48 protein-coding genes and 1 pseudogene (1 of these 49 running past the window's edge) are annotated in these 57,671 nt (G+C 56.0%); 16 read left to right on the plus strand and 33 right to left on the minus strand.

Translation table 11 applies throughout. The annotated features are described in order from the left end of the window. Positions 1-209, plus strand: a pseudogene (locus OWK27_RS12420) (IS4 family transposase); the annotation flags it as partial. Positions 210-276: 67 nt separating this feature from the next. Here OWK27_RS12420 and cueO read toward each other — a convergent pair. After that, on the minus strand, positions 277-1,836 hold the full coding sequence (cueO, locus tag OWK27_RS12425; protein ID WP_267590487.1) for a multicopper oxidase CueO: 1,560 nt from the start codon (positions 1,834-1,836) through the stop codon (positions 277-279). 145 nt (positions 1,837-1,981) lie between these two features. Between cueO and OWK27_RS12430 the strand changes: the two genes are divergently transcribed. The 3 genes from OWK27_RS12430 to speD all read left to right on the plus strand — a co-directional run bounded on the left by OWK27_RS12430 (position 1,982) and on the right by speD (position 4,095). Then, positions 1,982-2,329 (plus strand): YacC family pilotin-like protein, encoded by a 348-nt coding sequence (locus OWK27_RS12430; protein ID WP_148420103.1) that lies wholly within the window; start codon positions 1,982-1,984, stop codon positions 2,327-2,329. Between the two features lie 101 nt (positions 2,330-2,430). Continuing rightward, the gene (speE, locus tag OWK27_RS12435) at positions 2,431-3,300 is read left to right on the plus strand and encodes a polyamine aminopropyltransferase (RefSeq protein ID WP_148420102.1); all 870 of its coding nucleotides are present in this window, start codon (positions 2,431-2,433) and stop codon (positions 3,298-3,300) included. Beyond that, positions 3,301-4,095 (plus strand): adenosylmethionine decarboxylase, encoded by a 795-nt coding sequence (gene speD / locus OWK27_RS12440; RefSeq protein WP_148420101.1) that lies wholly within the window; start codon positions 3,301-3,303, stop codon positions 4,093-4,095. Between the two features lie 30 nt (positions 4,096-4,125). Here the strand turns inward: speD and yacL are convergent, their stop codons facing one another. Further along, positions 4,126-4,488: a protein YacL gene (yacL, locus tag OWK27_RS12445; RefSeq protein ID WP_148420100.1), complete on the minus strand. Its 363-nt coding sequence runs from the start codon at positions 4,486-4,488 to the stop codon at positions 4,126-4,128. 183 nt (positions 4,489-4,671) lie between these two features. Beyond that, positions 4,672-7,269: a bifunctional aconitate hydratase 2/2-methylisocitrate dehydratase gene (gene acnB, locus OWK27_RS12450; RefSeq protein WP_267590488.1), complete on the minus strand. Its 2,598-nt coding sequence runs from the start codon at positions 7,267-7,269 to the stop codon at positions 4,672-4,674. Positions 7,270-8,160: 891 nt separating this feature from the next. On the opposite strand from acnB, the gene OWK27_RS12455 reads away from it, so the two are divergent. Both OWK27_RS12455 and OWK27_RS12460 read left to right on the plus strand, forming a co-directional pair. Further along, positions 8,161-9,681, plus strand: coding sequence for a DUF3300 domain-containing protein (locus OWK27_RS12455; RefSeq protein ID WP_252004708.1), 1,521 nt, complete (start codon positions 8,161-8,163; stop codon positions 9,679-9,681). Between the two features lie 10 nt (positions 9,682-9,691). Continuing rightward, positions 9,692-10,483, plus strand: a complete 792-nt coding sequence (locus OWK27_RS12460) for a DUF2950 family protein (protein WP_193355780.1) — start codon at positions 9,692-9,694, stop codon at positions 10,481-10,483. A gap of 53 nt (positions 10,484-10,536) precedes the next feature. Here OWK27_RS12460 and lpdA read toward each other — a convergent pair whose 3' ends face one another. From lpdA to pdhR, 4 genes are all read right to left on the minus strand, one after another. Next, positions 10,537-11,961, minus strand: coding sequence for a dihydrolipoyl dehydrogenase (gene lpdA, locus OWK27_RS12465; protein ID WP_148420169.1), 1,425 nt, complete (start codon positions 11,959-11,961; stop codon positions 10,537-10,539). A gap of 197 nt (positions 11,962-12,158) precedes the next feature. After that, a complete protein-coding gene (gene aceF, locus OWK27_RS12470) occupies positions 12,159-14,054 on the minus strand; it encodes a pyruvate dehydrogenase complex dihydrolipoyllysine-residue acetyltransferase (protein ID WP_267590489.1) in 1,896 nt (631 codons plus the stop codon). A 14-nt stretch (positions 14,055-14,068) separates the two neighbouring features. Continuing rightward, positions 14,069-16,732 carry a pyruvate dehydrogenase (acetyl-transferring), homodimeric type gene (gene aceE / locus OWK27_RS12475; RefSeq protein WP_148420095.1) on the minus strand — a complete coding sequence of 888 codons (2,664 nt, stop codon included), beginning with the start codon at positions 16,730-16,732 and terminating at the stop codon, positions 14,069-14,071. Between the two features lie 124 nt (positions 16,733-16,856). Further along, entirely contained in the window at positions 16,857-17,621 is a 765-nt protein-coding gene (pdhR, locus tag OWK27_RS12480) for a pyruvate dehydrogenase complex transcriptional repressor PdhR (RefSeq protein ID WP_006173806.1), read from the minus strand. Positions 17,622-18,157: 536 nt separating this feature from the next. On the opposite strand from pdhR, the gene aroP reads away from it, so the two are divergent. From aroP to OWK27_RS12495, 3 genes are all read left to right on the plus strand, one after another. Further along, positions 18,158-19,528, plus strand: a complete 1,371-nt coding sequence (gene aroP / locus OWK27_RS12485; protein ID WP_267590490.1) for an aromatic amino acid transporter AroP — start codon at positions 18,158-18,160, stop codon at positions 19,526-19,528. A gap of 162 nt (positions 19,529-19,690) precedes the next feature. Beyond that, positions 19,691-21,088: a glycoside-pentoside-hexuronide (GPH):cation symporter gene (locus OWK27_RS12490; protein ID WP_148420093.1), complete on the plus strand. Its 1,398-nt coding sequence runs from the start codon at positions 19,691-19,693 to the stop codon at positions 21,086-21,088. 10 nt (positions 21,089-21,098) lie between these two features. After that, positions 21,099-22,049, plus strand: a complete 951-nt coding sequence (locus OWK27_RS12495) for a family 43 glycosylhydrolase (protein WP_252004706.1) — start codon at positions 21,099-21,101, stop codon at positions 22,047-22,049. A gap of 18 nt (positions 22,050-22,067) precedes the next feature. On the opposite strand, the gene ampE is transcribed toward OWK27_RS12495, so the two are convergent. Together ampE and ampD are read right to left on the minus strand one after the other, a co-directional pair. After that, on the minus strand, positions 22,068-22,922 hold the full coding sequence (gene ampE / locus OWK27_RS12500; RefSeq protein ID WP_148420091.1) for a beta-lactamase regulator AmpE: 855 nt from the start codon (positions 22,920-22,922) through the stop codon (positions 22,068-22,070). After that, the gene (gene ampD, locus OWK27_RS12505) at positions 22,919-23,482 is read right to left on the minus strand and encodes a 1,6-anhydro-N-acetylmuramyl-L-alanine amidase AmpD (RefSeq protein ID WP_267590491.1); all 564 of its coding nucleotides are present in this window, start codon (positions 23,480-23,482) and stop codon (positions 22,919-22,921) included. Before ampD ends, ampE begins: the two co-directional genes overlap by 4 nt. Positions 23,483-23,569: 87 nt before the next feature. On the opposite strand from ampD, the gene nadC reads away from it, so the two are divergent. From nadC to hofC, 4 genes are all read left to right on the plus strand, one after another. Further along, a complete protein-coding gene (nadC, locus tag OWK27_RS12510; protein WP_267590492.1) occupies positions 23,570-24,463 on the plus strand; it encodes a carboxylating nicotinate-nucleotide diphosphorylase in 894 nt (297 codons plus the stop codon). 174 nt (positions 24,464-24,637) lie between these two features. Further along, a complete protein-coding gene (gene ppdD, locus OWK27_RS12515; protein ID WP_176608702.1) occupies positions 24,638-25,075 on the plus strand; it encodes a prepilin peptidase-dependent pilin in 438 nt (145 codons plus the stop codon). 12 nt (positions 25,076-25,087) lie between these two features. Then, complete coding sequence (gene gspE / locus OWK27_RS12520; RefSeq protein ID WP_267590600.1) at positions 25,088-26,467, plus strand: type II secretion system protein GspE; 1,380 nt, start codon at positions 25,088-25,090, stop codon at positions 26,465-26,467. Then, the gene (gene hofC, locus OWK27_RS12525) at positions 26,457-27,641 is read left to right on the plus strand and encodes a protein transport protein HofC (RefSeq protein ID WP_252004705.1); all 1,185 of its coding nucleotides are present in this window, start codon (positions 26,457-26,459) and stop codon (positions 27,639-27,641) included. The genes gspE and hofC overlap by 11 nt, the downstream gene beginning before the upstream one ends. Before the next feature lie 33 nt (positions 27,642-27,674). Here hofC and OWK27_RS12530 read toward each other — a convergent pair whose 3' ends face one another. Further along, positions 27,675-28,718 carry a GMP reductase gene (locus tag OWK27_RS12530; protein WP_148420086.1) on the minus strand — a complete coding sequence of 348 codons (1,044 nt, stop codon included), beginning with the start codon at positions 28,716-28,718 and terminating at the stop codon, positions 27,675-27,677. Positions 28,719-28,946: 228 nt separating this feature from the next. Here OWK27_RS12530 and coaE point away from each other — a divergent pair, with 228 nt between their 5' ends. Genes coaE through yacG form a run of 3 tightly spaced genes read left to right on the plus strand, consistent with a single transcriptional unit; the run spans position 28,947 to position 30,514 of the window. Beyond that, complete coding sequence (gene coaE, locus OWK27_RS12535; protein ID WP_252004704.1) at positions 28,947-29,567, plus strand: dephospho-CoA kinase; 621 nt, start codon at positions 28,947-28,949, stop codon at positions 29,565-29,567. Further along, entirely contained in the window at positions 29,567-30,310 is a 744-nt protein-coding gene (gene zapD, locus OWK27_RS12540) for a cell division protein ZapD (RefSeq protein WP_148420084.1), read from the plus strand. Before coaE ends, zapD begins: the two co-directional genes overlap by 1 nt. A 9-nt stretch (positions 30,311-30,319) precedes the next feature. Then, positions 30,320-30,514: a DNA gyrase inhibitor YacG gene (gene yacG, locus OWK27_RS12545; protein ID WP_252004703.1), complete on the plus strand. Its 195-nt coding sequence runs from the start codon at positions 30,320-30,322 to the stop codon at positions 30,512-30,514. Positions 30,515-30,548: 34 nt separating this feature from the next. On the opposite strand, the gene mutT is transcribed toward yacG, so the two are convergent. The 23 genes from mutT to leuO form a co-directional block, all read right to left on the minus strand. After that, positions 30,549-30,941, minus strand: a complete 393-nt coding sequence (gene mutT, locus OWK27_RS12550) for an 8-oxo-dGTP diphosphatase MutT (RefSeq protein ID WP_267590493.1) — start codon at positions 30,939-30,941, stop codon at positions 30,549-30,551. Positions 30,942-30,998: 57 nt separating this feature from the next. Further along, on the minus strand, positions 30,999-33,704 hold the full coding sequence (gene secA / locus OWK27_RS12555; RefSeq protein WP_267590494.1) for a preprotein translocase subunit SecA: 2,706 nt from the start codon (positions 33,702-33,704) through the stop codon (positions 30,999-31,001). Between the two features lie 58 nt (positions 33,705-33,762). Continuing rightward, entirely contained in the window at positions 33,763-34,266 is a 504-nt protein-coding gene (gene secM / locus OWK27_RS12560; RefSeq protein WP_148420082.1) for a secA translation cis-regulator SecM, read from the minus strand. Positions 34,267-34,545: 279 nt separating this feature from the next. After that, positions 34,546-35,463 carry a UDP-3-O-acyl-N-acetylglucosamine deacetylase gene (lpxC, locus tag OWK27_RS12565; RefSeq protein ID WP_006810110.1) on the minus strand — a complete coding sequence of 306 codons (918 nt, stop codon included), beginning with the start codon at positions 35,461-35,463 and terminating at the stop codon, positions 34,546-34,548. A gap of 101 nt (positions 35,464-35,564) precedes the next feature. After that, on the minus strand, positions 35,565-36,716 hold the full coding sequence (gene ftsZ, locus OWK27_RS12570; protein ID WP_003856338.1) for a cell division protein FtsZ: 1,152 nt from the start codon (positions 36,714-36,716) through the stop codon (positions 35,565-35,567). Positions 36,717-36,776: 60 nt separating this feature from the next. Beyond that, positions 36,777-38,033 (minus strand): cell division protein FtsA, encoded by a 1,257-nt coding sequence (gene ftsA / locus OWK27_RS12575; protein ID WP_003856340.1) that lies wholly within the window; start codon positions 38,031-38,033, stop codon positions 36,777-36,779. Further along, entirely contained in the window at positions 38,030-38,872 is an 843-nt protein-coding gene (gene ftsQ / locus OWK27_RS12580; protein ID WP_148420081.1) for a cell division protein FtsQ, read from the minus strand. The genes ftsA and ftsQ overlap by 4 nt, the downstream gene beginning before the upstream one ends. Position 38,873: 1 nt before the next feature. Beyond that, complete coding sequence (locus tag OWK27_RS12585) at positions 38,874-39,794, minus strand: D-alanine--D-alanine ligase (protein ID WP_252004700.1); 921 nt, start codon at positions 39,792-39,794, stop codon at positions 38,874-38,876. Beyond that, complete coding sequence (murC, locus tag OWK27_RS12590; RefSeq protein WP_148420079.1) at positions 39,787-41,262, minus strand: UDP-N-acetylmuramate--L-alanine ligase; 1,476 nt, start codon at positions 41,260-41,262, stop codon at positions 39,787-39,789. The genes OWK27_RS12585 and murC overlap by 8 nt, the downstream gene beginning before the upstream one ends. A 59-nt stretch (positions 41,263-41,321) precedes the next feature. Continuing rightward, positions 41,322-42,386 carry an undecaprenyldiphospho-muramoylpentapeptide beta-N-acetylglucosaminyltransferase gene (gene murG / locus OWK27_RS12595; protein ID WP_148420078.1) on the minus strand — a complete coding sequence of 355 codons (1,065 nt, stop codon included), beginning with the start codon at positions 42,384-42,386 and terminating at the stop codon, positions 41,322-41,324. Then, entirely contained in the window at positions 42,383-43,627 is a 1,245-nt protein-coding gene (ftsW, locus tag OWK27_RS12600; protein ID WP_267590495.1) for a cell division protein FtsW, read from the minus strand. Before ftsW ends, murG begins: the two co-directional genes overlap by 4 nt. Continuing rightward, entirely contained in the window at positions 43,627-44,943 is a 1,317-nt protein-coding gene (gene murD, locus OWK27_RS12605; protein WP_267590496.1) for a UDP-N-acetylmuramoyl-L-alanine--D-glutamate ligase, read from the minus strand. The genes ftsW and murD overlap by 1 nt, the downstream gene beginning before the upstream one ends. Positions 44,944-44,945: 2 nt before the next feature. After that, positions 44,946-46,028, minus strand: coding sequence for a phospho-N-acetylmuramoyl-pentapeptide-transferase (gene mraY, locus OWK27_RS12610; RefSeq protein WP_003856353.1), 1,083 nt, complete (start codon positions 46,026-46,028; stop codon positions 44,946-44,948). Further along, positions 46,022-47,380 carry a UDP-N-acetylmuramoyl-tripeptide--D-alanyl-D-alanine ligase gene (gene murF / locus OWK27_RS12615; RefSeq protein WP_267590497.1) on the minus strand — a complete coding sequence of 453 codons (1,359 nt, stop codon included), beginning with the start codon at positions 47,378-47,380 and terminating at the stop codon, positions 46,022-46,024. Before murF ends, mraY begins: the two co-directional genes overlap by 7 nt. Further along, positions 47,377-48,864 (minus strand): UDP-N-acetylmuramoyl-L-alanyl-D-glutamate--2,6-diaminopimelate ligase, encoded by a 1,488-nt coding sequence (murE, locus tag OWK27_RS12620; protein WP_148420074.1) that lies wholly within the window; start codon positions 48,862-48,864, stop codon positions 47,377-47,379. The genes murF and murE overlap by 4 nt, the downstream gene beginning before the upstream one ends. Next, positions 48,851-50,617, minus strand: coding sequence for a peptidoglycan glycosyltransferase FtsI (locus OWK27_RS12625; RefSeq protein WP_267590498.1), 1,767 nt, complete (start codon positions 50,615-50,617; stop codon positions 48,851-48,853). Before OWK27_RS12625 ends, murE begins: the two co-directional genes overlap by 14 nt. A 15-nt stretch (positions 50,618-50,632) precedes the next feature. After that, positions 50,633-50,998, minus strand: coding sequence for a cell division protein FtsL (ftsL, locus tag OWK27_RS12630; RefSeq protein ID WP_148385983.1), 366 nt, complete (start codon positions 50,996-50,998; stop codon positions 50,633-50,635). Beyond that, positions 50,995-51,936, minus strand: coding sequence for a 16S rRNA (cytosine(1402)-N(4))-methyltransferase RsmH (gene rsmH, locus OWK27_RS12635; protein WP_013095568.1), 942 nt, complete (start codon positions 51,934-51,936; stop codon positions 50,995-50,997). The genes ftsL and rsmH overlap by 4 nt, the downstream gene beginning before the upstream one ends. Positions 51,937-51,938: 2 nt before the next feature. Next, positions 51,939-52,397: a division/cell wall cluster transcriptional repressor MraZ gene (gene mraZ, locus OWK27_RS12640; protein ID WP_014830641.1), complete on the minus strand. Its 459-nt coding sequence runs from the start codon at positions 52,395-52,397 to the stop codon at positions 51,939-51,941. Between the two features lie 590 nt (positions 52,398-52,987). Next, positions 52,988-53,992: a catabolite repressor/activator gene (cra, locus tag OWK27_RS12645; RefSeq protein WP_013095565.1), complete on the minus strand. Its 1,005-nt coding sequence runs from the start codon at positions 53,990-53,992 to the stop codon at positions 52,988-52,990. A gap of 179 nt (positions 53,993-54,171) precedes the next feature. Further along, positions 54,172-54,663: an acetolactate synthase small subunit gene (gene ilvN, locus OWK27_RS12650; RefSeq protein ID WP_003856371.1), complete on the minus strand. Its 492-nt coding sequence runs from the start codon at positions 54,661-54,663 to the stop codon at positions 54,172-54,174. A gap of 1 nt (position 54,664) precedes the next feature. Beyond that, positions 54,665-56,389, minus strand: coding sequence for an acetolactate synthase 3 large subunit (gene ilvI, locus OWK27_RS12655; protein ID WP_267590499.1), 1,725 nt, complete (start codon positions 56,387-56,389; stop codon positions 54,665-54,667). 376 nt (positions 56,390-56,765) lie between these two features. Continuing rightward, positions 56,766-57,671 carry the 3' portion of a transcriptional regulator LeuO gene (gene leuO, locus OWK27_RS12660; RefSeq protein WP_176608711.1) on the minus strand. It continues 39 nt past the right edge of the window, so the window shows 906 of its 945 coding nt (coding positions 40-945); its start codon lies beyond the right edge, outside the window — the gene reads right to left on this strand; its stop codon occupies positions 56,766-56,768.

The following is a 57,671-nucleotide window of genomic DNA, read 5'->3' on the forward strand; positions in this document are numbered from 1 at the left end:
TGATGTGGCTGGCAGGTTACAGGGCAGAAAGGCAGTGTTTACACTGGCACTATCAGGCAAGCAGCATCAGGCACAGACGGGTTCTGTCATACCTGAGTCTGGCAGAAGAAGTCATCCGGCATGAGCCTGGAAAAGTGAGACGGCTAAATATAGGTAACGAAATGAAAAAGCTGGGAAAAGAGTACAGTAATATGGTCATGGTGGTATGACCATATTACTGGGGATCCCTCAGCCCTTTGGGAGAGGGTCAGGGTGAGGGCATCAGGCCGCACTGTTTTAAACAGTGAACCCAAGCATCATCCCCGTATCCTCATGCTCCAGCAGATGGCAGTGCGCCATATAGGCAAACTCCTTCGGCGCCTCGTGGTCAAACTTCACCAGCACCTCGCTGACGCCGCCCTCCACTCTCACCGTATCTTTCCAGCCCGCGCGATGCGCGTCCGGCGCTTTACCGTTTTCAGTAAGAATGCGGAACTGCGTGCCGTGGATATGGAACGGGTGCAGCATCATGTCGCCTTCGCCTGAAATCACCCAGCGCTCGAACTGTCCCTTCGCGGCGGCGAACATCGGCGTGTTCATATCGAACGCTTTGCCATTGATCATATTGGCGTTGTGAAAATCAAACCCGTGACCGCCGTGATCCATGCCGCCCATCCTGCCGTGATCCATGTTCATATGGCCCATCATCTGACCATGGTGCATTCCCGCCATGGCCTGATTGCCATACTTTTTCATCAGCGCCTGCATGCCCATCATGTCGAGCATCGGATCCATGGAGAGCTGAAGCTTGCGCTGCGTAAGCCCGTCAAGCGAAGGGAGTGCTGGCAGGGTGGTTAAGCTATCCGGCAGCGTGCCAGAGGCAGTAATCTGTAGCGGCTGGATGCGCAACACCGGATGCGGCTTATCGAACGGCGCAACGGCCATCCCCATCTGGCTGACCGGCAGCGTGACCAGGTCAAACACCCTGCCATCGCTGATATCCACCAGCACCTCGAAGCGCTCGCCCATCAGCATCGGCAGCTCGCTCACCTTCACCGGCTCCGGCAGCAGGCCGCCGTCGCTTGCCACTACGTAAAGCGGACGTTTATCGCTGGTGGCGAAGTTCAGCGAGCGGGCGTTACAGCCGTTAAGCAGGCGTAAGCGCAGCCAGCCTTTCGGGGCGGCATGCTGCGGGTAAATCGCTCCGTTGGTCAGCAGCGTATCGCCAAACCAGCCCACCGCCGCGCTCATCACGTCCAGCTGATAGTCAATTTGCCCGTCAGCGCTGAACTTTTTGTCCTGCACAATCACCGGCACATCGTCGATGCCCCACTGTTTTGGCAGGCGCAGCAGGCGGCTCTCGTCGTCCTCAATCAGCACCAGCCCGGCCAGCCCCATCGCCACCTGATGGCCCGTCTTGCCATGCTGATGCGGATGGAACCAGCAGGTCGCCGCGCGCTGTTGCGGGGTAAAGGTCACGCTGCGTTTACCCCCGGCCTTGATTACGCCCTGGGGTCCACCGTCCACCTCGCCCGGGACTTCCAGCCCGTGCCAGTGCAGCGTGGTCTCTTCACCCAGCGTGTTATGGATGTCTACCGTTACCGCCTTCCCCTTGCGTAACTGCAACGCCGGGCCGAGCAGATTGCCGTTATAGCCCCACGTCGTCGCGGCGTGCTTGCCGAACGTGGTTTTACCGGACTGCACCACAAGCTGGATGCGGCTGCGGGCATCTGCGGTGAGTAATTCAGGGATGGGTAAAGCGGGTCTGTCCGCGGCAAAAACAGCGCGACTCCAGAGAGGTAGTGCGCTGGCAACCCCCAGCGCGGCAGAATATTTCAAAAAATCACGACGTTGCATGTGCATTTCCTTATTTCCAGCAGGCGATCTTTTGAGCATAAACCCTCCCCTTACCGGAAGGTCAAGCACGGCGGCAATAATAAAGATCGTCGGCCTGGCATCAAGTATGCTAACGTTAATTTTCCGTGATGCAGTGGTAAAGGCAATGAAGACGTTTTTCAGAACAATTATGTTCGCCAGCCTGATGGCGATGTGTGCGAACAGCTATGCGCTAAGTGAAAACGAAGCGGAGGATATGGCCGATCTGACGGCAGTTTTTGTTTTTCTGAAAAACGATTGTGGTTACCAGAATTTACCCAATGGGCAAATTCGTCGCGCACTGGTCTTTTTTGCCCAGCAGAACCAATGGGACCTCAGCAACTACGACAGCTTCGACATGAAGGCGCTCGGTGAAGACAGCTATCGCGATTTAAGCGGTATTGGCATTCCCACTGCTAAAAAATGCAAAGCGCTGGCTCGCGATTCGCTCAGCCTGCTCGCCTACGTGAAGTAACCTTCCCGACGCCCCCTGTTGACCCGCTAACCGCTTCACGGCGGTTTTGTGTTGCGCCCATCTGCCGGAAGTAATGGATGTTAACGAAGGAGGTGCTCCCCATGACCGATAAAACGGTATGGCAAGAAACGCTGCATGACCAGTTTGGTCAGTATTTTGCCGTGGATAACGTGCTCTATCATGAGAAAACCGATCATCAGGATCTGATAATCTTCGAAAACGCCGCCTTTGGCCGCGTGATGGCGCTGGACGGCGTGGTGCAAACCACCGAGCGCGACGAGTTTATCTATCACGAAATGATGACCCACGTCCCGCTGCTGGCCCACGGCCACGCGAAGCACGTGCTGATTATCGGCGGCGGCGATGGCGCAATGCTGCGTGAAGTGTCCCGCCATAAGAATGTTGAAACCATCACCATGGTGGAAATCGATGCGGGCGTGGTGTCGTTCTGCCGCCAGTACCTGCCAAACCACAATGCCGGCAGCTATGACGATCCGCGCTTTAACCTGGTTATCGACGACGGCGTTAATTTCGTTAACCAGACCACGCAAACGTTTGATGTGATCATCTCTGACTGTACCGACCCTATCGGCCCGGGCGCGTCGCTGTTTACCTCCTCGTTTTACGAAGGCTGCAAGCGCTGCCTGAAGCCGGGCGGCATTTTCGTGGCGCAAAACGGGGTGTGCTTCCTGCAGCAGGACGAAGCGCTTGATAGCCACCGTAAGCTGAGCACCTATTTTAGCGACGTCAGCTTCTACCAGGCGGCGATCCCCACCTACTACGGCGGGATCATGACCTTTGCCTGGGCGACGGATAACGACGTATTGCGCCATCTCTCAACCGAGATCGTTCAGGCCCGCTTCCACCAGGCCGCACTGACGTGCCGATACTACAATCCGGCCATCCACACCGCAGCCTTTGCGTTGCCACAATATCTGCAAGACGCGCTGTCCTCAAAGGAGGTGAACTAATTGAAAAAGCTTAAACTGCATGGCTTTAATAATCTGACCAAAAGCCTGAGTTTTTGTATTTACGATATCTGCTACGCCAAAACGGCAGAAGAGCGCGATGGTTATATCGCCTATATCGATGAACTCTACAACGCCAACCGTCTGACCGAGATCCTGTCAGAGACCTGCTCGATTATCGGCGCGAATATCCTGAACATTGCGCGTCAGGATTACGAGCCCCAGGGGGCGAGCGTCACCATTCTGGTGAGCGAGGAGCCGGTTGACCCAAAGCTTATTGATAAAACCGAGCACCCCGGCCCGCTGCCGGAAGTGGTTGTCGCCCACCTGGATAAAAGCCATATCTGCGTTCATACCTACCCGGAAAGCCACCCGGAAGGCGGTCTGTGTACCTTCCGCGCGGATATAGAAGTGTCGACCTGCGGGGTGATTTCACCGCTGAATGCGCTGAACTACCTCATCCACCAGCTGGAATCGGACATCGTCACCATTGATTATCGCGTGCGCGGCTTTACCCGTGATATCAACGGCATGAAGCACTTCATCGATCACGAGATCAACTCCATCCAGAACTTTATGTCCGAGGACATAAAGTCGCTGTACGACATGATGGACGTGAACGTGTACCAGGAGAACATCTTCCATACCAAGATGCTGCTTAAGGAATTTGACCTTAAGCACTACATGTTCCACACGAAGCCAGAAGATTTAAGCGAAGAAGAGCGTAAGGTCATTACCGACCTGCTCTGGAAAGAGATGCGCGAGATCTACTACGGCCGCAATATTCCGACCGTGTAAACGTTGCCCGAAGCAGGGACGCTTCGGGAGTTACTTCTGCTTCATGAATTCACGGTAGGCGTTTACCACTTTCAGGAAGTCCTCCACGCCGCACAGCGACAGGCTCTCTTCGTCGTAGTAGCTCATCCCCTCCTCCATCTCATCACCCGAAAACTCCAGCTGGTTGGCGCGCACCATCACCTCTTCGCCATCCATCCACAGGGTGTATTCGTGCCCGGCGCGTTGCCAGGAGCGCTCACTGCCTTTTACCGTGCTCGCCGCCTGTTCGACTTCATCCAGCAGCGCGAGGTTCTCTTTCACCTCTTCGTTAAACCAGTGTCCAACGGCTTCGTGCCCCATCGACATACGCACTTTCACCACTCCGGTGATATCACGCAAAAATTCGTAATCCATAGCGTTTTCCTCTGCAAAGCCATTAGGGTAATTATCGCAGCAGAGAGGAAGAAAAAAAGCGGGAGAGGCGGGAGGAATGAAAATAAAAAAAATACCCCTCACCCTGGCCCTCTCCCAAAGGGAGAGGGAATAAAATCCCCCTCGCCCCTTTGGGGAGAGGGGTTAGGGGTGAGGGGGTGGTTTTTATACCGCGGTCTGGAAGATCACCCCGTCAGCCTTCTCGGTGTACTGAGAGAGCTGGTCGAAGTTGAGATAGCGATAGGTATCCACCGCCGTCTTATCCACCTGCGCGACAAAGGTCTGGTACTCTTCCGGCGTTGGCAGTTTGCCAATCAGCGCCGCAACCGCCGCCAGCTCCGCAGAGGCCAGGTAGACGTTCGCGCCGGTACCCAAACGGTTCGGGAAGTTACGGGTAGAGGTGGAGACCACCGTCGCACCGTCGGCCACGCGCGCCTGGTTGCCCATACACAGGGAACAGCCAGGGATTTCGATACGCGCCCCGCTCTTACCGAACACGCTGTAGTAGCCTTCTTCGGTCAGCTGCGCCGCGTCCATACGGGTTGGCGGCGCCACCCACAGGCGGGTCGGCAGCTGGCCTTTGTGGGTATCCAGCAGTTTACCTGCGGCGCGGAAGTGGCCGATGTTGGTCATACAGGAGCCGATGAACACTTCGTCGATCTTGTCGCCCTGCACGTCAGAGAGCAGACGCGCATCGTCAGGATCGTTTGGCGCACACAGGATTGGCTCTTTGATATCCGCCAGATCGATGTCGATCACCGCCGCGTACTCCGCGTCAGCGTCGGCTTCCAGCAGCTGCGGATCCGCCAGCCATTTCTCCATGCCCTGAATACGACGCTCCAGCGTACGGCGGTCGCCATAGCCTTCTGCAATCATCCACTTCAGCAGCACGATGTTGGAGGTCAGGTACTCAATAATCGGCTCTTTGTTCAGCTTGATGGTGCAGCCTGCCGCAGAACGCTCAGCGGAGGCATCGGTCAGCTCAAACGCCTGCTCTACCTTCAGATCCGGCAGCCCTTCAATTTCCAGGATGCGGCCAGAGAAGATGTTTTTCTTACCCTTCTTCTCAACGGTCAGCAGACCCTGTTTGATGGCATACAGCGGGATCGCATGAACCAGGTCACGCAGCGTGATGCCCGGCTGCATTTTGCCCTTAAAGCGCACCAGCACGGACTCTGGCATGTCGAGAGGCATCACGCCGGTCGCCGCGGCAAACGCCACCAGGCCGGAGCCCGCCGGGAAGGAGATACCAATCGGGAAACGGGTATGGGAGTCACCGCCGGTACCCACGGTATCCGGCAGCAGCATGCGGTTCAGCCAGGAGTGGATCACGCCATCGCCGGGGCGCAGCGACACGCCGCCGCGGTTCATGATGAAGTCAGGCAGCGTGTGGTGCGTGGTCACGTCAACCGGCTTCGGATACGCCGCCGTGTGGCAGAAGGACTGCATCACCAGGTCAGACGAGAAGCCCAGGCACGCGAGGTCTTTCAGCTCGTCACGGGTCATCGGCCCGGTGGTGTCCTGAGAACCGACGGAGGTCATCTTCGGCTCACAGTATGCGCCAGGACGGATGCCCGCTACGCCACACGCGCGGCCAACCATTTTCTGCGCCAGGGAGTAGCCGCGATTGCTTTCCGCCACGTCTTTCGCCTGACGGAAAACGTCCGAGTGCGGCAGACCCAGCGCTTCGCGCGCTTTGGTGGTCAGGCCACGACCGATGATCAGCGGGATACGGCCACCGGCGCGCACTTCGTCGATCAGCACGTCAGTTTTCAGCTCGAAGCTTGCCAGCAGTTCATTGGTTTCGTGGTTACGCACTTCGCCCTTGAACGGGTAAACGTCAATCACGTCGCCCATGTTCAGGTTGCTCACGTCCACTTCAATCGGCAGCGCGCCCGCATCTTCCATGGTGTTAAAGAAGATCGGAGCGATTTTACCGCCGAGGCACAGGCCGCCGCCGCGCTTGTTCGGCACGTGCGGAATATCATCGCCCATAAACCACAGCACGGAGTTGGTCGCGGATTTACGGGAAGATCCGGTACCCACAACGTCGCCGACGTAAGCCAGCGGGAAACCTTTCTGTTGCAGGGCTTCGATCTGTTTGATCGGGCCGACCACGCCTGGCTGATCCGGTTCGATACCTTCACGGGCGTTTTTCAGCATCGCCAGGGCGTGCAGCGGGATATCCGGGCGAGACCACGCGTCCGGTGCCGGAGAGAGATCGTCGGTGTTGGTTTCACCGGTCACCTTAAAGACGGTAACGGTAATTTTTTCAGCCAGCGCTGGACGGTTCAGGAACCATTCGGCATCAGCCCATGACTGCATCACCTGCTTCGCGTAAACGTTGCCCGCTTTGGCTTTTTCTTCCACATCGTAGAAGTTATCGAACATCAGCAGCGTTGAAGAGAGCGCTTTGGCAGCAATTGGCGCCAGCTTATCGTTATCCAGCGCGTCAATCAGCGGATGAATGTTATAGCCGCCCTGCATGGTGCCGAGCAGTTCAATCGCTTTTTCAGGAGTAACCAGTGGGGAGGTGGCTTCGCCTTTGGCAACGGCGGCAAGGAATCCGGCTTTTACGTAGGCAGCTTCATCTACGCCAGGCGGTACGCGGTTGATCAGCAGATCTAACAGGAATTCTTCTTCGCCCTTGGGCGGGTTCTTCAGCAGCTCGACGAGCGCGGCCATTTGGGTTGCATCTAAAGGTTTGGGTACAATTCCCTCGGCGGCACGTTCTGCTACGTGCTTACGGTATTCTTCTAGCACGACGGTTCTCCTCGCTCTCATTGTCATATGCGGCGGGCGTTCTCTTCACGCTCCTGTGAGACAGCAGTTTGTAGGGTAAATGCCCGATACCGCGTCGGGCAGCATAGCAGGATTTCTGCACAGTGTTAATCTGTTTACAAAAAAGCAACATTAAAAAATTTGCTGAATCGTTAAGCATGGTGTAGAGGGCAGCCGAGGGGAAATTTGGCAACAAAAAAACCGCCTGAAAGCGGTTTATTTGTTGCCTTGCGGTGGTAGCACACCGGGTTGGCAGATTTGCGGCAATCCCAACGCGATGAATTTTGCATCACAACCCGCTGGCTTGCAAGCCATCATGTCAGTTTTGCGTAGCGTCTTCCTGTTTCGAATGAAAACACTTTTAACTTCATTTTTAGCCTTCTGAATTACCACCGAGTCGATTACTCTTCTCCTCGGCCTGCTTCGCTGGTGTAGCAACCAGTCACCGGGCCCGGGAGCAGTTCCGTAACCTACGCGGCAATCCCAATTTGCCAGGTTCTGCCTTTCCCGGTGAAGAATGAACCCGCGTAGCCTGTACAGGAACGCACGCAATGGAGATGCGAATCACTGCGCTGATCGTTGTGCTCGGTTTACTGCTTACGGCACTGCACGGTGGCTGGAACATATCCGACATCACGGTGCTGTTTGTTGTCAACCTCGGCAACTAGCTGCTGGCCGCTCGCAAGAGCGGCCTTCTGATATCCCAGCGGCTTTTCAGCTATCACATATAATTGTGTAATAAATACTCACACTCTTTATCCGGACGTACCGGCAGCTCCCCAACAAAAGTCAAAACAGTAAAAGGCGAGTGAATAATACTCACGCCAACCGCAACGCCTCACGGCACTGCACTCGTCTCGCTGGAGTCAATTTATGAAGTTGCCATTTAAACCACATCTTCTTGTTCTGCTTTGCAGTGCGGGGCTGTTTGCCGCCTCAGGCACCATGTTCGTTAAAAGCCGCACGACGGAGCCTGCCCCCGCTGCTCCGGCGGCACAACAACCCACAGCACCGCCAGCCCAGTCCGCACCGGTTGTCGCACCGGCCTACACCGCCGCGCAAATCGATCAGTGGGTTGCCCCCGTCGCGCTTTATCCGGACGCCCTGCTGTCGCAAATTTTCATGGCGTCCACCTACCCGTCTAACGTTATTCAGGCGGCGCAGTGGTCAAAGGACAACCCTAAAATGCAGGGTGATGCCGCCATTCAGGCGGTTGCCGGCCAGCCGTGGGATCCCAGCGTAAAATCGCTGGTCGCGTTTCCTCAGCTGATGTCGCTGATGGGTGAAAACCCGCCGTGGGTACAAAATCTGGGGGATGCGTTTCTCGCTCAACCGAAGGATGTCATGGATTCCGTCCAACGCCTGCGCGCGCTGGCACAAAAGACCGGCGCCTTACAATCAACGCCGCAGCAGACGGTCACTACCGTCACAAAACCTGCCCCGGCAAAAACAACGGCATCAACCACGACAGCGGAAACGACCACCTCTCCGACGGTGATTAAGATTGAATCCACCGATCCGCAGGTGGTTTACGTCCCGACGTATAACCCGAATACGGTTTACGGCACCTGGCCTAACGCCGCTTACCCGCCGGTATATCTCCCGCCCTCGCCCGGCGAGCAATTTACCGACAGCCTGGTTAAAGGTTTAGGCTTCAGCCTCGGGGTCGCAACAACCTACGCTATTTTCAGCAATATCGACTGGGATGACGACGATGACTGGGATCACCACCATCATGATGATGACTGGGACCACCATGGCGGCTATAACCGCAACGGCGACAACAACATCAATATCAACGTGGATAATTTCAACAAGATTGGCGGACTGCGCCTGAACGGCGACAACCGTACCTGGCAGCACAACCCGGCGTATCGGGAAGGTGTGCCTTACCCGACTAACCAGCTGGCTAGCCGTTTCCATTCCACAAACGCCGCTACCGGACTAAGCGCGACGCAGCGAACGCCGGCCAGTCGCGACAGCCAGCGCCAGGCGGCGCTCAGCCAGATGGAAAAATCGACGGGTAAAACCTTTACACCGTCGGCGCATACCGGAACGCGGGATGCCCGGCGTCTCGCCTCAGCGCAACAGCTGAAGCAGATTTCGCAGCGCAATAGCTATCGTGGGTACGACACCCGGCCACAAACCGTAAAACGGACGGCTACACCGGTGCGTGAAAATCATCAGGCTGTCGGGAAGCGAGTTGCACAGTCGGCGCAGCAGCCGGCCAGGGTGCACCGTGCCAATGCGTTGAGCGGCAATGACAGCCGCTCCGGTAGCTGGCAAGCACAGCAGCAGCGAGGCGCGCAAAGCCGTCAGCTCTCGGCGCACCAGCAGCTGCCTCGCCAGCGCTCTGTCGAACGCGCGGAACACCGCGAATTTCATCATCGTTAAGGGAGCCGACATGAAAAGTAAATTACTCAGCACCATGGTGTTGCTCATGGTGTCGGCGACGGTCATGGCGCAGCAATCCTTCAGCTCGCCGGATCGGGCCACCCGCGCGCTGGCAGACGCCATTCGCGAGCAAAACGAAACCGCAATGAACACGCTGCTCGGTGAACACTGGCGCGACGTCCTGCCGCCGGAAGGGGTCGATCCGGATGCCGTCGATCGCTTCCTGCGAGACTGGAAGATCCAACATAAAACAGTGATCGATGGCGATGTGGCGCATCTGGTGGTGGGCGATAACGACTGGCAGCTTCCGATTCCGTTGATTAAAACCGCCGCAGGCTGGCAGTTTGATATGCAGAAAGCCGGTGACGAGATCCTGACCCGCGAAATCGGGCGCAACGAACTCGCGGCCATTGGCGCATTACATGCCTACGTGGATGCCCAGCAGCGCTATTTTGCAATGAACCAGAAGTACGCGCAGAAAATTGTCAGCGCTGAAGGAAAAAAGGATGGGTTGTACTGGCCCGTGTCGCCCGGCGAAGCGCCAAGCCCGCTTGGCCCGGCGTTTAGCCCGAAGGAGCCGGGTGCTGGCTACCACGGCTATCACTTTCGCATCCTGCCGGAGAACAATGGATTTGCCATGATTGCCTGGCCCGTGAGCTATGGCCAGACGGGGGTAATGAGCTTTGTGATAAACCAGGACGATCGGGTTTATGAGGCCAACCTCGGTAATGAATCAGCGCAGCAAGCGCAGGCGCTTGCGTCATATCACCTGGATAAAACCTGGCAGCCCGTAGCTCCCTGAATCCAGCACATAAAAAAAGCGGCCCGTAGCCGCTTTTTTTTATCTGAAGAAACTTACTTCTTCTTCGCTTTCGCGTTTGGCAGGTCGGTGATGCTACCTTCAAACACTTCTGCCGCCAGGCCCACGGACTCGTGCAGAGTTGGGTGAGCGTGGATGGTCAGCGCGATGTCTTCCGCGTCACAGCCCATTTCAATCGCCAGACCGATCTCACCCAGCAGCTCACCGCCGTTGGTACCGACAATCGCACCACCGATAACGCGGTGAGTCTCTTTGTCGAAGATCAGTTTGGTCATACCGTCTGCGCAGTCGGAAGCGATAGCACGGCCAGAAGCAGCCCACGGGAAGGTGGCGGTTTCGTAGCTGATGCCTTTCTCTTTCGCTTCTTTCTCGGTCAACCCCACCCATGCCACTTCTGGCTCGGTGTAGGCGATAGATGGGATCACTTTCGGGTCGAAGTAGTGCTTCATGCCGGCGATAACTTCAGCGGCAACGTGACCTTCGTGAACACCTTTGTGCGCCAGCATTGGCTGACCGACGATATCGCCGATAGCAAAGATGTGCGGCACGTTAGTGCGCAGCTGCTTGTCAACGCGGATGAAGCCACGGTCGTCCACTTCCACGCCAGCTTTGCCCGCGTCGAGGTTTTTACCGTTCGGCACACGGCCGATAGCCACCAGCACGGCGTCGTAACGCTGTGGTTCTGCTGGCGCTTTTTTGCCTTCCATGGAAACGTAAATACCGTCTTCTTTTGCTTCAACGGCAGTCACTTTGGTTTCCAGCATCAGGTTGAATTTCTTGCTGATGCGTTTGGTGAAGACTTTTACGATGTCTTTGTCAGCAGCCGGGATAACCTGGTCGAACATTTCAACCACGTCAATGTCTGAACCCAGCGCATGGTACACGGTACCCATTTCCAGACCGATAATACCGCCGCCCATAACCAGCAGGCGCTTAGGAACGGTTTTCAGCTCCAGAGCATCGGTGGAATCCCACACGCGCGGATCTTCATGTGGAATGAACGGCAGTTCGATTGGGCGAGAGCCTGCCGCGATGATCGCGTTGTCGAAGTTGATCACGGTTTTGCCGTTTTCGCCTTCCACTTCCAGGGTGTTCGCACCGGTGAATTTACCCAGACCGTTGACCACTTTCACTTTACGGCCTTTCGCCATGCCAGCCAGACCACCGGTCAGCTGAGTGATAACTTTCTCTTTCCAGGTACGGATTTTGTCGATATCGGTTTTCGGCTCGCCGAAGACGATACCGTGTTCAGCCAGCGCTTTGGCCTCTTCGATAACTTTCGCTACGTGCAGCAGCGCTTTAGAAGGGATACAACCTACGTTCAGACAAACACCACCAAGGGTGTTGTAACGTTCTACGATGACGGTTTCCAGACCTAAATCAGCGCAACGGAAGGCTGCAGAGTAACCTGCGGGACCTGCCCCAAGTACCACGACCTGAGTTTTGATTTCAGTACTCATCATGACCTCTTATTGATTTCCGGCGGTCCAGGTACTTGTCGCCCTTCATCCACCGGGACGTTCTATCCGCCCGTATTTTACAAAATTGTTAACAATTTTGAAACAACAAACGGCTCACGAATTGTCGCTTTCGCTTATAACCTCACAGACTACATGAGATTAACAGAAAAAAGCCGGCCGACTGGCCGGCTTTTCACTTACATCACCAGGCGGCGAATGTCGCTCAGGGTGTTGTTGATGATGGTGATGAAACGCGCACCATCAGCACCGTCGATCACGCGGTGGTCGAAGGACAGAGAGATTGGCATCATCAGACGCGGCACGAACTCTTTGCCATTCCACACCGGCTCCATCGCGGACTTGGACACACCGAGGATAGCCACTTCCGGCGCGTTCACGATCGGCGCGAAGTGGGTGGTACCCAGGCCGCCGATGCTGGAGATAGTGAAGCAGCCGCCCTGCATTTCGCCGGCAGTCAGCTTACCATCACGCGCTTTTTTGGAGATGGTGGTCAGTTCACGGGACAGCTCGGTAATGCTCTTCTTGTTCACGTCCTTGAAGACCGGAACAACCAGACCATTTGGCGTATCAACCGCAACACCGATGTTGATGTATTTCTTCAGCGTCAGCTTCTGGCCGTCTTCGGACAGGGAGCTGTTGAAGCGTGGCATCTGCTCAAGAGCAGCGGCAACGGCTTTCATGATGAAGACCACTGGGGTGAATTTCACGTCCAGCTTACGCTTCTCGGCTTCGGCGTTCTGCTGTTTACGGAACGCTTCCAGATCGGTGATATCGGTCTTATCGAAGTGCGTAACGTGCGGGATCATCACCCAGTTACGGCTCAGGTTTGCACCAGAGATTTTCTGGATACGGCCCAGTTCAACTTCTTCGATTTCACCGAACTTGCTGAAGTCCACTTTCGGCCATGGCAGCATGCCCGGGATACCGCCGCCAGCGGCTGCAGCTGGTGCAGCTTCAGCGCGTTTCACCGCGTCTTTCACGTAAGCCTGAACGTCTTCGCGCAGGATACGACCTTTACGGCCGGTCCCTTTCACTTTCGCCAGGTTCACGCCAAACTCGCGCGCCAGGCGACGAATCAGCGGGGTGGCGTGGACGTACGCGTCGTTTTCAGCGAACTCAGACGTGCCTTCCGCTTTCGCAGCAGGAGCCGCTGGCTTAGCAGCCTGAGCCGGTGCAGCAGCAGGTGCCGGAGCAGCCGCGGCTGCCGGAGCTGCGGCAGGCGCAGCGCCTTCCACTTCGAAGACCATAATCAGGGAGCCGGTAGACACTTTATCGCCGGTGCTGATTTTGATCTCTTTAACGGTACCGGCGAACGGCGCAGGCACTTCCATGGAAGCCTTGTCGCCTTCAACGGTGATCAGTGACTGTTCAGCGGCAACTTTATCGCCCACTTTCACCATCACTTCGGTCACTTCAACTTCGTCACCGCCGATGTCAGGAACGTTAACGTCTTTCACGCCGCCTGCTGCTGGTGCAGCCGCAGGAGCCGGAGCAGCAGCCTGAGCTGGCGCAGCGGCAGGTGCAGCACCCGCCACTTCGAAGACCATGATCAGCGAGCCGGTAGACACTTTGTCACCGGTGTTGATCTTGATCTCTTTAACGGTGCCCGCGAACGGCGCCGGCACTTCCATAGAGGCTTTGTCGCCTTCTACGGTGATCAGAGACTGCTCGGCCGCAACGGTGTCGCCCACTTTCACCAGGATTTCAGTGACTTCAACTTCGTCACCGCCGATGTCAGGCACGTTAACTTCTTTCGCGCTCGCGGCAGCTGCTGGAGCAGCGGCAGCCGGAGCGGCTTCTTTCTTCTCTTCCTGCGCAGGTGCAGCAGCTGCTGCACCGTCGGCGGAATCGAAAATCATGATCAGTTTGCCGGTCTCGGTTTTATCGCCGACAGAGACTTTGATCTCTTTAACGATGCCAGCCTGAGGAGACGGGACTTCCATAGAGGCTTTGTCGCCTTCTACGGTGATCAGCGACTGTTCAGCTTCAACTTTGTCGCCCACTTTGACCAGGATCTCGGTGATTTCAACTTCATCAGCCCCGATGTCCGGTACATTGATTTCGATAGCCATTATTCTTTTACCTCTTACGCCAGACGCGGGTTAACTTTATCTGCATCGATGTTGAATTTGGTAATTGCTTCCGCAACCACTTTCTTATCGATTTCGCCACGTTTAGCCAGTTCGCCCAGTGCAGCTACAACCACGTAAGAAGCATCAACTTCGAAGTGGTGACGCAGGTTTTCGCGGCTGTCAGAACGACCGAAGCCGTCAGTACCCAGTACGCGATAATCATCAGCTGGAACGTAAGTACGAACCTGCTCAGCGAACAGTTTCATATAGTCAGTAGACGCCACCGCTGGCGCGTCGTTCATCACCTGAGCGATGTACGGAACGCGTGGGGTTTCCATTGGGTGCAGCATGTTCCAGCGCTCACAGTCCTGGCCATCACGCGCCAGTTCAGTGAAGGAGGTCACGCTGTACACGTCGGAACCCACACCGTAGTCTTTCGCCAGGATCTGCGCTGCTTCACGGACGTGACGCAGGATAGAACCGGAGCCCAGCAGCTGAACTTTACCTTTGCTACCTTCGATGGTTTCGAGTTTGTAGATACCTTTACGGATACCTTCCTCGGCACCTGCTGGCATTGCCGGCATGTGGTAGTTTTCGTTCAGGGTGGTGATGTAGTAGTAAATGTTCTCTTGCGCTTCGCCGTACATGCGCTGCAGACCGTCATGCATGATGACTGCCACTTCGTACGCGTAAGACGGGTCGTAGGAGATACAGTTAGGGATAGTCAGAGACTGAATGTGGCTGTGGCCATCTTCGTGCTGCAGACCTTCACCGTTCAGGGTCGTACGACCGGAAGTACCACCAATCAGGAAGCCGCGAGCCTGCTGGTCGCCTGCCTGCCAGCACAGGTCACCGATACGCTGGAACCCGAACATGGAGTAGTAAATGTAGAACGGGATCATCGGCAGGTTGTTGGTGCTGTAAGAGGTCGCAGCAGCCAGCCAGGATGCGCCTGCGCCCAGCTCGTTGATACCTTCCTGCAGGATCTGACCTTTCTCGTCTTCTTTGTAGTATGCAACCTGCTCACGGTCCTGCGGGGTGTACTGCTGGCCGTTCGGACTGTAGATACCGATCTGACGGAACAGACCTTCCATACCGAAAGTACGCGCTTCGTCGGCGATGATTGGAACCAGGCGATCTTTGATCGACTTGTTCTTCAGCATCACGTTCAGGGCACGAACGAAGGCGATGGTGGTGGAGATCTCTTTGTTCTGCTCTTCCAGCAGCTGAGAGAAATCTTCCAGCGCCGGCAGTTCCAGCTTCTCGGTGAAGTTTGGCTGACGAGCTGGCAGGTAGCCTTTCAGCGCCTGACGACGTTCGTGCAGGTACTTGTGCTCTTCAGAGCCTTCCGGGAAGGTGATGTAAGAGAGGTTTTCAACCTGCTCGTCGGTCACTGGAACGTTGAAACGGTCGCGGATATAACGCACGCCGTCCATGTTCATTTTCTTAACCTGGTGAGCGATGTTTTTACCTTCTGCGGTATCACCCATGCCGTAACCTTTGATGGTGTGGGCCAGGATTACAGTCGCTTTACCTTTGGTTTCCTGCGCTTTTTTCAGTGCAGCGTAGACTTTCTTCGGATCGTGACCGCCGCGGTTCAGGGCCCAGATCTGCTCGTCAGTCCAGTCTGCAACCAGGGCTGCGGTTTCAGGATATTTGCCGAAGAAGTGCTCACGTACGTAGGCACCGTCTTTGGATTTGAAGGTCTGGTAGTCGCCGTCAACGGTTTCGTTCATCAGCTGAATCAGCTTACCGCTGGTGTCTTTGCGCAGCAGCTCATCCCAACGACCGCCCCACATGACTTTAATCACGTTCCAGCCAGCACCCGCGAAGATGCCTTCCAGTTCGTTGATGATCTTGCCGTTGCCGGTTACCGGACCATCCAGACGCTGCAGGTTACAGTTGATGATGAAGCACAGGTTGTCCAGCTTCTCACGGGTCGCGATAGTGATCGCGCCTTTAGATTCTGGCTCATCCATTTCACCGTCGCCCAGGAAGGCGTAAACGGTCTGCTCGGAGGTATCTTTCAGACCACGGTGTTCCAGATACTTCAGGAATTTAGCCTGGTAGATTGCACCGATTGGACCCAGACCCATAGATACGGTCGGGAACTGCCAGAATTCAGGCATCAGTTTAGGGTGCGGGTAAGAAGACAGGCCTTTACCGTGAACTTCCTGACGGAAGTTGTTCATCTGCTCTTCAGTCAGACGACCTTCCAGGAAGGCACGTGCATAGATGCCCGGAGAGATGTGGCCCTGGAAGTACACCAGATCGCCGCCGTCTTTCTCGTTGGCTGCACGGAAGAAGTGGTTGAAGCACACTTCGTAAACGGTCGCAGAGGACTGGAAGGACGCCATGTGGCCACCCAGCTCCAGATCTTTCTTGGATGCGCGCAGAACGGTCATGATGGCGTTCCAGCGGATAGCAGAACGGATACGGCGTTCCAGATCCAGATTGCCCGGGTATTCCGGTTCGTCTTCGACGGCAATCGTGTTTACGTAGTTGCTAGCCCCTGCACCTGAAGCCACTTTCACGCCGCCTTTGCGCGCTTCTGAAAGCAGCTGATCAATCAGATACTGAGCGCGCTCAACACCTTCTTCACGGATGACCGATTCGATCGCCTGTAGCCAGTCGCGAGTTTCGATCGGATCCACGTCATTTTGGAGACGTTCTGACATGGGGGTATTCCTTATCTATCTAATACGTTGATTTGTCTGGAACCTGTCCCATTGTATTTTCGCCAGAAAACACAATAAGACAGGTTCTGCGTTTAGTTGCCGCGCTCTAAAAAATACCTGGCGCTTAATCCTTTCGTTGCTGTATGCGGCGTAATGAACGTTCGCGACGCGATTGTTCACGGCTGCGGTCCAGCAAGATTTCCTCAATGAAAGCCAGATGGCGGTGCGACGCTTCGCGCGCCTGCTCCGGTTCCCCGGCCATTATCGCCTCGAATACTCGGGTGCGATGGTTGCTTACCAGCGGGAGCATCTCCCGACGGGCATACAACAATTCAAAATTCTGACGAACGTTCTGGGCCAGCATCGGCTCCATGCAGCGTAGCAGATGGAGGAGCACCACGTTGTGTGCAGCTTCGGTGACGGCAATTTGATACTGGACGACGGCGCTGGATTCGGCGTCTAAGTCGCCGGACTGCTGTGCCCGTTCAATGGCCTGATGCAGCTCGCGAATACGCACGCGATCTTCATCAGTGCTGCGAAGGGCGGCGTAATAGGCCGCGATACCTTCCAGCGCGTGACGGGTCTCAAGCAGATCAAACTGGGATTCTGGGTGGTCAGAGAGAAGTTCTACCAGCGGATCGCTGAAGCTCTGCCACAGGCTGTTTTGCACAAAGGTTCCGCCACCCTGGCGACGGAGCAACAGGCCCTTTGCTTCGAGACGTTGAATCGCCTCACGCAAAGAGGGACGTGAAACGTCGAACTGTTTTGCCAGCTCGCGTTCTGGCGGGAGCTTCTCGCCCGGGCGCAGTGTCCCTTCGAGAATTAAAAACTCCAGCTGCTGCTCAATCACATCGGAAAGTTTTGGTTGGCGAATTTTGCTGTAGGCCATATTCCCTGTCTTACGCCTTTTTGCCCGGAGTCAATTGGTCTTACCAATTTCATGTTCGTATCGCTAAAGTAACAAAGTATTCACCTTCTGTCCATATTGGTTTTGATTGAAATCAGTAAACCCGGCACATTTTAACAACCTTACAGAACTAACGTTTCAGGAATGTAACTTTGCACAAATGAGTTGGTTACTACCAAAGAGGCAGTTTTAACCATAATGAAACGAGGGTTTTTGCAATCTGAAGCGATTCAACAAGGCAAAAAATGAAAATTCGCCCACTTCTTGCGCATTTCTATTCTATAGGTTGGGTATGAGGGGTTAACGTACCGATCTACAATTGGTTTCTTTTTATTCAAGTGGTCATCATCCCTTCATAAAGCAGGTGCATTCGCTGGCGCTTACCACTATTCTTGCGCTAACGGAAGCCATCTCCGCTTTTTTCGGCATCGTTAACCGTAAAGAAATAAATACAGAATATGGACTTTCATAATTACACACGCACAGCGTGAACATAACAACCACACACGAGGTTTCAAATGGAAGCTCAACAGCACGGCGATCAGCTAAAGCGCGGCCTTAAAAACCGCCATATTCAGCTCATCGCACTGGGCGGTGCTATTGGTACTGGCCTGTTTCTGGGCAGTGCGTCCGTTATCCAGTCTGCCGGTCCGGGCATTATTCTGGGTTACGCGATTGCGGGTTTCATTGCTTTTCTGATTATGCGCCAGCTGGGCGAAATGGTTGTCGAGGAGCCGGTCGCAGGCTCTTTCAGCCACTTTGCCTACAAATACTGGGGCAGCTTTGCAGGCTTCGCCTCCGGCTGGAACTACTGGGTTCTGTACGTTCTGGTTGCCATGGCCGAGCTGACCGCCGTCGGTAAATACATTCAGTTCTGGTACCCGGAGATCCCCACCTGGGCGTCTGCGGCGGTCTTCTTCGTCCTGATCAACGCCATTAACCTGACCAACGTAAAAGTGTTCGGGGAGATGGAGTTCTGGTTCGCCATTATCAAAGTTATTGCCGTAGTGGCGATGATCGTCTTTGGCGGCTGGCTGCTGTTCAGCGGCAACGGCGGCCCGCAGGCCACGGTGCGCAACCTCTGGGAACAGGGCGGCTTCCTGCCGCACGGCATGACCGGGCTGGTAATGATGATGGCAATCATTATGTTCTCCTTCGGCGGTCTGGAGCTGGTGGGCATCACCGCCGCTGAAGCCGACAACCCGGAGCACAGCATCCCGAAAGCCACCAACCAGGTTATCTACCGCATTCTTATCTTCTATGTGGGCTCGCTGGCGGTGCTGCTCTCTCTGCTGCCGTGGACGCGCGTCACGGCGGATACCAGCCCGTTTGTGCTGATCTTCCACGAACTGGGCGACACCTTCGTGGCGAACGCGCTCAACGTCGTGGTGCTGACCGCCGCGCTCTCCGTGTATAACAGCTGCGTTTACTGCAACAGCCGTATGCTGTTCGGCCTGGCGCAGCAGGGCAACGCGCCAAAAGCGCTGCTCACCGTTGATAAACGTGGCGTACCGGTTAACACCATCATCGTTTCGGCAGTAGTGACGGCGCTGTGCGTGCTGATTAACTACCTGGCGCCGGAATCGGCCTTCGGCCTGCTGATGGCGCTGGTGGTTTCTGCCCTGGTGATCAACTGGGCGATGATCAGCCTCGCGCACATTAAATTCCGCCGCGCCAAGCAGCAGCAGGGCGTGACCACTCGCTTCCCTGCCCTGCTCTATCCGCTGGGTAACTGGGTGTGCCTGCTGTTCATGGCGGCCGTGCTGGTCATCATGCTCATCACCCCCGGCATGGCGATTTCCGTCTACCTGATCCCGGTCTGGATTGCGATCCTGGGCGTGGGCTATATGGTGAGGCAGAAAAATGCCAAAACGGTGAAAACACACTAATCCCCCTCGCTGTGCCCGCGCTCGCGGGCACAGCATCCTGTTACCTTCCTCACAAATTCACGCCAACAGCAAATTTATCCATATCACCGACCTTATACTGCTACGCATATATTTGTTTGCCAGCAAATAATTCTCTCCATACCGAAACCCGGAGAGCTGTCGATGGATAACAACAAACTTTCAGTAAAAGAAAAGATCGGCTATGGCATGGGTGACGCCGGATGCAACATTATTTTTGGCGCCATCATGTTGTTTGTTAATTATTTTTATACGGATATTTTTGGTCTGGCTCCTGCGCTGGTCGGGGTTTTACTGCTGTCTGTCCGCGTCATTGATGCGGTAACAGACCCGATTATGGGTGCCATTGCCGACCGTACCCGCAGCAAATATGGCCGGTTTCGTCCATGGCTGCTGTGGATTGCCTTCCCCTACGCGCTGTTCAGCATTCTGATGTTCACCACCCCGGAGTGGAGCTATAACAGCAAAGTTATCTATGCGTTCGTCACCTATTTCCTGCTCTCGCTGACCTACACGGCAATCAACATTCCTTACTGCTCGCTCGGTGGCGTGATCACCAACGACCCGAAAGAGCGCGTCGCCTGCCAGTCCTACCGCTTTGTGATGGTGGGTATCGCCACGCTATTGCTGTCGCTGACGCTGCTGCCAATGGCGGACTGGTTCGGCGGGGATAACAAAGCCAAAGGCTACCAGATGGCAATGACCGTCCTGGCGCTGGTTGGTACCTGTATGTTCCTGTTCTGCTTCGCCACCGTGCGCGAGCGCGTGCGCCCGGCGGTGCAAAGCCATGATGAGCTGAAAAACGACCTGAAGGACGTGTGGAAGAACGACCAGTGGGTGCGTATTCTGCTCCTCACGCTCTGCAACGTCTGCCCGGGCTTTATCCGCATGGCGGCAACCATGTATTACGTCACCTGGGTCATGGGGCAAAGCACCCACTTCGCCACGCTGTTTATCAGCCTGGGCGTCGTCGGCATGATGTTCGGCAGTATGCTGGCGAAAGTGCTGACCGACCGCTGGTGCAAGCTGAAGGTCTTCTTCTGGACCAACATCGCGCTGGCTATTTTCTCCTGCGCCTTTTACTTCTTCGATCCGAAAGCGACGACCACCATTGTGGTGCTCTACTTCCTGCTGAACATTCTGCACCAGATCCCCTCCCCGCTGCACTGGTCCCTGATGGCCGACGTGGACGACTACGGCGAGTGGAAAACCGGGAAACGTATCACCGGGATCAGCTTCTCCGGCAACATTTTCTTCCTCAAGCTGGGGCTGGCGATAGCCGGGGCGATGGTTGGCTTCCTGCTCTCCTGGTACGGCTATGACGCAGGCGCAAAAGCGCAAAGCGCGGACGCCATTAACGGGATCGTCCTGCTCTTCACCGTTATTCCCGGCATTGGATATCTCATTACCGCTGGCGTGGTACGTCTGCTGAAGGTTGACCGGGAGACGATGAAGCGGATCCAGGAAGACCTGGAGAAGCGTCGCAATAACTATCGCGAGCTGAACGAGTATCAGGAACTCAGCGCCGCTGAGACAAAATAAGGAAAGTCGAATGCAAACCTGGCCAAACCCGTTTATTGAACAACGCGCCGATCCTTACATCCTGCGCCACGAAGGGCAGTACTATTTTATCGCCTCCGTGCCGCAGTACGACCGGCTGGCGCTCCGCCGCGCGGACTCGCTGGAGGGTTTACCCGGTGCCGAAGAGGTGGTGGTCTGGCGCAAGCCCGACACCGGCCCGATGAGCCAGCTAATTTGGGCGCCGGAACTGCACCATATCGACGGCAGGTGGTACATCTATTATGCCGCGACGCATACCCAGGCGCTCGACGAACTCGGGATGTTCCAGCACCGTATGTTTGCGCTCGAATGCGCAGACCCCGATCCGCTCACCGGTACCTGGGTGGAAAAAGGGCAAATTACAACGCCGTTTGACACCTTCGCGCTGGACGCCACCACCTTTGTGCATCAGGGAAAACGCTGGTACCTGTGGGCGCAAAAAGCGCCGGATATTGCGGGTAACTCCAACCTTTATCTGTGTGAAATGGAAAATCCGTGGACGCTAAAAGGCGAGCCGGTAATGCTCAGTAAGCCGGAATACGACTGGGAATGCCGCGGGTTTTGGGTCAATGAAGGACCGGCGGTGCTGTTCCATGGCGATAAGCTGTTTATTAGCTACTCCGCCAGCGCCACCGATGAGAACTACTGCATGGGGCTACTGTGGATAGACCTGCATGCCGATCCGCAAAACCCGGCGAACTGGCATAAATCCTCGCGCCCGGTATTCGTGACCAGCTACGAAAACCGTCAGTACGGGCCAGGCCATAACAGCTTTACGCAGACGCCAGAGGGCGACGATGTGCTGGTCTACCACGCGCGAAACTACACTGAAATTGAGGGCGATCCGCTTTACGATCCGAATCGCCACACGCGTCTGAAACGCGTCCGCTGGGACGAAAACGGGATGCCTGATTTCGGCATCCCGCCTGCGGATACGCTGTAACGGCTTCGGCGCGCCGGGTCAGACCAGCGTGCCATAAATTGTCAGCAGCGCCACAATCACCACCACCGCAAACGAGGTTTTCTTTGCCATCGAGACGGCGGCTTTTGGCGTTGCTACTTTATCCGTGTGCGGCTCGCGCGCCAGCGAGAACTGCGCCAGACGGGTTAACACCTGATACTGCGCGGTGTGGCGGTCCGCAAGGGAAGCAAACCACGCGGGCAGGGCTTTTTCACCATGCCCGATGAGAGCATAGACAACCCCCACCAGACGCACCGGAAGCCAGTCAAGCACGTGCAGAATGGCGTCAATACCGGACTGTAAACGCTCATGCGGCGTAAGGTAGCGGGCAAGCCAGGTCTGCCAGGCGCGCAGGAACGCATAGCCCATCAGCAGTACCGGCCCCCACGGACCGCCCACCACAAACCAGAACAGCGGTGCCAGGTAGTAACGGAAGTTGATCCACAACAGCGCGTTTTGCAGCTCGCGCAGAAATTCACGTTCATCGCAGTCCGGCGGTACGCCGTGGATCATCGTCAGCTCGCTCGCCATCGCACCGCGCGCGTGGGCATCATCACGGGAGGCGGCCTTCAGGTAAGCGTGATAGTGCAAACGCACCTTGCCCGCGCCAATGCACAGCACGCCCAGCAGGATCCACACCACCAGCAGCGGCACGTTGAAAAAAAGGCCGTACAGCGAGCGCAGCAGCAGGAACGTAATCACCATCACACCTGCCGTCATCAGCAGCGTGCGCAGCATGGAAAAATGCCTGATGCGGCGGAATAACACCTCCAGCCGATGATCCAGATGCCAGTGCTCGCCGAGCTTAAACAGGCGCTCAGCGATCATAACCAGCAGCATGGTAAACAACGTCATGTTATCTCCTTATCTGACGACGTGGTAAGCATGGCGCGAAACCGGGACCAGTCAAACGCCGGGCCGGGGTCGGTTTTTCTTTCGGGGACGATGTCGCAGTGCCCCGTAATATTCTTTGCTATTGCGGGATAGAGCCCGACAAGCGTTTGCGTCACAGCAGCCAGTTTCTGATACTGCGCATCGGTGTATGGGGTGGTGTCCGTCCCTTCCAGCTCAATCCCAATGGAGAAATCATTGCAGCGCTCGCGCCCCCGGTACATGGATACGCCGGCATGCCAGGCACGCTTGTCAAAAGGAACATACTGAACCACTTCACCATCACGACGGATCAGACAGTGTGCCGAGACGCGCAGATGCGCAATTTCAGCGAAAAAGGGATGGGCATTGGGATCTATCGTTCCAGTGAATAACGCATCGATCCACGGTCCGCCAAACTCCCCCGGCGGGAGGCTAATATTGTGAACCACCAGCAGTGTGGGCTTTTCATCCTCCGGGCGGCAATCGTGGTGCGGCGACGGTACATGCCGCGCGTCCACCAGCCATCCGTTCTCTAACAACATGCTGGAACTCCTTATCTGTGGTGCTGTTACTCGGTTCAGAGTAGCATGTTTCAATATTATGATTCGTTACCAATTTGGAGTTTTATCATGCCGCCTCGCCGCTACAACCCCGACCACCGACGTGACGCGCTTCTGGAACGTATTAATAGTGATATTCCGGCAAGCGTTGCCCATGCCCTGAAGGAAGATCTGGGCGGCGACGTCAGCGCCGACAACGATATTACCGCACAATTATTGCCAGAAGAGACACGCTCGCACGCGGTCATTATCACCCGCGAAGCGGGGGTTTTCTGCGGCAAACGCTGGGTTGAGGAGGTCTTTACCCAGCTGGCGGGCGACGATGTGCAGGTAACGTGGCATGTTGCTGATGGCGATGCGGTAACCGCCGGTCAGCCACTATTCGAGCTGGACGGCCCATCCCGGATCTTGCTGACCGGTGAACGCACCGCGCTCAATTTCGTGCAAACGCTCTCCGGCGTCGCCAGTGAGGTACGCCGCTACGTAGATCTGCTGGCAGGTACCCGCACCCAGCTGCTGGATACCCGTAAAACCCTGCCGGGCCTGCGTACCGCCCTGAAATACGCCGTGCTCTGCGGCGGCGGCGCAAACCATCGTCTGGGGCTGTCCGATGCTTTCCTGATTAAAGAGAACCATATTATTGCTTCCGGCTCCGTGCGTAAGGCCGTGGAGAAAGCCTTCTGGCTGCACCCGGACGTGCCGGTCGAAGTGGAAGTGGAAAATCTGGAGGAGCTGGACGAGGCCATCAAAGCCGGGGCAGACATTATCATGCTCGATAACTTTGACACGGAGCAGATGCGTGAGGCGGTTAAACGCACCAACGGCCAGGCGCAGCTTGAGGTGTCCGGCAACGTGACGTTTGACACCATCCGCGATTTTGCTGAAACCGGCGTTGATTATATCTCCGTTGGCGCGCTGACCAAGCACGTACGCGCCCTCGACCTCTCTATGCGCTTCAAATAACGAGTCCTCCCCTCTCCGCCCGGAGAGGGGAAATACGAGACCGCTCGCATTTACGCTGTTCTTCTCTGCAACGCTCAATAAAACCCCTGAAAGCCCCTTCACGTTCACGCTTTTGCTCCTCGTTTCTGCGCGCTGGCACTGCCACAGTAGCGCCACTTAACGTAAGGAGCAGACATGAACAAACAACAAGGATTTACGCTGATTGAGCTAATGGTCGTCATTGGCATTATTGCCATCCTGAGCGCAATTGGCGTCCCGGCCTATCAGAACTACCTGCGTAAAGCGGCGCTCACCGATATGCTGCAAACGTTCATCCCCTACCGCACCGCCATTGAGCTTTGCGCTCTGGATCATGGCGGTGTGGAGCGCTGCGACGCGGGCACCAGCGGCATTCCCTCACCGACAACCACACGCTACGTTTCGGCAATGAGCGTGGCGAAGGGCGTGGTGTCGTTAACAGGACAGGAGAGCCTGAACGGGCTTGAGGTTCTGATGACGCCGATCTGGAGCGACGGCAACGGCATGACGGGCTGGACGCGTGACTGCAAAATGGCATCCGACGCAGCGCTCAGGCAAGCCTGCGAAGACGTTTTCCGCTTCGACAATAACTGACAGGAGTGGATGATGAACACCGAACAGCTTATGACCCTCTGCCAGCGCCATCACGCCCTGCTGCTGGCAAGCGACGCGGACATGATAAGCATTGCCGTGGTGGGAAACCCGGCCTCTGAACTGATGGAGGCTTTACGCTTCGCCACTCAAAAGCGTATTGATATAGAGTGCTGGACGGCCGAGCGCATGGAAAAACGGCGCCAGTCCGTCACATCATTGCATCTGCCGGGCATAGCGCCAGGCTCGGCCGCTGACGTTCTCAATACGATCCTGCAGCAGGCGGTAAGCCAGCGGGCATCCGACATCCATATTGAACCAGCGGAAAATGGCTACCAGATCCGCCTGCGGATTGACGGCGTTCTTTACCCGCAACCGCCGATCGCGGCTGCTCTCGGGACGACGCTGGCCGCGCGTCTGAAGGTGCTGGGCCAGCTGGATATTGCCGAGCGCCGCTTGCCGCAGGACGGCCAGTTTACGGTGGAGCTGGAAAGCAGCCCCGTCTCGTTTCGTATCGCAACGCTTCCCTGTAGCGGCGGAGAAAAAATCGTGCTGCGCCTGCTTTACCAGGTACAGCAAGCGCTGGAGCTCGATCGGCTGGGCATGAGCGCAGACCAGCAGTTGCGCTTTGCCGGAGTGCTAAACGGCCCGCAGGGACTGATTCTGGTCACCGGCCCGACCGGTAGCGGAAAAACGGTGACGCTGTACAGCGCGCTGCAGGCGCGAAATACCCCAGACGTTAATATTTGCAGCGTGGAGGATCCTGTAGAAATCCCCCTTGCAGGCCTAAACCAGACGCAGATTAACCCGCGCGCCGGGCTGACCTTTCAGAGCGTGCTGCGCGCCCTGCTTCGCCAGGATCCCGATATCATCATGGTGGGGGAAATTCGTGACGGCGAAACGGCAGAAATTGCCATTAAGGCCGCGCAAACCGGGCATCTGGTGCTCTCCACGCTTCACACTAACTCGACTACCGAAGCGCTGGTACGGCTGGAACAGATGGGCGTCGCGCGCTGGATGATCTCTTCTGCGCTCTCAATGGTGGTTGCCCAGCGGCTGGTGCGTCGGCTGTGCCCGCACTGTCGACAGGAGGCAAGCCGCCACGCCGACCTCCCTCGCAGCCTGTGGCCCCGGCCGCTTCCGCGCTGGCAACCTACCGGCTGCGATCGCTGTTATCACGGATTTTATGGCCGCGTAGCCCTCTTTGAAGTGCTCGTCATCGATGACGCGCTCCGGCAGGCTATTGCCAGTGGAGCGAGTACAGAGGTGATTGGCTCCAGCGCACGTCAGGCGGGAATGACGTCGTTGTTCGAGCACGGCTGTATGGCCGTTGAACAAGGGCTGACCACGTTCGAAGAATTGCTGCGCGTGCTGGGCATGCCCGATGGCTGCTAACGCCCTCTGGCGCTGGCGCGCGCTGACCATGGAGGGTGACGTACAGACCGGCACCCTTTGGGCTATCGACCATGATGCAGCTTACGCCGCATTAGTGCGCAAACAGCTTCATCCGCTGGCGCTCAGGCGCTGCCAGCAGCGCCATCGATGGCAGGTACACCACTGCTACGATATTTTTCGCCAGCTCGCCACGCTGTTGCAGGCCGGGCTCACGCTATCCCAAAGCCTGCAAATGCTGGCGGAACAGCATCCTTTACGGCAGTGGCAGGCGCTGCTGCACAGCCTTGCTGAGGATCTGAGCGAAGGCTGCGCCTTTTCAGAGGCAATGAAGAAGTGGCCAGAGGTGTTTAGCCCTCTTTATATCTCCATGGTGAAAACGGGTGAACTGACGGGACAGCTCGAAGCGTGCTGTCGCCAGCTCGCGCAACAGCAGAAATCCCAGCAGCTGCTGAGTGCAAAAGTGAAGAAAGCGCTGCGCTACCCGGCGATCGTCCTGACGCTGGCCGTTGTCGTGGTGCTGGCCATGGTTACGCTGGTTTTGCCCGAGTTTGCCGCGATATACAAAACGTTTAACGCCCCGCTTCCGCTTCTCACGCAGGCGGTCATGGGGCTGGCTACCTTCATTCAGGCGCATCTCCTCGCCCTTTTCGCCCTGTTCGCGACGCTGGTTATCGTCGCCTGTAAACTGCGGCGGCATCCCCGCTGGCAGCATATGCTGTTACGCATACCGGTGATGGGCGCGCTGTCGCGCGGGCAAAAGCTGGGACAAATATTTACCGTGCTGTCTTTAACCCAGCAGGCCGGGATCGCATTTTTAGACGGAATGGAGAGCGTGCAGGAAACCGTTGAGAGTGGCTACTGGCAGGAGAAAATCCGCGCGGTGCGCAGCGATATTGAACGGGGTATGCCCGTGTGGTCATCCTTTCAGAAAGCCTCTGTTTTTACGCCCCTGTGCATTCAGCTGATACGCACCGGAGAAGTATCGGGTTCCCTGGACGTGATGCTGCTGAATCTCGCACGTCACCATACGGAACGGACATTTGAGCAGGCGGACAGTCTGGCGGCAATGCTTGAGCCTTTGCTGCTGATCGTGACGGGTGTGATTATTGGTACGCTGGTGGTGGCAATGTATCTGCCGGTTTTCCATCTGGGGGATGCGATGAGCGCGGGTTAACGCTGGCGCACGGATGCGCGCCAGCTGTAGCCGTCAGAGGCTATTGAATACGCGGTTTTCCTGCTCCTGAACGCGGATAAACGTCGTGCGTTTAGTCAGCTCTTTCAGGCGGGAAGCACCAACGTAGGTGCAGGCAGAGCGCAAACCGCCGAGGATATCGCGCGCCGTGTTCTCAACAGGGCCACGCAGCGGCAGCTTAACGGTTTTACCTTCCGCGGCACGGTATTTTGCTACACCGCCCACGTGACGGGTCATCGCAGATTCAGAGCTCATTCCGTAGAACAGCATGAATTTCTCGCCGTTCTCTTCCACCACGGTACCGCCGCTCTCTTCGTGACCAGCCAGCATGCCGCCGAGCATGACGAAGTCTGCGCCACCGCCAAAGGCTTTCGCTACATCGCCCGGCATGGTGCAGCCACCGTCGCTGATGATCTGGCCGCCCAGGCCGTGCGCCGCGTCAGCGCATTCGATTACCGCCGACAGCTGCGGATAACCCACGCCGGTTTTCACACGCGTGGTGCATACGGAACCCGGGCCAATGCCCACCTTAACGATGTCAGCTCCAGAAAGGATCAGCTCTTCACACATCTCTCCGGTCACCACGTTGCCGGCGATGATGGTTTTCGTTGGCCAGGCTTCACGCGCCTTGCTGACGAACTGCACGAAATGTTCGGAATAGCCGTTCGCCACGTCAATACAGACAAAATTCAGCGCCGGATTCGCGTTCAGGATCTGCCTGGTTTTCTCGAAATCTGCATCAGACGTACCGGTAGACACCATCACATGCTTCACCACGTCAGCAGAGGCGGAGGCAACAAACGCATTCCACTCTTCAGCGCTATAGTGTTTGTGTACCGCAGTCAGGATGTCGAACTGCGCCAGTGCGGTAGCCATTTCGAAGGTACCGACTGTGTCCATGTTGGCGGCAATAATCGGCACGCCAGACCACGTCTGACCGGAATGCTTAAAGGTGAATTGACGTTCGAGTTCAACGTCTGAGCGGCTTTTCAGCGTAGAGCGTTTAGGGCGGATAAGAACGTCTTTGAAACCTAACTTGAGATCTTCTTCGATACGCATGTGCGGATTCCTGGGGTTAGAGGCAAAAATAGTGAAAGCACAACTCCAGTGACGCTATCATACGCACTAATACCTGCTCCGCAAGACTGCGAAAATCACTTTTTTTACGCTACAATCCTATAAATTTACCTGATAAAAAGCGGGTAAAGAGGGCTAAACATTCGCTGTTGAAAGTTTGAACTTTAAGCAACTGATTTTATAAATGAATAATTCCCAGGATCTTATGTAATGGGGTATATCGTCGCATTAACCGGCGGCATCGGTAGTGGTAAAAGCACCCTTGCGGACGCGTTTTCTCGTCTCGGCATTACGATTATCGACGCAGATATCATTGCCCGTCAGGTGGTAGAACCAAATACACCCGCCTTACAAGCCATCGAAGCACATTTTGGCAGCAGCGTTATACAGGCTGACGGTACGCTAAACCGGCGACAGCTCCGTGAATGCATATTTTCCGATCCTGCGGAAAAGGCCTGGCTTAATGCCCTGCTCCACCCCATTATCCACCAGGAAACCCAGCGTCAAATGGCCGCAGCCAGCTCGCCCTATGTGCTGTGGGTTGTTCCGTTGCTGGTTGAAAACCAGCTTCAGAAAAAAGCGGACAGAACGCTGGTGATTGACGTTTCCCGCGAAACGCAGATCCAGAGAACCATGGCCCGTGACCATGTTTCTCGTGAGCATGCTGAACAAATTCTTGCCGCTCAGGCCACGCGCGAAGCGCGCCTTGCCGTTGCGGATGATGTTATTGATAATAACGGCGCACCAGATGCCATTGCATCGGATGTTGCTCGTCTGCACGCGCAGTATCTGACCTTCGCCGCGCAGGCCGTTGCACAGGAAAAACCATAATGTCGACTCATATCCTTTTTGAGCACCCGCTTAACGAAAAAATGCGCACCTGGCTGCGCATAGAATTTCTTATCCAGCAGCTTTCACAACACCTGCCCGTCAACGATCACGCCACCGCGCTGCATTTTTTCCGCAACGTGGGCGATCTGCTGGATGTAATTGAACGCGGCGATGTCCGCACTGAGCTGCTGAAAGAGCTGGAACGCCAGCAGCGTAAACTACAGGCCTGGGCCGAAGTGCCCGGCGTGGACCAAAGTCGAATTGACGCGTTACGCCAGCAGCTGAAAAACAGCAGCACGACGCTGATGGCAGCGCCGCGCGTCGGGCAGTTTCTGCGAGAAGATCGTTTGATCGCGCTGGTGCGCCAGCGTCTGAGCATACCGGGCGGATGCTGTAGCTTCGATCTGCCAACGCTGCATATGTGGTTACACATGCCGCAGGAGCAGCGCGATCGCCAGGTGAACGGCTGGCTGGCGAGCCTGGAGCCGATGAATCAGGCGCTATCGCTGATCCTCGATCTTGTCCGTAATTCTGCCCCGTTCCGCAAGCAAACCAGCCTCAACGGCTTTTATCAGGACAACGGCGACGATGCCGATCTTCTGCGTCTGAACCTGTCTCTTGGCGAGCAGCTTTATCCGCAGATTTCGGGGCATAAAAGCCGTTTCGCGATCCGCTTTATGCCGCTGGACAGCGAACATGGCACCGTGCCGGAACGCCTCGATTTTGAACTGGCCTGTTGTTAAGGAGTGCCGATGTCTGACGTAACTACCGTAAACTGCCCAACCTGTGGGAAAACCGTTGTCTGGGGCGAAGTGAGCCCATTTCGCCCATTCTGCTGCAAGCGCTGTCAGCTTATTGACCTGGGCGAATGGGCAGCGGAAGAGAAACGCATTCCCAGCGAAGGCGGCCTCTCGGATAGCGATGACTGGAGCGAGAACCAGCAGTAGCGTTCAAAGCCTGCTGGCGCTTCGCTTAGCAGGCCTAAAGGTTGCCCGTTAGCCGGGATATGACGGGCGCATTTGCCGGAGGAAATTTTCCGGCATCACTCGCGTGAAGCGTAACCCAGCCACCCGGCTGCCCCTCTTTCCCCCAGGGTTCTCCCTCCCAGCTTTGCACAAGCCAGAACCAGAGCGTGATGTGACGATCCGGAAACTGGTATTCCAGCTTATCAAACAGCGTTGCGCCAATCGGAGTAATGCCGACCTCTTCCTGAAGCTCACGCACCAGCGCCTGCTCCGGCGTTTCGCCCGATTCGATTTTCCCGCCCGGGAACTCCCATTTGTTGGCCATGTGCGCATCGGCTGCACGTTGGGTAATGAAGATCTGGTTTTGCGGGTTGCGAATAATCCCGACGGCAATTTGCAGTGTTTTCATATTGGCACTTCCATAAAAAAGGCGCAGATATCTGCGCCTTTTCAGTTTGTTATGTTCTTAGCTCAGGCGGCCGTGGCACGCCTTGTATTTTTTGCCGGAACCGCAAGGGCACGGATCGTTACGCCCCACCTTACGATCGCCCGTCTGCGCTGCGATTGCCGCTGCGGCCTCGCTTTCGTCGTTCTGGTGGCTCAGCTGCTGCATCTGCGCCAGACGCTCAGCCTCTTCACGACGCTGCTGCTCCATCGCTTCCACTTCTTCCGGCATGCGCACCTGAACTTTGCTCAGGGTACTGATGACTTCGTACTTCAGCGACTCCAGCATTGCAGCAAACATGGAGAAGGATTCACGCTTGTACTCCTGCTTCGGATCTTTCTGCGCATAACCGCGCAGGTGGATACCCTGACGCAGGTAGTCCATCGCCGCGAGGTGCTCTTTCCACAGGGAGTCCAGCGTCTGCAACATAACGCCTTTCTCGAAGTGACGCATCATCTCGGCGCCAACCACCTCTTCCTTACGCTTGTAGACTTCCAGCGCGGTTTCGTAAATACGTTCGCGCAGGGTCTCTTCATGCAGCTCTGGCTCTTTGTCCAGCCACTCTTTGATTGGCAGTTCAAGATCGAAGTCGTTTTTCAGACGTTCCTGCAGGCCTTCAATATCCCACATTTCTTCCAGAGACTGAGGCGGAATATGCGCGTCGATAGTGGCTTTGAACACGTCTTCACGAATGCTGTTGATGGTTTCGCTTACGTCGGACACGTCCAGCAGTTCGTTACGCTGGGTATAAATCGCACGACGCTGGTCGTTAGCGACGTCATCATATTCCAGCAGCTGCTTACGGATGTCGAAGTTGCGGCTTTCAACCTTACGCTGGGCGTTAGCAATCGCTTTAGTGACCCACGGGTGCTCAATCGCTTCGCCTGGCTTCATGCCCAGTTTACGCATCATGCCGGAAACGCGGTCGGAGGCGAAAATACGCATCAGCGCATCTTCCATAGACAGGTAGAAGCGGGAAGAACCGGCATCACCCTGACGACCCGCACGACCACGCAGCTGGTTATCGATACGACGAGATTCATGACGCTCGGTACCGATGATGTGCAGACCACCGGACGCCAGCACCGCGTCGTGACGCACCTGCCAGTCGGCCTTGATCTGGGCAATCTGTTCAGGCGTTGGGTTTTCCAGCTCTGCCACTTCGGCCTGCCAGCTGCCGCCCAGCATAATATCGGTACCACGACCCGCCATGTTGGTGGCGATGGTCACGGCAGCCGGATAGCCCGCCTGCGCAACGATGTCCGCTTCTTTGGCGTGGAACTTGGCGTTCAGAACGTTGTGTTTGATGCCTGCTTTGGTCAGCTCGTTGGACACCACCTCAGATTTCTCAATGGAGATGGTCCCCACCAGCACCGGCTGGCCTTTAGCGGTACGATCGCGAATATCTTCGATGATGGCCTGAATTTTTTCCGCTTCGGTCATGTACACCAGGTCCGGCATATCCTTACGGATCATCGGACGGTTGGTTGGCACAACCACGGTATCCAGCTTATAGATGGAGCTGAATTCAAACGCTTCGGTATCAGCGGTACCGGTCATCCCTGCCAGCTTCTCGTAAAGACGGAAGTAGTTCTGGAAGGTGATGGATGCCAGCGTCTGGTTTTCGTTTTGAATATCCACGCCTTCTTTCGCTTCAACGGCCTGGTGCAGGCCATCAGACCAGCGACGCCCCTGCATGGTACGGCCGGTGTGTTCATCGACGATGATGACTTCACCGTCTTTGACGATGTAGTCGACGTCGCGGGTGAACAGCGCATGCGCGCGCAGCGCGGCGGTGACGTGGTGCATCAGCATGATGTTGCTCGGGGAGTACAGGGACTCGCCCTCTTCCATGATGCCTTCTGCTACCAGCAGCTCTTCAATTTTCACCAGACCGCGTTCGGTCAGGTTCACCTGACGCGCTTTTTCATCGACGGAGAAGTGACCTTCACCCTGGAAGGTATCGGAGTCTTCTTTCTCCTGACGCAGCAGGTGAGGAATGATTTTGTCGACCTTACGGTACATCTCAGAGCTGTCTTCGGCCGGGCCGGAGATGATCAGCGGGGTACGCGCTTCATCGATCAGAATGGAGTCAACCTCATCCACCAGCGCATAGTGCAGCTTGCGCTGCACGCGCTCTTCCGGGCTGAACGCCATGTTGTCGCGCAGGTAGTCAAAGCCGTATTCGTTGTTGGTACCGTAGGTGATGTCGGCGTTATAGGCTTCACGCTTGGCTGGTGCCGGCAGGCCGGACATGTTAATGCCAACGGTCATGCCGAGGAACTCGAACAGTGGACGGTTGTTTTCGGCGTCACGCTGCGCCAGATAGTCGTTGACGGTAACAACGTGAACGCCTTTACCGGTCAGGGCATTCAGGTAAGCCGGGAGCGTTGCGGTCAGGGTTTTACCTTCACCGGTACGCATTTCCGCGATGCAGCGCTCGTTAAGCACCATACCACCGAGCAGCTGTACGTCGAAGTGACGCATGCCGAACACACGCTTACTCGCTTCACGCACAACGGCAAAGGCTTCAGGGATCAGGCTCTCTAAGGTTTCGCCTTTTTCCAGACGCGCGCGGAACTCCGCAGTTTTAGCCTTCAGCTCGTCATCAGAGAGCTTCTCCATCGCCGGTTCCATACCGTTGATGACGTTTACCGCTTTGCGCATGCGGCGCAGGGTACGATCGTTACGACTACCAAAAACTTTGGTTAATAATTTGATTAGCATAATAAATTCTCAAACGCCCCAGATGGGCAGATAAATTAAGGTATTGAAAAAGGTTAATTTAGCTGAGGCGTTGAGGCCCGGCACGGATGCCGTGAACCTGGCTAATCCATGTCGAAATGGAGAATGATGCGGGGGAAACAAAACAGGTTTGTGCCGTCTGACTCACGGTGACGGGCGGCTGGTTGTCCTGCGTCAGGAGCGCATTAAGCGTATCGAGCAGAGCAAGGTGCTGAGCCTGGACCGGCAGCGTTTCTTCAGCAACAGGCATCGTCTGGGGCGCCATCGCGAACGACAGATGGCGGATAACCGTGCGGATGGCGTGCTGCTGCCAGTAATCAACAGAGAAATTGGGACGACGGCTGGCTTCGAGCCACGCGAGGTTAGTAAAGTTAACCCGCGTGGTGAGATCGTGTTTGGTCGTGGTGGAACGCGCCGGCGAAGCCGCTTCTGCGCTGTTGCTGAGCACAGGCAAGCCGAGACTCGCCGCGACCATCCCTAATAAGAGATGCGGCCAGAAGTAACGTCTGCCAAATTGTCGCCAGCGCGTCAGTATTCCGCTCACTTGCTCCACCACATTCGCCCGCCAATGCAGGCTGAGTTCAGTTATTCTTTTTTAGCGCCCAGATATTACCACTAAAGCCAATACACAGCAGCAGGAATGACGCCCCGCAGCAGGTAAAAACGGTCAATAATGCAGCGAACACACCGTTATTCGGCACCCGACGCAGGCCAGGCAGAGAGGGACAAATCAAAGAAGTGCAGAAATAAAAACGACTGGCTTCCCTGGTCGGAGAGAGTACCAGGTGAACCAGTCGCTTTTCTTACGAAACGGCTTGAACCGTTACGCCAGGACCATAGTCGGTGCTTTGAACGCCAGCGGCAGTTCGGCTTCGTCTTCGAAGGTCACATATTCCCAGGCTTCCTGTTTTGCCAGGACTGCCTGCAACAGTTTGTTGTTCAGCGCATGACCGGATTTAAACGCGGTAAATGCACCAATAATATTGTGACCACACATGAAGAGGTCGCCGATCGCGTCCAGCATTTTGTGACGAACAAACTCATCTTCAAAACGCAGGCCGTCTTCGTTCAGTACGCGATAATCGTCAACAACGATGGCACAATCGAAGCTGCCGCCCAGGCACAGGCCGCGGGACTGCAAATATTCGATATCGCGCATGAAGCCGAAAGTACGTGCTCGGCTAATCTGACGCATAAACGCATCCGCAGAGAAGTTCATCGCATAGCGCTGGGTGCTGGAATCAATCGCCGGATGGTTAAAGTCGATGGTAAAGTCCAACGAAAAACCATTGTACGGTTTGAATTCAGCCCACTTGTCGCCATCTTCGACGCGAACGGTCTCTTTAATGCGAACAAATTTCTTCGCGCAGTTCAGTTCTTCGATGCCGGCATCCAGCAACAAATAAACGAACGGAGCAGCACTTCCGTCCATGATCGGGATTTCTGGCGCATCGACTTCAACAATGATGTTGTCGATACCCAGACCCGCCAGGGCGGCGTTCAGGTGCTCTACGGTAGAAATCCGCACGTCATGCTCGTTCACCAGACAAGTACAGAGCATAGTATCACGCACAGATTTGGCATCGGCCGGAAAATCTACCGGTGGATTCAAGTCGGTGCGACGATAGATGACCCCGGTATTGGCCGGCGCAGGGCGTAACGTCAGTGTGACTTTCTTGCCGGTATGTAAACCGACACCAGTCGCCTGAACGATACGTTTAAGTGTCCTTTGTTTGATCATCGTATAATCTCGCCAAATTAACTATCCAACCGAGAGTGTATATCACTAACGGTGGGCCAGTTTAGCACAAAGAGCGCAAATCCCCAAATTCCAGCCAATTCTTAGTCAGCTTGCTTACGCAGGAACGCCGGGATGTCCAGATAATCTGGCTCTTTTGCCGTTTGTGGAGTCGGGTCGTTCACCACTTTCGCAGCTGGTTTTTGCTCCTGAGTCAGAGGCGCCATACCGTGCTGCTGGTAACGATCCATCACAGGCTGCTGAGTCTGTTTGTTGGTCACCAGAGTGATCTCAGGACGCTTGTCCATACCGATACCGGTCGCAACAACGGTCACACGCAGTTCGTCGTTCATTTCCGGGTCAAGGGAAGTACCGATTACCACGGTCGCATTGTCAGAGGCGAATGCACGGATGGTGTTACCTACGGTTTCGAACTCATCCAGACGCAGGTCAAAGCCAGCGGTAATGTTGACCAGCACGCCGCGCGCACCAGACAGATCGATATCTTCCAGCAGCGGAGAAGAGATCGCCATTTCAGCGGCTTCTTCCGCACGGTCTTCACCGCTCGCCACGCCAGAGCCCATCATCGCGTAGCCCATTTCGGACATCACGGTGCGAACGTCTGCAAAGTCAACGTTCATCAGGCCAGGACGGGTAATCAGTTCGGCGATACCCTGAACCGCGCCTTTCAGCACGTCGTTTGCTGCGCCAAAAGCATCCAGCAGAGAGATGCCGCGACCCAGCACTTTCAGCAGCTTGTCGTTCGGGATGGTAATCAGAGAGTCCACGTGCTTAGACAGCTCGGTGATACCCTGCTCCGCGAAAGCCATACGCTTCTTGCCTTCAAAGTTGAAAGGCTTGGTCACGACGGCAACGGTCAGAATACCTAAATCTTTAGCGACTTCCGCCACAACAGGTGCTGCACCGGTACCCGTACCGCCGCCCATACCTGCTGCGATGAAGACCATGTCTGCACCGTCCAGTGCAGCGCGCAGGGCTTCACGATCTTCTTCAGCCGCATTGCGGCCCACTTCAGGGTTAGCCCCAGCGCCCAGACCTTTGGTGATGCCACCGCCAATCTGGATCGTCTGGCCAACAGCCGTTTTACGCAGTGCCTGCGCATCGGTGTTCACCGCGAAGAATTCAACACCTTCAATGCGCTCGCGCACCATATGCTCTACGGCGTTACCGCCGCCGCCACCGACGCCGATGACTTTAATCACCGCGTCGTTGGTTAATTCCATTGGTTCAAACATAGTTTCTCTCCGTTGTGCCTGTCGCCCGAGACCGCTAATTCTCTCCGGTCTCTTAAAAAATTAAAATTCTTTTCGCAACCAGGTGTTAAGTCGTTTGACCCACGACCCCACCGAGACGCGTTTTTCCACCTCTGCTTCACCACTTAAATGGGATTCTTTCCCGTAGTGCAGCAGGCCCACCGCCGTTGAATAGTACGGCTCCTGAGCATAATCCGTTAAACCGGTGATATTCAGCGGCGCACCAATACGCACCTGCGTATGGAACACGCGCTGAGCGCAGGCCGCAAGACCTTCAATTTGCGCTGCCCCGCCGGTTAATACAATCCCCGCCGCGAGATGATGTTTCACACCCTGCTGGCGAAGCTGTTCCTGTAGCTGCAAAATCTCTTCGTTGACCAGATTGAGCAGCTCGGTATAGCGCGGCTCGATCACCTCTGCCAGCGTCTGGCGTTGCAGGCTGCGCGGCGGTCGTCCACCAACGCTCGGCACTTCAACGCTCTCATCTTTACCGACGATAGAGCCCAGCGCACAACCATGGCGCACTTTGATCGCCTCTGCATCGCTCGGTGGCGTACCAAAGGCGTAAGCGATATCGCTGGTCACGACGTTCCCGGCGTACGGGATCACTTTGGTGTGGCGCAACGCACCGCCGGTATAGACAGCCATGTCCATTGTACCACCACCAATATCGACCACACAGACGCCCAGTTCACGTTCGTCTTCGGTCAGCACGGAATAGCTCGCGGCCAGACCGGCGAAAATAAGTTGGTCAACTTTCAGGCCACAACGTTCAACGGCTTTTACAATGTTCTTCGCCATATCGTTGTGACATGTGATCAGGTGCACTTTTGCCTGCATGCGTACGCCGGACAGGCCGACCGGATTCTTGATCCCTTCCTGATAGTCGATCGCATATTCCTGCGGGATCACATGCAGTACGCGGTGCTCGTCGCGCACGCGCACGGATTTCGCCGTGTGAACCACGTTCTCAACGTCTTCCTGCGTCACTTCTTCTTCAGAAATCGGCACCATACCGATCTCGTTCTGGCAGCTAATGTGCTTACCAGAGAGGGCCAGATAGACAGAGGAAATCTGGCAATCTGCCATCAATTCAGCCTGGTCGATGGCGCGCTGAACGCATTTCACCACCGACTCAAGGTCGTTTACCCCACCTTTATCCATACCACGGGACGGGCAACTGCCCACGCCAATGATATTGACCATACCGTCGGGCAGAACTTCCCCTACTAAAGCGGCAACCTTCGCGGTGCCAATCTCCAGTCCTACTACCAATTTTCTGTCCGTCGACTTGATCATTGTTGTTCTGCCTGTACCTGTGCCTGATTCTGTTGCTGATTAGGTTCCTCGACCGGAGCCGGCTCCCAACCGACTGCTGCGCCTGAGTCATAGCGCAAATCAACGTAGCTTATCCGTTTGCCATCCGTCTGCGCCTGCTGCTGTAAAACCGGGTAAAGTTCTACAAAACGCGCCAGACGTTTCATTGTGTCGCCGCGGCCAAGGTTGAGCTTAATGCCATTCGTTAAGGTCAACTGCCAGGAACGGCGCGCCGTCATCGCGGCATCTTTTAACGTAAAGCGGTCCTTAGCCAGCACCTTTCCCATCTCACGAAAACCCTGCAATACTTCGTTTTCGCTGCCTTCCGGGCCATACAGCATCGGTAAATTCTGCTTATTGACACGATCGCTCGGGACGCTGAACGAATTTCCGTCTACGTCAACCATGTGCTGATCATTCCAACGCGCAATGGGCACATATTCAACCAGATGAATCTTCAATTCATCAGGCCATTGCTTTCTTACACTCGCCTGTTTTATCCACGGCAGACGTTCAATCTGGCTCTGGATAATATTAACGTCCTGCGTCATAAAGGTGCCAGGCGATCCCAGCGCCAGTATTGACTGGCGAATATCATCGTTACGCGTGTAATGACGCTCCCCGGTCACGACCAGCTTCGACAGCGGCAACCGCTGCGCATCTTCCATCCAGCCCAGCACCATCCAGCCGCTGATAAACACGGTGCACAGCACCCCGAGCAGGAAGATTATCCCTGCAAGACGCGTTCCATTACTCCGGCGCGAAGAAGAATATTCTTCTTCGTCATCGCGGTTGCGCGTGTTCAATGCAGCCTGAGACATATCAGCCCGCCTGGTCCAGTATACGTACGACTAATTGCGAGAAGCTCATTCCTGCCTGACGCGCCGCCATTGGCACAAGGCTATGGCTGGTCATGCCTGGAGAAGTATTTGCTTCCAGCAGATAAAATTGCCCGTCGCCGTCGAGCATCACGTCGATGCGCCCCCAGCCACGACACCCAAGAACATGCCATGCTTTAAGCACCAGAGACTGTAATTCGGCTTCACGTTCATCTTCAAGACCACTTGGACAGAAATATTGCGTCTCATCAGAGAGATACTTCGCCTCATAATCATAGAAGACTCCGGCGGGTTGGATGCGAATTGACGGTAAAATTTCTTCGCCAAGCATCGCGACGGTAAATTCCGGTCCGCTGAGCCATTTTTCAATCAGAACTTCATCATCATGTTGAAATGCCAGCGCTAAAGCGTCCGCCAAATGTGCAGCTTTATCGACTTTAGACATCCCGACGCTTGACCCTTCGCGGCTCGGCTTAACAATAACCGGCAAGCCGAGCGCGGCAATGCGGGCATTAACGCTATCCGACAGCCCTGATTCATATTCACGACGCGTCAGCGCAACCCATGGCGCAACGGGCAGGCCCGCCCCCTGCCACAGCAGTTTGCTGCGCAGTTTATCCATGGAGATAGCGGATGCCATTACGCCGCTGCCGGTGTACGGCATGCCGATCAGATCCAGCAGCCCTTGCAGGGTACCGTCTTCGCCACCGCGACCGTGCAACGCGATAAAGGCTTTATCAAAGCCCATCGCTTTAAGCTGCGTGACGTCCACCTCTTTCGGATCGACCGGATGCGCGTCTACGCCACCCTCACGCAGGCCCGCCAGCACGGCAGCCCCGGAATTGAGAGAAACGTCGCGCTCGGCGGACGTGCCGCCAAACAGGACAGCAATCTTATCAGCCATGACGCTCGTCCTCCTGAGTTTGCGGCTTCAGTTTGATTTCAGCTAAGGTACGGGCGATTTTGCCGATATTTCCCGCGCCCTGAATCAGGATCAAATCGTTACCCGTCAGGACCGGTGCCAGAATTTCAGCCACCTGTGCAGGGTCGGAAACCAGAATAGGGTCCACTTTACCGCGTGCGCGAATGGTACGGCACAAAGAACGGCTGTCCGCCCCCGGAATCGGCGTTTCGCCTGCGGCGTAAACGTCCAGCATCAGCAGCGTATCGACCTGCGAAAGTACGTTCGCAAAATCATCATACAGATCGCGGGTACGCGTAAAGCGGTGTGGCTGGAAGATCATCACCAGATTCTTCTCCGGCCAGCCCGCGCGCGCCGCTTTAATGGTCGCGTCAACTTCGGTCGGATGATGGCCATAATCGTCCACCAGCATCGCCGTGCCCGTTTTACCGTTCACCGGCTCCAGGGGGAATTCACCGAGGAAGTCGAAACGACGGCCGGTACCCTGGAAGCTTTCCAGCGCGCGCAGAATAGCGTCGTCGTCAATGCCTTCTTCCGTCGCCACCGCTACCGCCGCCGCCGCGTTCAGGGCGTTGTGACGTCCCGGAGCGTTCAGGGTGACGTGCAGCAGCTCTTTATCCTGACGCGCCAGGGTGAAATGCCCCTGCGCACCAATCTGTTTGTAATCTTCTACCCGTACGTCAGCGTCTTCACTGAAACCATAGGTGGTGATTTGACGCCCGACGCGCGGCAGCAGCTCGCGGATCACCGGATCGTCCACGCACATCACCGCACGGCCGTAAAACGGCAGGTTGTGCAGGAAATTAATAAAGGTCTGCTTTAAGTTCTCGAAGTCGCCCTGGTAGGTATCCATATGGTCAGCTTCGATATTGGTGACGATCGCCACCATCGGCTGCAGGTGCAGGAACGACGCGTCGCTCTCATCCGCTTCCGCAATCAGATAACGGCTGTGGCCCAGGCGCGCATGCACGCCGGCCGCTTTCACCAGACCACCGTTGACGAACGTCGGATCGAGACCCGCTTCCGCATAAATGCTGGACACCATCGCTGTCGTGGTGGTTTTACCGTGCGTGCCGGCAACCGCAATGCCGTGACGGAAGCGCATCAGCTCCGCCAGCATTTCCGCGCGGCGGATCACCGGAATGCGCGCTTCGTGCGCGGCAACGATTTCCGGGTTATCAGCGGAGATGGCGCTCGACACCACAACCACGCTGGCATCGCGCACGTTTTCCGGGCGATGGTTGAAATAGATAGTCGCCCCAAGCGACGCCAGCTGCTGCGTAACAGGGTTTGGCGCCAGATCTGACCCGCTGATCTGATAACCTTCGTTAGCTAACACTTCGGCAATACCGCCCATGCCAGCACCACCGATGCCGACAAAGTGAATGTGCCGGACGCGACGCATCTCGGGCACGATAGAACGCAGTTTTGCCAGTTGTTGTGTATTCATTCTCTAAACGCCATCGACTACTTCAAAAAAATCGTGCAGCGCAACACGCGCTGCGAGAATTATGCCCGGGCTGCCAGGCTCACTTCTTTTGCCACCCGCTCGGTTGCATCCGGGATGGCGGTCGCGCGTGCGCGTTGCGCCATCTCCAGCAATACGTCCCGATTCCAGCCCGCCAGGGTGGTAGCGACCGCCTCGGCGGTAAATTGTGGCTGCTCAAAAATCTTCGCGGCGCCCGCTTTCTCAAGCGGCAGCGCATTCCAGTACTGCTGTCTGTCTTTGTGCTGGAACGGCACGAACAGTGCAGGCAAACCGGCAGCGGCAATTTCGCTCACCGTCAGCGCGCCCGAGCGACAGACCACGACATCGGCCCACGCATAGGCTGCGGCCATGTCGTCAATAAATTCAGTGACTTTATGCTGCGGCTGCCCTTCCTGCGCATACGCCTGCTCAACGGTCTGCTGAGCGCCCTTCCCGCTCTGGTGCCAGATGGTAACGGCCTCGCCCAGCTTTGCGGCAACCTGCGGCATCGTCTGATTTAAGATACGAGCCCCCTGGGAACCGCCCACTACCAGCACGCGAACCGGACCATCACGCCCCGTCATGCGGCTCTCCGGCAGCGGCAGCGACAGCACGTCGACGCGCACCGGGTTACCCACAACGTCCGCGTTGGGGAAAGCACCCGGAAATGCCTGCATCACTTTGGTGGCAATTTTTGCCAGCCATTTGTTGGTCAAGCCGGCGATGCCGTTCTGCTCATGCAGAACAACGGGAATACCCAGTGACCACGCCGCCAGCCCGCCGGGGCCGGAAACGTAACCGCCCATGCCCAGAACGACGTCTGGCCTGAAGCGTTTCATGATGGCGCGCGCCTGACGCCAGGCGTTAAAAATGCGCACCGGCGCCAACAGCAGCGCTTTGATACCTTTGCCGCGCAGGCCGGAAATGCGAATAAAGTCGATCTCGATACCGTGTTTTGGCACCAGGTCGGCTTCCATGCGGTCCGCGGTTCCCAGCCAGCGTACCTGCCAGCCCTGATCCATTAAATGGTGCGCAACCGCCAGCCCCGGGAATACATGCCCACCGGTACCGCCTGCCATCACCATTAACCGCTTCGGTTGATTCATCGTGAACCTCGTGTAAACGCCTGGGCTTTTTCCAGACGCGTCTCATAATCTATGCGTAACAAAAACATGATGGCCGTCGACATGATCAGCAGACTCGAACCACCATAACTGATCAACGGCAGCGTCAGACCCTTGGTCGGCAGCATACCCGCAGCGGCCCCAACGTTGACCAGCGCCTGGAAGCTAAACCAGATACCAATTGAGCAGGCCAGGAAACCGGAGAAGCGGTGATCGATCTCCAGCGCTTTCCGGCCAATGGACATGGCGCGGAAAGCGACGAAGAATACCATTAATAGCGCCAATACCACACCGATATAACCCAGTTCTTCCCCAATAATGGAGAAGATGAAGTCGGTATGTGCCTCGGGTAAATACTCGAGTTTTTGCACCGAGTTGCCCAGGCCCTGTCCCCAGACTTCGCCACGGCCAAACGCCATCAGCGACTGCGTCAGCTGATAGCCGCTGCCGAACGGATCTTCCCACGGGTTCCAGAAGGAGGTCACGCGGCGGATACGGTATGGCTCGGCGAGGATCAGCAGCACAACCGCGGAAATCCCCATCCCGATAATGGCGATGAACTGCCACAGCTTCGCTCCCGCCAGGAACAGCATCGCCAGCGTAGTGACAAACAGCACCACCACCGTACCAAGGTCAGGCTGCGCCAGCAGCAGGATCGCCAGCACCAGAATCACGCCCATCGGTTTTAAGAAGCCGCGCAGGTTGTTACGGACCTCGTCAACTTTACGCACCAGGTAGTTAGCGAGGTAGCAGAACAGGGAAAGCTTGGTAAATTCCGCAGGCTGGATACGCAGCGGACCGAAGGCGATCCAGCGCGATGCCCCGTTAACGGAACTCCCGACAACCAGAACGATCAGCAGCATGACGATCGACGCAATGAGCATCGCGGTACTGTACCGCTGCCAGAACGACATCGGCAGACGTAAGGTGATCATCGCCAGGCAGAACGCAAGAATGATGTACAGCCCGTCGCGCTTGGCAAACAGGAACGGATCGTTAGCCAGACGCTGCCCGACGGGCATTGATGCCGAGGTCACCATGACAAAACCGATGGCCGCCAGCCCCAGCGTAAGCCAGAACAGCGTGCGGTCGTACATGATCAGGCTATCGGAATCTTTATCCCGCGAAGCCATCACCCAGCCCTTAAGCGCCGCAAACAGCCATACCAGGAGTCCAAATCCCGGCAGGCGCGGCATTTTCAGGCGAGGGAGAGATAAACGCATCAGCCTAACTCCTTCGCCAGGCGGGTAAAGAGATCGCCCCGCTGTTCGAAATTCTTAAACTGATCGAGGCTGGCGCAGGCAGGCGAGAGCAGCACCATATCGCCGGGCTTCACGCGCGGGGCAATGAGGCGCATCGCCTGCTCCATGGTCTCAGTTTGCTCGGCAACCTCAGGACGCAGCGCAGCAAGCTCTCCACCATCGCGGCCAAAGCAGTACAGGCGCACGTTATCGCCATTGAGATACTGCTTCAGCGAGGAAAAGTCGGCCGATTTGCCGTCACCGCCCAGCAGCAGGTGCAGCGTGCCGTCAACGTGAAGTCCGTTCAGCGCCGCTTCGGTACTGCCCACGTTGGTAGCCTTGGAATCGTTAATCCAGCGCACGCCGTTGTGCTCCAGCGCCAGCTGGAATCGGTGCGCCAGGCCGGTAAAGGTGGTCAGCGCTTTCAGGCTTGAAGAACGCGGCAGCCCAACGGCATCCGCCAGCGCCAGCGCCGCCAGGGCATTGGTGTAGTTATGCTGGCCAGAAAGCAGCATCTCTTTCACGTTCAACACCTTCTCGCCTTTAACCCGCAGCCAGGTTTCACCCTGCTGGCGGTTCAGGTGGTAATCGCCCATGTTAATGCCAAAGCTGATGCAGCGATCGTCAGCGCCGCGCACCGGCATGGTGAGTGCATCATCAGCGTTCACCACGCAGACGCTGGCGTTTTCATAAACCCGCAGCTTGGCCGCGCGATACTGCTGCAAGCCAAACGGATATCGGTCCATATGATCTTCGGTAACGTTGAGGATCGTCGCCGCCGCGGCATGCAGGCTGGAGGTGGTTTCCAGTTGGAAGCTGGAAAGCTCCAGCACGTACAGCTCGCACCCTTTATCCAGCAGCATCAGGGCAGGCAGACCGATGTTACCGCCCACGCCAACGTTTTTACCCGCCGCTTTCGCCATTTCCCCCACCAGGGTGGTGACGGTGCTTTTACCGTTCGACCCGGTAATCGCCACGATCGGCGCCTGCGCTTCCCGGCAAAACAGTTCGATATCGCCAACAATCTCGACGCCAGCCTCTGCCGCAGCGCTCAGCGAAGGATGCGCCAGCGCCATACCGGGGCTGGCAACAATCAAATCGGCGGCCAGCAGCCAGTCATCATTCAGACCACCCAGGTGGCGTTCAACCTGCTCCGGCAGCTTGTCCAGACCTGGCGGAGAGACGCGCGTATCCACCACGCGCGGCGTCACGCCGTGCGCAAGGAAAAAGTCCACGCAGGAGAGGCCGGTGAGGCCTAACCCGATGATAACGACTTTTTTGCCCTGGTAATCTGCCATGATTAACGTACCTTCAGCGTTGCCAGGCCAATCAGCACCAGCATCAGCGAAATAATCCAGAAGCGCACAATAACGCGCGGCTCCGGCCAGCCTTTCAGTTCATAGTGATGGTGAATCGGCGCCATTCGGAAGATGCGCTGTCCGCGCAGCTTGAAGGAACCGACCTGCAAAATCACTGACAGGGTCTCAACCACAAACACGCCACCCATGATCACCAGCAGGAACTCCTGACGCAGCAGCACGGCGATAATGCCCAGCGCGCCACCCAGCGCCAGCGAGCCGACATCGCCCATAAAGACCTGCGCCGGATAGGTGTTAAACCACAGGAAGCCCAGACCCGCGCCGACAATCGCCGTACAGACGATCACCAGCTCACCCGCGTGACGCAGATAAGGAATGTGCAGATAGTTAGCAAAGTTCATGTTACCGGTCGCCCACGCCACCAGCGCGAATCCACCCGCGACAAAGACGGTTGGCATGATGGCCAGGCCGTCAAGACCATCCGTCAGGTTAACGGCGTTACCGGTGCCGACAATGACAAAATAGGCCAGCAGGATGTAGAACAGCCCCAGCTGCGGCATCACGTCCTTGAAGAACGGCACCACCAGCTCGGTGGCTGGCGTATCTTTTCCTGCCAGATACAGCGCGAAGGCCACGCCCAGCGCAATCACCGACATCCAGAAATACTTCCAGCGGGCAATCAGGCCCTTCGTATCTTTACGCACGACCTTGCGATAATCATCGACAAAACCGATGATCCCGTAGCCAACCAGAACCGTCAGTACGCACCAGACGTACGGGTTAGACGGATAAGCCCACAGGAGTACGGACACCACGATTGCCGTCAGGATCATGATCCCACCCATCGTCGGCGTTCCGCGCTTGCTGAAATGTGATTCCGGACCGTCGTTGCGTACAACCTGGCCGAAAGAGAGTTTTTGCAGACGGGCGATCATGCGCGGGCCCATCCACAGTGAGATGAACAGCGCGGTCAGCAGGCTGACGATGGCGCGAAACGTCAGGTAGGAAAAGACGTTAAAGCCTGAATAATATTTGACCAAATGTTCGGCCAGCCAAACTAACATGTCCCGTTCTCCTGTAAAGCGTGCACAACCTCTTCCATGGCGGCACTACGTGAACCTTTAACTAACACAGTCACAATCTGTTTTTCTGCAATCAATGCCTTGAGGCGTTCGATCAGTGAAGCTTTATCGGCATAATGTTCGCCAACTTCACTGGCATCAGAGATGGCCTTGCTCAGCGTGCCCGCGCTCAATACGCGGTCAAGCCCGGCAGCTTTCGCCGCTTCGCCAACCTGAATATGGCAGGCTTCGCTTTCATCACCCAGCTCGGCCATATCGCCCACAACCATCACCCGATAGCCCGGCATCTCTGAAAGCACCTGCACGGCCGCGGTCATCGAGCCGACGTTGGCGTTGTACGAGTCGTCCAGCAGCAGCTTGTTTTCCGCCAGCGGGATTGGGAACAGACGCCCCGGCACGGCCTTCAGGTTCGCAAGCCCGTTTTTAATGGCATCGTGCGGTGCACCAACCGCCATTGAGAGCGCTGCCGCAGCAAGCGCATTGGCGATGTTATGGCGACCCGGCAACGGCAGCAGCACGTCAATGCCGCCCGTTGGGGTAACGAGGGTGAACTCGGTACCACGTGACGTCACGTGAATATTGGTCGCCGTAAAATCGCTGTTTGCCGCATTCGGTGAGAAGCGCCAGGTTTTGCGTGAACCAATGATGCTCTGCCAGTTCAGCCAGTCGTTGTTATCGGCATTCATAATGGCGATGCCGTCATCCGGCAGGCCGGTATAGATCTCGCCTTTCGCTTTCGCCACGCCTTCCAGCGAGCCGAAACCTTCGAGGTGTGCGGCCGCCAGGTTATTGACCAGCGCCGCTTCCGGGCGAGTCAGGCTCACGGTCCAGGCGATTTCGCCCTGATGGTTTGCCCCTAACTCAATCACCGCATATTCATGCTCGTTGGTCAGGCGGAGTAAGGTCATCGGCACGCCGATGTCGTTATTGAGGTTGCCCGCCGTATAGAGGGTGTTACCGCACTGGCTAAGGATCGCCGCCGTCATCTCTTTAACGGAGGTTTTGCCCGATGAGCCGGTGAGCGCCACTACGCGGGTCGGTACCTGCTGGCGAACCCATGCTGCCAGTTCGCCGAACGCCAGGCGCGTATCTTTAACGACAACCTGCGGCAGATCGATATCAAGCTTGCGGCTGACCAGCAGCGCGCCCGCGCCGTTCTCTTTGGCCTGTTGCGCAAAATCGTGGGCGTCAAAACGCTCGCCCTTCAGCGCCACAAACAGGCAGCCCGCCGTCACTTTACGGGTGTCCGTGGTCACGGCGTCAACGGTCAGATCGTTACCATGCAGCGCCCCCTGCAATACCGCAGCGGCCTGGCTTAACGTAATGCTAATCATGCCACTACCCCCAGCAGACGCGCTGCCGTCACGCGGTCGGAATAATCCAGACGACGATTGCCAACTATCTGATAATCTTCATGACCTTTACCCGCCAGCAGCACCACATCGTTCTCCTGCGCCTGCATAATGGCGTTAGTCACGGCTTCTGCACGGCCTTCCACCACGCGAGCGCGGCCTGCATCCAGCATTCCCGCCAGTATGTCGTTGATAATGGCACGAGGCTCTTCGGTGCGCGGGTTGTCATCGGTCACGACCGGAATATCCGCAAACTGCTCGGCAATCGCGCCCATCAGCGGACGTTTGCCCTTATCGCGATCGCCGCCGCAACCAAACACGCACCAGAGCTTCCCGGCGCAGTGCAGACGCGCCGCTTCCAGCGCTTTTTCCAGCGCATCCGGCGTGTGGGCATAATCCACCACCACCGTCGGCTTGCCCGGCGCGCTGAACACTTCCATACGGCCACAGACCGGCTGCAGGCGCTCAGCGGTTTTGAGCAGATCCGCCATTGGGTAACCCAGCGCCAGCAGCGTCGCCAGCGCCAGCAGCAGGTTGCTGACGTTAAAGGCACCCATAAGACGGCTTTCAATTTCACCTTCGCCCCAGGTGGAAGCAAAGCGGATCGTCGCGCCGCGGTCGTGGTAGTTCACCTCGACCGCCTTCAGCCAGCGGCCATGGCAGTTCGGGTTAATGCGCTCTTCCATCGACACCGCCACCGCATCCGGCAGCTTTTCCAGCCAGCGGCGACCGACTTCGTCATCGGCGTTGATGATCGCCTGTCCGTGGTGGTGTGTGGAATAAAGCAGCCATTTCGCCGCTTCGTAGTGCTCCATATCACCGTGATAATCGAGGTGATCGCGGCTCAGGTTAGTGAATACGGAGGCAGCAAACTTTAGGGCCGCCACGCGATGCTGTACCAGACCGTGGGAAGATACTTCCATCGCCGCAAAGGTCGCCCCCTGCTCTGCAAGGCCCGCCAGCACGTGCTGCACGTCAACCGCAGAGCCGGTGGTATTTTCCGTTGGGCTGACCTTGCCCAGCAGACCATTACCTACGGTACCCATCACGGCTCCGGTTTCACCCAGCAGCTGCGCCCACTGCGCCATCAGCTGAGTGGTGGTGGTTTTCCCGTTGGTCCCGGTTACGCCAACCAGCCGTAGCTGGTCGGAAGGTTCGTTGTAAAAACGCCCTGCCAGCGCGGAGAGACGCTCGTTCAACTGGCTGAGATAGATGACCGGTACGCCGTGCATTTCACGGATCTCACCGTCTGTTGCCTCATCTTTAGCCTCAGCAATAATGGCAGCAACACCTTGCGCAATCGCCTGCGGGATATAACGACGCCCGTCCGCCTGATGACCAACCACCGCGACAAAAAGATCCCCAGCAGCCGCTACGCGGCTGTCCAGTACCATCTCTCGCAGTGCTCGCGCAGGTAGCATAGGCACCCACGGAGCAAGAAGGTCGCGCAAATTACGATCTGCCACCTGTTCCCTCGCCTTGATTAATTACAAATTCACTTTTTTCGCCCGTCGCCAGCGCATCTGGTTCAATGTTCATGGTGCGCAATACGCCGCCCATGATAGCCCCGAACACAGGCGCGGAAACGGCGCCGCCGTAGTATTTACCCGCCTGTGGATCGTTGATAACGACCACCAGCGCAAAACGCGGATTGCTTGCAGGCGCAACGCCCGCGGTATAGGCAATGTATTTGTTGATATAGCGGCCATCCGGCCCCACTTTCTTCGCTGTACCGGTTTTAATGGCGATACGATAGCCTTTAATCGCGGCCTTCACACCGCCACCGCCAGGCAGCGCGACGCTTTCCATCATATGCACGACGGTACGAACGATAGATTCCGGGAAAATACGCTCGCCAGGAACCGGTGGATCAACTTTGGTAATCGACAGCGGGCGATAAATGCCATAGCTGCCGATCGTTGCGTAGACTCGCGCTAACTGTAACGGGGTTACCATTAGCCCGTAGCCGAAAGAGAAGGTGGCCCTCTCTATGTCAGACCACCGTTGTTTTTGAGGATATAAGCCACTGCGTTCTCCGACCAACCCCAAATTGGTCGCCTTTCCCAGCCCAAAACGTGAGTAAGTTTCTACTAACGCTGAGGACGGCATCGCTAACGCCAGCTTTGAAACACCGACGTTACTCGACTTCTGTAAGACCCCGGTCAGGGTCAGTTCGCTGTAACGGGCCACGTCTTTGATTTCATGGCCGTTAATGCGGTAAGGAATCGTATTCAGAACGGTACTTTCATTGACGATGCCGCGCTGAAGCGCAGTCATCACCACCATAGATTTTACCGTGGAGCCGGGTTCAAACACGTCGGTGATCGCCCGGTTACGCATCGCGTCTTTTGCGGTGCCGGTAAAGTTGTTCGGGTTATAGGAAGGGCTGTTGGCCATCGCCAGCACTTCGCCGGTACTGACATCCACCAGCACGGCGCTGCCGGATTCCGCCTTGTTAAAGGCCACGGCGTTGTTCAGCTCGCGGTAAACCAGCGCCTGCAGGCGCTCGTCAATACTCAGGGCCAGGTTGTGTGCGGCCTGGCTGTCAGTAGAAGAGATATCTTCAATGACGCGACCATAGCGATCTTTACGTACAATGCGCTCGCCGGGCTGGCCTGTTAGCCATTTATCGAAGCTTTTCTCAACGCCTTCAATCCCCTGGCTATCCACGTTGGTAAAGCCGATGAGGTGAGCGGTTACTTCGCCGGAAGGATAGTAACGGCGTGATTCTTCACGAAGATGAATACCCGGCAGCTTCAGTTTTTTAATGTAGTCGGCCATGTCAGGGTTGACCTGACGCGCCAGATAGATAAAGCGCCCTTTCGGGTTGGCGTTAACGCGCGAAGCCAGCTGATCCAGCGGCATTTTCAACGCGTCTGAGAGCGCCTTCCAGCGGTTATCAAGGGTGATCCCGCCTGCATCGTGCAGCTCTTTCGGATCGGCCCAGATCGCCTTCACCGGCACGCTCACCGCCAGCGGACGGCCAGAACGATCGGTGATCATCCCGCGGGAGGTAGAAACTTCCTGTACGCGCAGTGAACGCATATCCCCCTGGCGCACCAGCATGTCAGGGGCGATAATTTGTAGCCACGCCACGCGACCCAGCAGGAAACCCAGCGCCAGTAAAATGCAGCCGCAAAGCAACGCAAAACGCCAACTGACAAAGTTGGCCTGTTCTTCCTGGCGTTTTGGTTTTAGCGTTTTTGCCGCTGCTTTCATGCGTCGCGTTTTCCCTTATTTTTGTACTACGATATTTTCCTGCGAAGGATCAACATGCTGTAACTGCAGTTTTTCCGTTGCGATCCGTTCAACCCGGCTGTGATCGCCGAGCGCGTTCTCTTCAAGGATCAGGTTTCGCCATTCAATATCCAGCGCATCGCGTTCCAGTACCATCTGTTCACGCTGCGCAGTTAATAAACGGGTATGGTGAGCGGTCGTAACCACCATGACTGCCGTCACAATGATGCAAATGAACAGGCAGAGTGGCAGCTTCCCAAACCGCAAAAGATCGTCGCCGATCACGCCAGGCAAGGCATGGCGCTCGTTGCTTCCTAACGATCCCTTAACTTTGCTTAGGGTCTCTGTCACTCTGCCGATCATGCGTTCGTCCTCTCTGCAATACGCAGCACTGAACTACGGGCACGTGGATTCTCTGCCACCTCTTCTTCGCCCGGCATCAACTTGCCTAATGCTCGCAACTGACGGCCACCCAGCTTCCTGAGCTGTTCTTCCGTCATCGGCAGCCCCGCCGGAACCTGAGGACCGCGGCTCTGTTCACGCATGAAGCGTTTCACGATGCGGTCTTCCAGCGAATGGAAGCTGATGATGGATAACCGCCCACCTGGGGCCAGCACGTCGAGCGAGCTTTTTAGCGCCAGCTCTATTTCCTCCAGTTCACTGTTTACCCAGATACGAACCGCCTGGAAAGTGCGGGTCGCGGGATGTTTGTGCTTATCCTTCACCGGCGTTGCCGCCGCGATCACTTCAGCCAGCTCTTTGGTGCGGGTCATTGGCTCAATGCGGTTGCGCTCAACGATGGCGCGGGCAATACGTTTGCCGAAGCGCTCTTCACCGAAGGTTTTGATCACCCAGGCGATATCCGCTTCGTCAGCAGTTTGTAACCATTCAGCGGCAGACTGGCCGCGTGTCGGATCCATACGCATATCCAGCGGACCATCGCGCATAAAGGAGAAGCCGCGTTCAGCATCATCAAGCTGTGGTGAAGAGACGCCGAGATCGAGCAGAATCCCGTCGATCTTGCCGGTCAGGCCGCGCTCAGCAACGTAATCCGCGAGCGCAGAAAAAGGTCCATGCACGATGGAAAAGCGAGGGTCATCGATGGTTTGCGCAACGGCAATTGCCTGCGGGTCGCGGTCAATTGCCAGCAGGCGTCCTTCCGCTCCAAGCTGAGAGAGGATTAAACGCGAGTGACCACCGCGACCAAAAGTGCCATCAATATAGATGCCGTCCGGACGAATATTCAGGCCGTTAACGGCCTCATCCAGCAGCACCGTTGTATGTTTATAATTTTCCATCATATTTATAGAGACAAGTCCTGCAGCCGTTCCGATAATGTTGCGGAATCAGACTGCTCAGCGTCGATATCTTCCTTGACCTGTTGATACCAGGTCGTTTCGTCCCACAGTTCAAACTTGTTGAACTGCCCGACCAGCATCACTTCTTTGGTCAGACCGGCATGTTGCCGCAGCACGGGCGCAATCAGTAATCGCCCTGCGCTATCCATCTGACACTCACTGGCATGTCCCAATAACAGTCGCTGCACGCGACGTTCCTGCGGGTTCATGCTCGACAGTCGCGACAGCTTTTGCTCAATGATTTCCCATTCAGGCAAAGGGTAAAGCAGCAGGCAGGGGGAGTTGATGTCAATGGTGCAAACCAGTTGACCCGAAGCGTTCTCAATCAGCTGGTCGCGGTATCGGGTTGGTACCGATAATCGCCCTTTGCTGTCGAGATTGACTAACGTTGCTCCACGGAACATGCCAGCCTCACCCCTCCTCACCACTTTAACCCACAAATTCCCACCTGAAGGAGTTTACGGAGCGAGGGAAAAGCTTGTCAAGCCAGGACTCTCTCTATACGAACCCGAAAGTACCGTATTTACAGAGGCAGAGTGACCTGGTTAATAACTACACAACTGGCGAGGCAAAATTAACGTTATGAATATTTGTAAGAAAAAAACCGAATATGCACACGAGCGTTAAGACTCACTCAATATCATCGCAGGGAAATATAAAGTGTCAGTTTGCGACGCGGGCAGCATTTTAAGGCATATTGACCGGGGATAACAGCACCAGATTAACCGCAAGGCGATATGGATTCGTTCGCGAGCATTGCGGCCTGAAGGGGGGATCAAAAACGGCTGAATATTCATCGTCTGGCGCCTGTTTGTAACAAAACAATACAAAGATAAGCCGGTTAAAATTTATAAATGCTCTTTTTAAGGCCGAAATAGAGGCAAAAAAATAGCAGCCTATGAATCGTAGAGATAAATCCTAATTTTTATCCGGGAATTATTTTCGCAATAACCGCGCAGCAAAAGGGGCAGTTTTCACCGCCCCTGAGGAAATATTAATGGCGGCTTAAAATTCCGCGCCGGTAGAGATTACGTTTGATACGCGTAAGCCCTGGTTTCGGCTTACGGGGTTCATCAAGGCTTGCCAGAACGATCTCCAGCACCCGCTCGGCGACATCGCGATGACGTTGGGCCACGGCCAGTACCGGACACTGCAGGAAATCGAGCAGTTCGTTATCGCCGAAGGTTGCAATCGCCAGGTCGGATGGCAGCTTGCCGTCACGACGTAACGTAACGTCCATCACCCCCTGCAACAGAGCAAACGAGGTGGTAAACAACGCTTGCGGCATCGGGTGCGTTTCCAGCCACTTCTCGAACAGCTGAGCTGCCGCTTCGCGCTCATAGCTGTTGGCATACAGATAATGAACCTCACGCGGATCGTCTTTCCAGGCGGTACGGAAGCCCTGCTCGCGCAGGAAGCTTACGGAAAGTTCAGGTAACGCACCGAGATAGAGCACCGTTTCAGCCGGGAAGGTTCGTAACTCGGCGGCGAGCATTTCAGCATCATCCTGATCGGCACCCACTACGCTTGTGAAGTGTTCACGGTCGAGCGCCCGGTCCAGCGCCACTATCGGGAACGGATCGTTCGCCCAGCGCTGGTAGAAAGGATGCTCCGGCGGTAGGGAGGTCGAGACGATAATGGCATCAACCTGACGTTGCAGCAGATGCTCAATGCAGCGCATTTCGTTGTCGGGCTGATCCTCAGAGCAGGCGATCAGCAGCTGATAGCCGCGCTGGCGAGCCTGACGTTCCAGATAGTTGGCGATGCGGGTATAGCTGGTATTCTCCAGATCCGGGATCACCAGGCCGATAGAGCGGGTGCGCCCGGCACGTAAACCTGCGGCGACAGCATTGGGATGGTAATTATGCTCACGCACGACTGCCATCACTTTTTCAACGGTCTTATCGCTGACGCGGTACTGCTTTGCTTTACCGTTAATCACATAGCTGGCCGTGGTTCTCGACACGCCGGCGAGCCGGGCGATTTCATCCAGTTTCACAATTGCCCCTCAAAAAAAGAAAAGAGTCCATGGCCCTGTCAAGGTTATGGTTAAATCTTTTAACATCTAAACGCAGAATAGCCTTCACGGCAACCGCTTTTGTCTGCGTTATCGGCGGATTACGCAAAAAAAAGCCCGGCGTTAACGACCGGGCTGAAAGAGGCGAACCTTTTGCGCAACTAACGCATGATTTTATCGCCGCGCGAAAGGCCAACCACGCCAGAGCGCGCAACTTCAACAATCTTTGCCACATCCCGGACTGACGCCAGGAAGGCGTCCAGCTTATCGCTCGTACCCGCAAGCTGAACGGTATATATAGAAGGGGTGACGTCAATAATCTGCCCGCGGAAGATATCCGTGTTGCGTTTGACCTCTTCCCGGCCGTAACCGCTGGCCTGAATTTTCACCAGCATGACTTCACGTTCAACGTAAGCGCCCTGCCCCAGCTCGCTGACGCGCAACACATCCACCAGCTTGTGCAGCTGCTTTTCGATCTGCTCAAGCACTTTCGCATCGCCCACGGTCTGGATGGTCATCCGGGAGAGCGTGGGGTCATCGGTCGGAGCGACGGTCAGGCTTTCAATGTTATAGCCGCGCTGGGCAAAAAGGCCAATAACGCGCGACAGTGCGCCCGACTCATTTTCCAGTAATACAGATAATATCCGGCGCATATCAGGTTCTCTCCGTTTTGCTTAACCACATTTCATCCATGCCGCCGCCGCGAATATGCATCGGATAAACGTGTTCCGTGCCGTCAACGATAACGTCCATGAAAACGAGGCGATTATTTTTAACGTGCGCAAGCGCTTCGGCGAGCTTCGCTTCCAGCTCTGACGGTTCCGTTACCCGCATGCCAACGTGGCCGTAGGCTTCAGCCAGACGCACGAAGTCCGGAAGCGACTTCATATAAGACTGAGAGTGGCGGCCGGAATAAATCATATCCTGCCACTGCTTCACCATGCCGAGATAGCCGTTATTCAGGTTCAGCACCAGCACCGGCAGCTCATATTGCAGCGCGGTAGAAAGCTCCTGAATATTCATCTGAATACTGCCATCCCCCGTAACGCAAATTACCGTTTCGTTCGGCAAGGCCAGCTTCACGCCCAGCGCAGCGGGCAGGCCAAAGCCCATCGTGCCCAACCCGCCTGAGTTGATCCAGCGACGCGGTTTATCAAACGGGTAATACAGCGCAGCAAACATCTGGTGCTGGCCCACGTCTGAGGTCACATAGGCATCACCGTTGGTCAGACGCCAGATCGTTTCGATCACCGCCTGCGGCTTGATGCTCTCACTTTGAGAGTCGTAGTTCAGGCACTGACGGCTACGCCACTGCTCAATCTGCTGCCACCAGTCGCGTATCTCATCCAGCGGTTGGGTCGCGGTCTCTTGCGCCAGAAGATCAAGCATCTGCTCCAGTACCTGCCGGGCATCCCCCACGATCGGCACATCCGCCGGTACCGTTTTGGAGATAGACGTAGGATCGATATCAATGTGCAGCACCGTCGCGTTCGGACAGTATTTCGCCAGGTTATTGGTGGTGCGATCGTCAAAACGCACCCCGACGGCAAAAATCACATCAGAATTGTGCATCGTCATGTTGGCTTCGTAGGTGCCGTGCATGCCCAGCATGCCCAGCGCCTGACGGTGGGTAGCCGGAAATGCCCCCAGCCCCATCAGCGATGACGCCACAGGGAGATTAAGCTTCTCAATCAGGTCGCGTAGCTGCGTTTCACAGGCGGCATTAACGGCGCCGCCCCCGACGTAAACCACGGGTTTTTTCGCTGCCAACAGCGTTTGCAGCGCGCGCTTAATCTGGCCCTTGTGCCCTTGCGTCGTCGGATTGTAAGAGCGCATGCTGACCGACTCCGGCCACAGGTACGGCAGCTTATTCGCCGGGTTGAGAATGTCTTTCGGCAGATCGACCACTACCGGCCCGGGACGACCGCTGGCGGCCAGCCAGAAGGCTTTTTTCAGTACCCCAGGAATGTCTTCAGTCTGCTTTACCAGGAAGCTGTGCTTCACGACCGGGCGTGAAATCCCCACCATGTCGCACTCCTGAAATGCATCGTAGCCAATCAGCGACGTCGCAACCTGTCCGGAGAGAATGACCAGCGGAATGGAGTCCATATAGGCAGTCGCAATGCCGGTAATGGCATTCGTCGCCCCCGGGCCGGAAGTGACCAGCACTACCCCAACTTCACCCGTGGCGCGCGCCAGGCCGTCAGCCATGTGCACGGCAGCCTGTTCATGACGCACCAGAACATGATCAATCCCGCCCACCGTGTGCAGTGCGTCATAAATATCAAGAACCGCACCGCCGGGGTAGCCGAACACCTGCTTCACGCCCTGATCGATAAGCGATCGGACGACCATTTCCGCGCCAGACAACATCTCCATGCTTCGCCTCCAGGCTTTTGTTATAGACGGTTGCAGAATTCAATTTCCGCGCCGTCTTCTGACAGGGTAATCCCGTCTTATAATTTGCAGAGTGATTGATACCTTAACCGCTCGTTATGAGGCAGGCAATTAGCAAGCGAGAAGCGGAAAAGAGGCTTAAAAGCAGAAAAAACAGCTGCCTGGCACAAATATGGTGAATTCAACTGAAATGAAGGAAGGCGGTGATTATTCATTTTTCAAAAAGGGGATGAATCAGGAAATCATCTATTTTTGAGCCTTTTTGAACCTCTGAAAAAATGACATCAGAACAAAATAGCGTAAGTGTGAAAAACAACAGAATAAACCGCACATCCTCTTGCGGTTTATTCTCGCAGGGTTATCGACGACAGATATTAATCAGCAGCTCTTCCATCCACTGGTGTCCCTTATCCCGGCCTGCGGCTTCGTGCCATGAAAGGTAACAGGTACGGCTATTAAGCTTAAGCGGCAAAGGGAGAATTTGCAGGCTCAGCGATTCAGAGAACTCTTCCGCAAGCCAGCGCGGGGCAATCGCGACCAGCTGCGTTTGCGAGACCACGTTTAATACGCTTACCATCGCCATTCCCTGATAGGCCACGCTCGCCTGCTTATCGGCCGTGTCATACCACGGCTGACTGAATGAGGCATATCTGTCGAGGGCAACAACGGCATGCTGTTCGCTGTAAACATCACTTTCACGCAGCGGTGAATTCATGCGTGGATGTTTTTTACTGGCAACCAGCACCATTTCATCTTTGAACAAAGGAACGCAGGAAAATTCAGGACGTCGAAACTCCTCATACCCCAGGACGAACTCCGTTTCCTGATAACGAAGCTGATGTTCGGTGTTTTGATTTAATGATGATTTAAAAACGAGATGAATATTTGGCGCAATTTCTTCAACTTTATTATATATAACAGACGTCAAATAATTGTCTAACGGGCTGCACACGCAAAGGTGGAAGACACGCTCGCTGCTCAGCGGTTCAAAGCCCGATCCCGGCAGCTCATTTTGGACCAACTGTAGCGCCTGGCGGATAGAGCCGAATAGCTGGAAGGCACGCGCGGTGGGCTGAATCCCTCTTCCGTAACGCACAAATAACTCGTCGTTAAACATCACTTTAAGACGGGCTACGGCATTACTCACGGCAGGTTGAGACATCCCCAGAGATTGTGCTGCTCGCGTAATATTCTGTTCCTGCATAACTGCATCAAAAACAGTCAACAGGTTAAGATCCACCGTGCGTAACTGAGGCTTAACCCC

This window comes from Enterobacter cloacae complex sp. 2022EL-00788 (assembly GCF_026627565.1).
In the GTDB taxonomy this organism is placed as follows: Bacteria; Pseudomonadota; Gammaproteobacteria; order Enterobacterales; family Enterobacteriaceae; genus Enterobacter; species Enterobacter pasteurii.

Excerpts from the sequence above, each read along its gene's own strand:
- cueO (WP_267590487.1), bottom strand. The coding sequence starts at position 1,836 with ATGCAACGTCGTGATTTTTTGAAATATTCTGCCGCGCTGGGGGTTGCC.
- OWK27_RS12430 (WP_148420103.1), top strand. The coding sequence starts at position 1,982 with ATGAAGACGTTTTTCAGAACAATTATGTTCGCCAGCCTGATGGCGATG.
- speE (WP_148420102.1), top strand. The coding sequence starts at position 2,431 with ATGACCGATAAAACGGTATGGCAAGAAACGCTGCATGACCAGTTTGGT.
- yacL (WP_148420100.1), bottom strand. The coding sequence starts at position 4,488 with ATGGATTACGAATTTTTGCGTGATATCACCGGAGTGGTGAAAGTGCGT.
- OWK27_RS12455 (WP_252004708.1), top strand. The coding sequence starts at position 8,161 with ATGAAGTTGCCATTTAAACCACATCTTCTTGTTCTGCTTTGCAGTGCG.
- OWK27_RS12460 (WP_193355780.1), top strand. The coding sequence starts at position 9,692 with ATGAAAAGTAAATTACTCAGCACCATGGTGTTGCTCATGGTGTCGGCG.
- lpdA (WP_148420169.1), bottom strand. The coding sequence starts at position 11,961 with ATGAGTACTGAAATCAAAACTCAGGTCGTGGTACTTGGGGCAGGTCCC.
- aceF (WP_267590489.1), bottom strand. The coding sequence starts at position 14,054 with ATGGCTATCGAAATCAATGTACCGGACATCGGGGCTGATGAAGTTGAA.
- aceE (WP_148420095.1), bottom strand. The coding sequence starts at position 16,732 with ATGTCAGAACGTCTCCAAAATGACGTGGATCCGATCGAAACTCGCGAC.
- pdhR (WP_006173806.1), bottom strand. The coding sequence starts at position 17,621 with ATGGCCTACAGCAAAATTCGCCAACCAAAACTTTCCGATGTGATTGAG.
- aroP (WP_267590490.1), top strand. The coding sequence starts at position 18,158 with ATGGAAGCTCAACAGCACGGCGATCAGCTAAAGCGCGGCCTTAAAAAC.
- OWK27_RS12490 (WP_148420093.1), top strand. The coding sequence starts at position 19,691 with ATGGATAACAACAAACTTTCAGTAAAAGAAAAGATCGGCTATGGCATG.
- OWK27_RS12495 (WP_252004706.1), top strand. The coding sequence starts at position 21,099 with ATGCAAACCTGGCCAAACCCGTTTATTGAACAACGCGCCGATCCTTAC.
- ampE (WP_148420091.1), bottom strand. The coding sequence starts at position 22,922 with ATGACGTTGTTTACCATGCTGCTGGTTATGATCGCTGAGCGCCTGTTT.
- ampD (WP_267590491.1), bottom strand. The coding sequence starts at position 23,482 with ATGTTGTTAGAGAACGGATGGCTGGTGGACGCGCGGCATGTACCGTCG.
- nadC (WP_267590492.1), top strand. The coding sequence starts at position 23,570 with ATGCCGCCTCGCCGCTACAACCCCGACCACCGACGTGACGCGCTTCTG.
- ppdD (WP_176608702.1), top strand. The coding sequence starts at position 24,638 with ATGAACAAACAACAAGGATTTACGCTGATTGAGCTAATGGTCGTCATT.
- gspE (WP_267590600.1), top strand. The coding sequence starts at position 25,088 with ATGAACACCGAACAGCTTATGACCCTCTGCCAGCGCCATCACGCCCTG.
- hofC (WP_252004705.1), top strand. The coding sequence starts at position 26,457 with ATGGCTGCTAACGCCCTCTGGCGCTGGCGCGCGCTGACCATGGAGGGT.
- OWK27_RS12530 (WP_148420086.1), bottom strand. The coding sequence starts at position 28,718 with ATGCGTATCGAAGAAGATCTCAAGTTAGGTTTCAAAGACGTTCTTATC.
- coaE (WP_252004704.1), top strand. The coding sequence starts at position 28,947 with ATGGGGTATATCGTCGCATTAACCGGCGGCATCGGTAGTGGTAAAAGC.
- zapD (WP_148420084.1), top strand. The coding sequence starts at position 29,567 with ATGTCGACTCATATCCTTTTTGAGCACCCGCTTAACGAAAAAATGCGC.
- yacG (WP_252004703.1), top strand. The coding sequence starts at position 30,320 with ATGTCTGACGTAACTACCGTAAACTGCCCAACCTGTGGGAAAACCGTT.
- mutT (WP_267590493.1), bottom strand. The coding sequence starts at position 30,941 with ATGAAAACACTGCAAATTGCCGTCGGGATTATTCGCAACCCGCAAAAC.
- secA (WP_267590494.1), bottom strand. The coding sequence starts at position 33,704 with ATGCTAATCAAATTATTAACCAAAGTTTTTGGTAGTCGTAACGATCGT.
- lpxC (WP_006810110.1), bottom strand. The coding sequence starts at position 35,463 with ATGATCAAACAAAGGACACTTAAACGTATCGTTCAGGCGACTGGTGTC.
- ftsZ (WP_003856338.1), bottom strand. The coding sequence starts at position 36,716 with ATGTTTGAACCAATGGAATTAACCAACGACGCGGTGATTAAAGTCATC.
- ftsA (WP_003856340.1), bottom strand. The coding sequence starts at position 38,033 with ATGATCAAGTCGACGGACAGAAAATTGGTAGTAGGACTGGAGATTGGC.
- ftsQ (WP_148420081.1), bottom strand. The coding sequence starts at position 38,872 with ATGTCTCAGGCTGCATTGAACACGCGCAACCGCGATGACGAAGAAGAA.
- OWK27_RS12585 (WP_252004700.1), bottom strand. The coding sequence starts at position 39,794 with ATGGCTGATAAGATTGCTGTCCTGTTTGGCGGCACGTCCGCCGAGCGC.
- murC (WP_148420079.1), bottom strand. The coding sequence starts at position 41,262 with ATGAATACACAACAACTGGCAAAACTGCGTTCTATCGTGCCCGAGATG.
- murG (WP_148420078.1), bottom strand. The coding sequence starts at position 42,386 with ATGAATCAACCGAAGCGGTTAATGGTGATGGCAGGCGGTACCGGTGGG.
- ftsW (WP_267590495.1), bottom strand. The coding sequence starts at position 43,627 with ATGCGTTTATCTCTCCCTCGCCTGAAAATGCCGCGCCTGCCGGGATTT.
- murD (WP_267590496.1), bottom strand. The coding sequence starts at position 44,943 with ATGGCAGATTACCAGGGCAAAAAAGTCGTTATCATCGGGTTAGGCCTC.
- mraY (WP_003856353.1), bottom strand. The coding sequence starts at position 46,028 with ATGTTAGTTTGGCTGGCCGAACATTTGGTCAAATATTATTCAGGCTTT.
- murF (WP_267590497.1), bottom strand. The coding sequence starts at position 47,380 with ATGATTAGCATTACGTTAAGCCAGGCCGCTGCGGTATTGCAGGGGGCG.
- OWK27_RS12625 (WP_267590498.1), bottom strand. The coding sequence starts at position 50,617 with ATGAAAGCAGCGGCAAAAACGCTAAAACCAAAACGCCAGGAAGAACAG.
- ftsL (WP_148385983.1), bottom strand. The coding sequence starts at position 50,998 with ATGATCGGCAGAGTGACAGAGACCCTAAGCAAAGTTAAGGGATCGTTA.
- rsmH (WP_013095568.1), bottom strand. The coding sequence starts at position 51,936 with ATGATGGAAAATTATAAACATACAACGGTGCTGCTGGATGAGGCCGTT.
- mraZ (WP_014830641.1), bottom strand. The coding sequence starts at position 52,397 with ATGTTCCGTGGAGCAACGTTAGTCAATCTCGACAGCAAAGGGCGATTA.
- ilvN (WP_003856371.1), bottom strand. The coding sequence starts at position 54,663 with ATGCGCCGGATATTATCTGTATTACTGGAAAATGAGTCGGGCGCACTG.
- ilvI (WP_267590499.1), bottom strand. The coding sequence starts at position 56,389 with ATGGAGATGTTGTCTGGCGCGGAAATGGTCGTCCGATCGCTTATCGAT.